The organism is Endozoicomonas sp., assembly GCF_965196975.1.
In the GTDB taxonomy this organism is placed as follows: domain Bacteria; phylum Pseudomonadota; class Gammaproteobacteria; order Pseudomonadales; family Endozoicomonadaceae; genus Endozoicomonas.
This window is the reverse complement of record NZ_OZ239981.1, coordinates 5779902-5837187: the sequence shown is the minus strand read 5'-3', so window position 1 is coordinate 5837187 and position 57286 is coordinate 5779902. Positions and strand designations below refer to the sequence as shown.

60 protein-coding genes and 1 riboswitch (1 of these 61 running past the window's edge) are annotated in these 57286 nt (G+C 47.4%); of the genes, 28 read left to right on the top strand and 32 right to left on the bottom strand.

The window, feature by feature from the left end:
- The 6 genes from ACOCLE_RS25780 to ACOCLE_RS25755 all read right to left on the bottom strand — a co-directional run.
- Positions 1–959, bottom strand: the 5' portion of a protein-coding gene (locus ACOCLE_RS25780; RefSeq protein ID WP_419534846.1) for a DEAD/DEAH box helicase. Its footprint begins 856 nt before the window's first position; only the first 959 of its 1815 coding nucleotides appear in the window; its start codon is at positions 957–959; its stop codon lies off the left edge, out of view.
- A 594-nt stretch (positions 960–1553) separates the two neighbouring features.
- A complete protein-coding gene (locus ACOCLE_RS25775) occupies positions 1554–2525 on the bottom strand; it encodes an aldo/keto reductase (RefSeq protein ID WP_419534845.1) in 972 nt (323 codons plus the stop codon).
- Positions 2526–2595: 70 nt separating this feature from the next.
- Positions 2596–3846 (bottom strand): glucose/galactose MFS transporter, encoded by a 1251-nt coding sequence (gluP, locus tag ACOCLE_RS25770; protein ID WP_419534844.1) that lies wholly within the window; start codon positions 3844–3846, stop codon positions 2596–2598.
- Positions 3847–3855: 9 nt separating this feature from the next.
- Positions 3856–5361, bottom strand: a complete 1506-nt coding sequence (tnpC, locus tag ACOCLE_RS25765; protein WP_419532963.1) for an IS66 family transposase — start codon at positions 5359–5361, stop codon at positions 3856–3858.
- 147 nt (positions 5362–5508) lie between these two features.
- The gene (locus tag ACOCLE_RS25760; RefSeq protein WP_419534843.1) at positions 5509–5613 is read right to left on the bottom strand and encodes a MetS family NSS transporter small subunit; all 105 of its coding nucleotides are present in this window, start codon (positions 5611–5613) and stop codon (positions 5509–5511) included.
- A 1-nt stretch (position 5614) separates the two neighbouring features.
- Complete coding sequence (locus tag ACOCLE_RS25755) at positions 5615–7102, bottom strand: sodium-dependent transporter (RefSeq protein WP_419534842.1); 1488 nt, start codon at positions 7100–7102, stop codon at positions 5615–5617.
- A gap of 394 nt (positions 7103–7496) precedes the next feature.
- Here ACOCLE_RS25755 and ACOCLE_RS25750 point away from each other — a divergent pair, with 394 nt between their 5' ends.
- Positions 7497–7841, top strand: coding sequence for a hypothetical protein (locus ACOCLE_RS25750; protein WP_419534841.1), 345 nt, complete (start codon positions 7497–7499; stop codon positions 7839–7841).
- Between the two features lie 53 nt (positions 7842–7894).
- On the opposite strand, the gene ACOCLE_RS25745 is transcribed toward ACOCLE_RS25750, so the two are convergent.
- Together ACOCLE_RS25745 and ACOCLE_RS25740 are read right to left on the bottom strand one after the other, a co-directional pair.
- Positions 7895–9052 (bottom strand): hypothetical protein, encoded by a 1158-nt coding sequence (locus tag ACOCLE_RS25745; protein WP_419534840.1) that lies wholly within the window; start codon positions 9050–9052, stop codon positions 7895–7897.
- 485 nt (positions 9053–9537) lie between these two features.
- Positions 9538–10428 carry an IS982 family transposase gene (locus tag ACOCLE_RS25740; RefSeq protein ID WP_419534839.1) on the bottom strand — a complete coding sequence of 297 codons (891 nt, stop codon included), beginning with the start codon at positions 10426–10428 and terminating at the stop codon, positions 9538–9540.
- An 86-nt stretch (positions 10429–10514) separates the two neighbouring features.
- Between ACOCLE_RS25740 and ACOCLE_RS25735 the strand changes: the two genes are divergently transcribed.
- Positions 10515–11303: a carbon-nitrogen hydrolase family protein gene (locus tag ACOCLE_RS25735; RefSeq protein ID WP_419534838.1), complete on the top strand. Its 789-nt coding sequence runs from the start codon at positions 10515–10517 to the stop codon at positions 11301–11303.
- 12 nt (positions 11304–11315) lie between these two features.
- Here ACOCLE_RS25735 and moaA read toward each other — a convergent pair whose 3' ends face one another.
- Both moaA and ACOCLE_RS25725 read right to left on the bottom strand, forming a co-directional pair.
- Entirely contained in the window at positions 11316–12296 is a 981-nt protein-coding gene (gene moaA, locus ACOCLE_RS25730) for a GTP 3',8-cyclase MoaA (protein WP_419534837.1), read from the bottom strand.
- Positions 12285–12433: riboswitch (molybdenum cofactor riboswitch) on the bottom strand. It overlaps the preceding gene by 12 nt.
- Before the next feature lie 53 nt (positions 12434–12486).
- Positions 12487–13530 (bottom strand): transposase, encoded by a 1044-nt coding sequence (locus ACOCLE_RS25725; protein ID WP_419533005.1) that lies wholly within the window; start codon positions 13528–13530, stop codon positions 12487–12489.
- A gap of 677 nt (positions 13531–14207) precedes the next feature.
- Here ACOCLE_RS25725 and mobB point away from each other — a divergent pair.
- The 3 genes from mobB to tnpC (ACOCLE_RS25710) all read left to right on the top strand — a co-directional run bounded on the left by mobB (position 14208) and on the right by tnpC (ACOCLE_RS25710) (position 17790).
- Positions 14208–14762: a molybdopterin-guanine dinucleotide biosynthesis protein B gene (mobB, locus tag ACOCLE_RS25720; protein ID WP_419534836.1), complete on the top strand. Its 555-nt coding sequence runs from the start codon at positions 14208–14210 to the stop codon at positions 14760–14762.
- Positions 14763–14788: 26 nt separating this feature from the next.
- The gene (gene moeA, locus ACOCLE_RS25715) at positions 14789–15997 is read left to right on the top strand and encodes a molybdopterin molybdotransferase MoeA (RefSeq protein WP_419534835.1); all 1209 of its coding nucleotides are present in this window, start codon (positions 14789–14791) and stop codon (positions 15995–15997) included.
- A gap of 287 nt (positions 15998–16284) precedes the next feature.
- Positions 16285–17790 (top strand): IS66 family transposase, encoded by a 1506-nt coding sequence (gene tnpC, locus ACOCLE_RS25710; RefSeq protein ID WP_419532963.1) that lies wholly within the window; start codon positions 16285–16287, stop codon positions 17788–17790.
- On the opposite strand, the gene ACOCLE_RS25705 is transcribed toward tnpC (ACOCLE_RS25710), so the two are convergent.
- The gene (locus ACOCLE_RS25705; RefSeq protein ID WP_419534834.1) at positions 17741–18028 is read right to left on the bottom strand and encodes a glutaredoxin family protein; all 288 of its coding nucleotides are present in this window, start codon (positions 18026–18028) and stop codon (positions 17741–17743) included. The genes tnpC (ACOCLE_RS25710) and ACOCLE_RS25705 overlap by 50 nt on opposite strands.
- Before the next feature lie 325 nt (positions 18029–18353).
- Between ACOCLE_RS25705 and ACOCLE_RS25700 the strand changes: the two genes are divergently transcribed.
- From ACOCLE_RS25700 to ACOCLE_RS25655, 10 genes are all read left to right on the top strand, one after another.
- Positions 18354–19526, top strand: a complete 1173-nt coding sequence (locus ACOCLE_RS25700) for a Na/Pi symporter (protein ID WP_419534833.1) — start codon at positions 18354–18356, stop codon at positions 19524–19526.
- Positions 19527–19610: 84 nt separating this feature from the next.
- On the top strand, positions 19611–20654 hold the full coding sequence (locus ACOCLE_RS25695; protein WP_419533005.1) for a transposase: 1044 nt from the start codon (positions 19611–19613) through the stop codon (positions 20652–20654).
- A gap of 231 nt (positions 20655–20885) precedes the next feature.
- A complete protein-coding gene (locus ACOCLE_RS25690; protein WP_419534832.1) occupies positions 20886–22160 on the top strand; it encodes a lytic polysaccharide monooxygenase in 1275 nt (424 codons plus the stop codon).
- A 165-nt stretch (positions 22161–22325) separates the two neighbouring features.
- Complete coding sequence (locus ACOCLE_RS25685; protein WP_419534831.1) at positions 22326–23099, top strand: energy transducer TonB; 774 nt, start codon at positions 22326–22328, stop codon at positions 23097–23099.
- A gap of 177 nt (positions 23100–23276) precedes the next feature.
- Positions 23277–24614, top strand: a complete 1338-nt coding sequence (locus ACOCLE_RS25680; RefSeq protein ID WP_419534830.1) for an ATP-binding protein — start codon at positions 23277–23279, stop codon at positions 24612–24614.
- The gene (locus ACOCLE_RS25675; protein WP_419534829.1) at positions 24607–25170 is read left to right on the top strand and encodes a response regulator transcription factor; all 564 of its coding nucleotides are present in this window, start codon (positions 24607–24609) and stop codon (positions 25168–25170) included. The genes ACOCLE_RS25680 and ACOCLE_RS25675 overlap by 8 nt, the downstream gene beginning before the upstream one ends.
- A 79-nt stretch (positions 25171–25249) precedes the next feature.
- Positions 25250–25981 carry a TVP38/TMEM64 family protein gene (locus ACOCLE_RS25670; RefSeq protein ID WP_419534828.1) on the top strand — a complete coding sequence of 244 codons (732 nt, stop codon included), beginning with the start codon at positions 25250–25252 and terminating at the stop codon, positions 25979–25981.
- Positions 25974–26489 (top strand): NYN domain-containing protein, encoded by a 516-nt coding sequence (locus tag ACOCLE_RS25665; protein ID WP_419534827.1) that lies wholly within the window; start codon positions 25974–25976, stop codon positions 26487–26489. Before ACOCLE_RS25670 ends, ACOCLE_RS25665 begins: the two co-directional genes overlap by 8 nt.
- Before the next feature lie 331 nt (positions 26490–26820).
- A complete protein-coding gene (locus ACOCLE_RS25660; protein WP_066017502.1) occupies positions 26821–27030 on the top strand; it encodes a cold-shock protein in 210 nt (69 codons plus the stop codon).
- 435 nt (positions 27031–27465) lie between these two features.
- Positions 27466–27993, top strand: coding sequence for a general stress protein (locus ACOCLE_RS25655; RefSeq protein ID WP_419534826.1), 528 nt, complete (start codon positions 27466–27468; stop codon positions 27991–27993).
- Positions 27994–28060: 67 nt separating this feature from the next.
- On the opposite strand, the gene modC is transcribed toward ACOCLE_RS25655, so the two are convergent.
- The 8 genes from modC to mobA all read right to left on the bottom strand — a co-directional run bounded on the left by modC (position 28061) and on the right by mobA (position 33422).
- Positions 28061–29134: a molybdenum ABC transporter ATP-binding protein gene (modC, locus tag ACOCLE_RS25650; protein ID WP_419534825.1), complete on the bottom strand. Its 1074-nt coding sequence runs from the start codon at positions 29132–29134 to the stop codon at positions 28061–28063.
- Positions 29134–29826 carry a molybdate ABC transporter permease subunit gene (modB, locus tag ACOCLE_RS25645; protein WP_419534824.1) on the bottom strand — a complete coding sequence of 231 codons (693 nt, stop codon included), beginning with the start codon at positions 29824–29826 and terminating at the stop codon, positions 29134–29136. Before modB ends, modC begins: the two co-directional genes overlap by 1 nt.
- Positions 29827–30645 carry a molybdate ABC transporter substrate-binding protein gene (gene modA / locus ACOCLE_RS25640; protein WP_419534823.1) on the bottom strand — a complete coding sequence of 273 codons (819 nt, stop codon included), beginning with the start codon at positions 30643–30645 and terminating at the stop codon, positions 29827–29829. It lies immediately after the preceding gene.
- A gap of 200 nt (positions 30646–30845) precedes the next feature.
- On the bottom strand, positions 30846–31289 hold the full coding sequence (gene moaE, locus ACOCLE_RS25635) for a molybdopterin synthase catalytic subunit MoaE (RefSeq protein WP_419534822.1): 444 nt from the start codon (positions 31287–31289) through the stop codon (positions 30846–30848).
- Between the two features lie 200 nt (positions 31290–31489).
- On the bottom strand, positions 31490–31741 hold the full coding sequence (moaD, locus tag ACOCLE_RS25630) for a molybdopterin converting factor subunit 1 (protein ID WP_020582312.1): 252 nt from the start codon (positions 31739–31741) through the stop codon (positions 31490–31492).
- Entirely contained in the window at positions 31738–32253 is a 516-nt protein-coding gene (gene moaC / locus ACOCLE_RS25625) for a cyclic pyranopterin monophosphate synthase MoaC (protein WP_419534821.1), read from the bottom strand. Before moaC ends, moaD begins: the two co-directional genes overlap by 4 nt.
- A 2-nt stretch (positions 32254–32255) precedes the next feature.
- Complete coding sequence (moaB, locus tag ACOCLE_RS25620; RefSeq protein ID WP_020582314.1) at positions 32256–32792, bottom strand: molybdenum cofactor biosynthesis protein B; 537 nt, start codon at positions 32790–32792, stop codon at positions 32256–32258.
- Positions 32793–32816: 24 nt separating this feature from the next.
- Positions 32817–33422 (bottom strand): molybdenum cofactor guanylyltransferase, encoded by a 606-nt coding sequence (gene mobA, locus ACOCLE_RS25615; RefSeq protein WP_419534820.1) that lies wholly within the window; start codon positions 33420–33422, stop codon positions 32817–32819.
- Positions 33423–33592: 170 nt separating this feature from the next.
- Between mobA and ACOCLE_RS25610 the strand changes: the two genes are divergently transcribed.
- Positions 33593–34351 carry an HpcH/HpaI aldolase family protein gene (locus ACOCLE_RS25610; protein ID WP_419534819.1) on the top strand — a complete coding sequence of 253 codons (759 nt, stop codon included), beginning with the start codon at positions 33593–33595 and terminating at the stop codon, positions 34349–34351.
- A 26-nt stretch (positions 34352–34377) separates the two neighbouring features.
- Here ACOCLE_RS25610 and ACOCLE_RS25605 read toward each other — a convergent pair whose 3' ends face one another.
- A complete protein-coding gene (locus ACOCLE_RS25605; protein ID WP_419534818.1) occupies positions 34378–34833 on the bottom strand; it encodes a YcgN family cysteine cluster protein in 456 nt (151 codons plus the stop codon).
- 231 nt (positions 34834–35064) lie between these two features.
- Here ACOCLE_RS25605 and ACOCLE_RS25600 point away from each other — a divergent pair, with 231 nt between their 5' ends.
- Positions 35065–36318 (top strand): MFS transporter, encoded by a 1254-nt coding sequence (locus tag ACOCLE_RS25600; RefSeq protein WP_419534817.1) that lies wholly within the window; start codon positions 35065–35067, stop codon positions 36316–36318.
- A 5-nt stretch (positions 36319–36323) separates the two neighbouring features.
- On the opposite strand, the gene ACOCLE_RS25595 is transcribed toward ACOCLE_RS25600, so the two are convergent.
- Complete coding sequence (locus ACOCLE_RS25595) at positions 36324–36935, bottom strand: YceH family protein (protein ID WP_419537266.1); 612 nt, start codon at positions 36933–36935, stop codon at positions 36324–36326.
- 314 nt (positions 36936–37249) lie between these two features.
- Between ACOCLE_RS25595 and ushA the strand changes: the two genes are divergently transcribed.
- Entirely contained in the window at positions 37250–38806 is a 1557-nt protein-coding gene (gene ushA, locus ACOCLE_RS25590) for a bifunctional UDP-sugar hydrolase/5'-nucleotidase UshA (protein WP_419534816.1), read from the top strand.
- Between the two features lie 61 nt (positions 38807–38867).
- Here ushA and argC read toward each other — a convergent pair whose 3' ends face one another.
- The 3 genes from argC to ACOCLE_RS25575 form a co-directional block, all read right to left on the bottom strand.
- The gene (gene argC / locus ACOCLE_RS25585; RefSeq protein ID WP_419534815.1) at positions 38868–39911 is read right to left on the bottom strand and encodes an N-acetyl-gamma-glutamyl-phosphate reductase; all 1044 of its coding nucleotides are present in this window, start codon (positions 39909–39911) and stop codon (positions 38868–38870) included.
- Positions 39912–40137: 226 nt separating this feature from the next.
- Positions 40138–40494, bottom strand: coding sequence for a HopJ type III effector protein (locus ACOCLE_RS25580; protein ID WP_419534814.1), 357 nt, complete (start codon positions 40492–40494; stop codon positions 40138–40140).
- A gap of 50 nt (positions 40495–40544) precedes the next feature.
- The gene (locus ACOCLE_RS25575; protein WP_020582324.1) at positions 40545–40760 is read right to left on the bottom strand and encodes a hypothetical protein; all 216 of its coding nucleotides are present in this window, start codon (positions 40758–40760) and stop codon (positions 40545–40547) included.
- A 135-nt stretch (positions 40761–40895) separates the two neighbouring features.
- Here ACOCLE_RS25575 and tnpC (ACOCLE_RS25570) point away from each other — a divergent pair, with 135 nt between their 5' ends.
- Positions 40896–42401 carry an IS66 family transposase gene (gene tnpC / locus ACOCLE_RS25570; protein ID WP_419532963.1) on the top strand — a complete coding sequence of 502 codons (1506 nt, stop codon included), beginning with the start codon at positions 40896–40898 and terminating at the stop codon, positions 42399–42401.
- Positions 42402–42456: 55 nt separating this feature from the next.
- On the opposite strand, the gene ACOCLE_RS25565 is transcribed toward tnpC (ACOCLE_RS25570), so the two are convergent.
- Genes ACOCLE_RS25565 through ACOCLE_RS25555 form a run of 3 tightly spaced genes read right to left on the bottom strand, consistent with a single transcriptional unit; the run spans position 42457 to position 43797 of the window.
- On the bottom strand, positions 42457–42672 hold the full coding sequence (locus ACOCLE_RS25565; protein WP_020582325.1) for a DUF3820 family protein: 216 nt from the start codon (positions 42670–42672) through the stop codon (positions 42457–42459).
- A gap of 23 nt (positions 42673–42695) precedes the next feature.
- Positions 42696–43424 carry an LrgB family protein gene (locus tag ACOCLE_RS25560; RefSeq protein WP_419534813.1) on the bottom strand — a complete coding sequence of 243 codons (729 nt, stop codon included), beginning with the start codon at positions 43422–43424 and terminating at the stop codon, positions 42696–42698.
- Positions 43417–43797 (bottom strand): CidA/LrgA family protein, encoded by a 381-nt coding sequence (locus ACOCLE_RS25555; protein ID WP_020582327.1) that lies wholly within the window; start codon positions 43795–43797, stop codon positions 43417–43419. Before ACOCLE_RS25555 ends, ACOCLE_RS25560 begins: the two co-directional genes overlap by 8 nt.
- 412 nt (positions 43798–44209) lie before the next feature.
- Here ACOCLE_RS25555 and ACOCLE_RS25550 point away from each other — a divergent pair, with 412 nt between their 5' ends.
- The 7 genes from ACOCLE_RS25550 to ACOCLE_RS25520 all read left to right on the top strand — a co-directional run bounded on the left by ACOCLE_RS25550 (position 44210) and on the right by ACOCLE_RS25520 (position 52328).
- The gene (locus ACOCLE_RS25550; RefSeq protein WP_419534812.1) at positions 44210–45964 is read left to right on the top strand and encodes a chloride channel protein; all 1755 of its coding nucleotides are present in this window, start codon (positions 44210–44212) and stop codon (positions 45962–45964) included.
- A gap of 71 nt (positions 45965–46035) precedes the next feature.
- Entirely contained in the window at positions 46036–46455 is a 420-nt protein-coding gene (gene hemJ / locus ACOCLE_RS25545; protein WP_419534811.1) for a protoporphyrinogen oxidase HemJ, read from the top strand.
- 160 nt (positions 46456–46615) lie between these two features.
- Positions 46616–47443, top strand: a complete 828-nt coding sequence (locus ACOCLE_RS25540; protein ID WP_419534810.1) for a DUF805 domain-containing protein — start codon at positions 46616–46618, stop codon at positions 47441–47443.
- A gap of 361 nt (positions 47444–47804) precedes the next feature.
- Positions 47805–49058 carry an acetate kinase gene (locus ACOCLE_RS25535; RefSeq protein ID WP_419534809.1) on the top strand — a complete coding sequence of 418 codons (1254 nt, stop codon included), beginning with the start codon at positions 47805–47807 and terminating at the stop codon, positions 49056–49058.
- 84 nt (positions 49059–49142) lie between these two features.
- Complete coding sequence (gene pta / locus ACOCLE_RS25530; RefSeq protein ID WP_419534808.1) at positions 49143–51233, top strand: phosphate acetyltransferase; 2091 nt, start codon at positions 49143–49145, stop codon at positions 51231–51233.
- 319 nt (positions 51234–51552) lie between these two features.
- On the top strand, positions 51553–51846 hold the full coding sequence (locus ACOCLE_RS25525; RefSeq protein WP_419534807.1) for a GDCCVxC domain-containing (seleno)protein: 294 nt from the start codon (positions 51553–51555) through the stop codon (positions 51844–51846).
- The gene (locus ACOCLE_RS25520) at positions 51843–52328 is read left to right on the top strand and encodes a hypothetical protein (RefSeq protein WP_419534806.1); all 486 of its coding nucleotides are present in this window, start codon (positions 51843–51845) and stop codon (positions 52326–52328) included. The genes ACOCLE_RS25525 and ACOCLE_RS25520 overlap by 4 nt, the downstream gene beginning before the upstream one ends.
- 76 nt (positions 52329–52404) lie before the next feature.
- Here ACOCLE_RS25520 and ACOCLE_RS25515 read toward each other — a convergent pair whose 3' ends face one another.
- Positions 52405–52614 carry a hypothetical protein gene (locus ACOCLE_RS25515; RefSeq protein ID WP_419534805.1) on the bottom strand — a complete coding sequence of 70 codons (210 nt, stop codon included), beginning with the start codon at positions 52612–52614 and terminating at the stop codon, positions 52405–52407.
- An 85-nt stretch (positions 52615–52699) separates the two neighbouring features.
- Complete coding sequence (locus ACOCLE_RS25510) at positions 52700–53575, bottom strand: DUF481 domain-containing protein (RefSeq protein WP_419534804.1); 876 nt, start codon at positions 53573–53575, stop codon at positions 52700–52702.
- Between the two features lie 28 nt (positions 53576–53603).
- Here ACOCLE_RS25510 and ACOCLE_RS25505 point away from each other — a divergent pair, with 28 nt between their 5' ends.
- Together ACOCLE_RS25505 and ACOCLE_RS25500 are read left to right on the top strand one after the other, a co-directional pair.
- Complete coding sequence (locus tag ACOCLE_RS25505; protein WP_419534803.1) at positions 53604–54227, top strand: MGMT family protein; 624 nt, start codon at positions 53604–53606, stop codon at positions 54225–54227.
- The gene (locus ACOCLE_RS25500; RefSeq protein ID WP_419534802.1) at positions 54217–54450 is read left to right on the top strand and encodes a hypothetical protein; all 234 of its coding nucleotides are present in this window, start codon (positions 54217–54219) and stop codon (positions 54448–54450) included. Before ACOCLE_RS25505 ends, ACOCLE_RS25500 begins: the two co-directional genes overlap by 11 nt.
- 202 nt (positions 54451–54652) lie before the next feature.
- On the opposite strand, the gene ACOCLE_RS25495 is transcribed toward ACOCLE_RS25500, so the two are convergent.
- The 3 genes from ACOCLE_RS25495 to ACOCLE_RS25485 all read right to left on the bottom strand — a co-directional run bounded on the left by ACOCLE_RS25495 (position 54653) and on the right by ACOCLE_RS25485 (position 57211).
- A complete protein-coding gene (locus tag ACOCLE_RS25495) occupies positions 54653–56209 on the bottom strand; it encodes an AmpG family muropeptide MFS transporter (protein WP_419534801.1) in 1557 nt (518 codons plus the stop codon).
- A gap of 158 nt (positions 56210–56367) precedes the next feature.
- Positions 56368–56853, bottom strand: coding sequence for a YajQ family cyclic di-GMP-binding protein (locus tag ACOCLE_RS25490; RefSeq protein WP_419534800.1), 486 nt, complete (start codon positions 56851–56853; stop codon positions 56368–56370).
- 142 nt (positions 56854–56995) lie between these two features.
- Complete coding sequence (locus ACOCLE_RS25485) at positions 56996–57211, bottom strand: dodecin (protein WP_066017472.1); 216 nt, start codon at positions 57209–57211, stop codon at positions 56996–56998.
- Positions 57212–57286 lie beyond the last annotated feature (75 nt).

Sequence of the window (57286 nt, the reverse complement as noted above, 5' to 3'; positions counted from 1 at the left end):
ACTACGTGGCTCATGCGCTCAACGTCAAGCCCCCTGGCCGCTACGTCGGTAGCAATCAGAATATCCAGAGATTTTTTCTTGAGACGATCTACCACTTTCTCACGAAGGGCCTGACTCATATCGCCATTCAGTGCTGCGGCAGCAAAACCACGGGCTTCCAGTTTTTCAGCCAGTTCAACAGTTGCGGTTTTGGTGCGCACGAAAATAATCATGGCATCGAATGGTTCCACTTCCAGAATACGGGTCAGTGCATCCAGTTTATGGAAGCCGCTAACCATGCAGACTTTCTGGGTGATGGTGTCAACCGTTGCTGTTTTGGCTTTAATCTCAACCGTTGCAGGCTCTTTCAGGTGCGTGTCTGCAATTTTACGGATCTGGTAAGGCATAGTGGCAGAGAACAACGCCACCTGACGGTTGGCCGGAGTCTGCTCCATGATCCATTCGATATCATCGACGAAGCCCATGCGCAGCATCTCATCAGCTTCATCCAGAACAACGGTTTTCAGATTGTCCAGTTTCAGGCTTTCGCGACGCAGGTGGTCCATTACACGACCTGGTGTGCCTACAATCACATGAGCGCCACGCTGCAAGCTGCGCAATTGGCCACGCATATCCTGACCACCGTAGACAGGAAGAACATGAAACCCTTTCATATGACGAGCATAACGCTGAAATGCTTCTGCCACCTGAATGGCCAGCTCACGGGTTGGTGTTAATACCAGAACTTGAGGATCACGCTGCCTCAAATCAATGGCTGACAGCAATGGCAATGCAAATGCGGCTGTTTTACCAGTACCGGTCTGCGCTAACCCCAGAAGGTCACGACCTTCCAACAGGTGAGGAATACTTTGTGCCTGAATGGGTGATGGGCTTTCATAGCCAACATCCTGAACAGCCTTGATTACTGCTTCCGACAGAGGAAGGTCCGCAAAAGTCATCGCGTTGTTGGTATCAGTCATTTGATACTCCATAAATTCAATTCTTTACCATAAAAATGCCGCCATCTTGATCTCAAAAGCTGTCAGGTTCAGATCAGACGGCATTTGATGGTCCGGTTAACCGGCTCATGGCTGCTTGGTGCTGGCGACGCTTGGCGCAAACAGAAATGGAATGGCAGTGCACATTACCGAGGATGATTCGGAAAATTTGCAGGCCATGGACTTCCTGGTGCCGCTATCCGGAAAAATCGGTCTGATCGAACTCAGAAAGACGTTACCGAATCGCCTGTGAGGTCCACGACTGCGTTTGGAGAGGCTTGATGAACAAGCTTGGCCTGCATTGGCAGAGGATAATAAGATCTATTGATCTTCCAGCGGCTGAACTCTCGATAGAGTGGGCAAGTTTTCTTTTCAGCCGGATTAAATGCAGGAAACGAAGCGCCAGGACTTCCCAACAAAACCCCTGCGTCCATCAGAAGGGCTACGCACGGGGATAGAAAAAGGTCACATAGTTTAGCGTGTTTTTTAGACAGTGAATACTGTTTTTATTCATTAATGACTAGGGGATTATCGCATCTACGGATATTCCCCCGGAAAATGCCTTAACCGTTCAGTTTATGGGAGCATTCGGCCTCTGGCACTTACATACAACTGGTACCATTGTTCACGACTCAACTCGATAGTTTCCGCCTCTCGACAGGCCCTGATACGCTTGGCATTGGTCGTTCCAATCACCGGCTGGATGCCTGCAGGGTGGCGCATCAGCCAAGCCAATACAATGGCCTCTCTGGAAACACCCAGCTCCTCTGAAAGCGCCTTGACCAGACTGGCAGTTTCCTGAATAGCACCAGACTCTCCATGGACATCTTTCCCGGTAAACACACCTTTGCTCAAACAGCCCCAGGCCTGAAGCTGGATATTGTGGCTGCGACAGTATTCAATGGTCCCTGGCGTAAAACTGACTGCCTGCCCTTCAGCGTGATTGACCAGTACGCCTTCATCCAGCCAGTCCAGATGGGTCAGGCTCATCTGCAACTGATTGACCACGATAGGCTGATCAAGAAATGACTGAAGGTATTTAATCTGGTGACCATTCATATTTGACACGCCGAAGTGCTTAACTTTACCGTCCTTCTGCAGCTGATGAAACGCCTCGGCCACTTCCTCCGGCTGCATGAGCGGATCCGGTCTGTGCAGCAGCAGAAGATCCAGATAATCGGTATTCAAACGGGTAAGGCTGTTTTCAACACTGCGAAGGATCCAGTCTTGAGAGAAGTCGTAGCGATTGGGAATGCTTCCTTCGGCAAAGCGAATGCCGCACTTGCTTTGCAGGAATATGTCTTCCCGCAACCCCGGCCTCTCAGCCAATACCCCGCCAAACACCTGCTCAGCCTTGCCACGGGTATAAATATCCGCGTGGTCAAAAAAGTTTATGCCGCTCTCCAGAGCACTGTCCAGAAACTGGTGTGCCTGCATCATATGATCTTTTGACACCGGGCGATTATCCCAGTCTCCACCCAACCCCATACAGCCCGCTGCAATCCTGCTGGCTTCAGGTAAGAAAATAGTCAGGGGAATTCGGTTCATAAGACTCCAACCCAATCGGGTTACTTATACATTATGGTGCAGGCATAGTAACAGCCAACCTCCGGGTTATCTATTCCCCCTCATCCAAGGTCCGATTTCGCCAGGAAAAGACCCCATAGGCAGAAATAATCAGATAACAAAAAGCAGAACAGCATAGAGCCGATTTAATCCCCCACAGATCTGCTGCAATCCCACCAGCAAGAGGAATGACAGCACCACCAACAATGGCCGTGGTAACAATACCGGATGCCTGAGTGGCCACCATGGGAGACAGCCCCTTCATGGCAAGCCCATAAATGACAGGAAACATGGTGGAATTAAATAGCCCAACCAGTGCCACCATCAGAACCGCCATCAATCCATGATTAGTCATTCCCACAACCAATAAGAAGCACGCACCCAAACCAGAAATAATCAACAGATAATCCGACCGGATATACTTCATTAACAAGGAGCCTGACAGCCTGCCAATCAGCATCCCTCCCCAGTACAGAGAAACGAACAGAGACAACTCACTGTAGGGCAGTTCCACCCGTTCAAAGAGGGCATAGTTGATGATAAAGCTACCCAGCAACACCTCTGTTCCAACATAGAAGAAAACGGCAACGGCCCCAAAAATCGTGTGGAGATAACGCCAGGCACTGTCATTTGCAGACTGCTCATCCAAGCGATCCTCAGCAATCAGATCCGGCATGGGAAGCGCGCTATTGACCAGAGCTAATACCAGTAATAACAAGCCGAGAAGCCCATATGGCATCAGGAGAGTCATGGTACCCTGCTGAGTCTCTGATGCGGAGCCTGGGTTCAATAGCTCCGCTCCTGCTGAGTCCAGTATTGCTGGTCCGGCAACCATTGGAGCTACGGTTGTACCTAAAGCAAAAAAAGCGTGCAGGAAAACCAGCCTCTGGTGTTCAGTCGATGGATCACCCAATGCAGCACCGTAAGGACTGGATACAACCTGCAGAAAACTGATACCGGATGCCACGACAAACAGCGTAATCAAAAAGGCATAATAATTATCCAGATACCAGGCAAACAAAAACAGCAAACACCCCAAGGCAGCAATGAGATAGCCGGAAACCATCCCTGTCCTGTATGAAGTCCACCGGACTATCTGGCCACAGGGGTAGCTGTTCACCATATAAGCCAGAAACCAGACCACTTGAATCAGTAAAGCCTGAAAATAGCTGAGTTCAAAAACGGCTTTCAGATGAGGTATAAGAACATCATTCAGAGAAGTCAGAACACCCATCATAAAAAACAGGACAGCAATGGCTACCAGTGCCACATGCCTTGTCGTGACAACATATGAACTGATCATTTGACGTAACTATTCAGCACCCAGCAAAGGCGTATTGTTGTAATTTCGAACCGCTTTAAGAAGCGCCTGAAATATGTTCAACCCCTGCTTTTTAGCAGATGATAAATAGCTTCGGATTCGGGTAAACATGGTACCTCCGTCTTCGCTTCTGAAGCAGCCTGAGATCTTCTGCTTAAGTTTGGCCATCCTGGCATCACGTTCACTGCCATTGTTATCGAAGGGAATTGAAAAGTCCGACATGAAGCGCAACGTTTCAACCTTAAACTCAATAAGCCTTTTGAACAGGTTGTAGGCCTTGGTATTCCTGACCTTCTTACGTCCAAGCACCTGTCGTTGTTTTTCCATATAAGCGGTTTCCTTCGTGAGAGCCCTTTGAAGGATTTGGTCGTATATCGTCTCAATGCGAAGCTGTATTGCACCAGGCATTTGAGTCAGACCGGCTGCTTTGTATTTCTTGCAGAAGTGCCAGGAGAGCGTAAGCAATTTCATCAGCCGCAGAGCCAGCTTATTCGCATCCCTATCGACAACTCCCTGAAGCTCTCTCAGATGATGGGCATTACAAAGCACATGCACTGCCGCATAGGCAAAGTAGGACTTCCAATGATCGTGAACCAGAATGCCTGCAAAAGTCAGCAGGATGCCCATTGCATCCATTGCTTCACAACCTCGCCTTTCTGAGAGGTAGTAAAGCGTCCATTGGTCATCTCGCATAATGTGTAACCACCACAGTGAACCGTCAACCCGCATGCCAGTTTCATCCGCTCCTGCAACCGGACTTTCTTGTAAAGCATCGCGGATACTCTGCTCAGTAGAGGCCAGGTTCTCATGGGTATAGGCAACAAAATTGGCAACAGAGCCTGCGCTGACACTCATGCAATAAATAGTATTGAAATACTCAGACACCCGGTGATATGGGATGAAGTGATACTGGTTTAAATGAACAGCCATTGCCTGAGTCACTTCTCCGTATTGAGCAGCGGCTTTCACTCCTTGGGGAAACTCAGCGGTGTTCCGTTTACCACAAGGACATACTTTAACGTCTGCCCAGTACGCGGTAACTTCAAATTCTCCGGGTCTACCTGGATCAAAAACCTGTCGCTCAATGTATTTGGTGGGTTTAATATCGATAAGCGAAGACTGGCAACAGCAACATTTTTCAACCTTCAGATGCCTGACATAATCGGGTAAGGCGACACGTCTCAAACAAGAGCCTTGATGACCTTTCTGGCCACCTGGTTTATTGCCTGAAGATGGTCTAAGGCTTTTGGGGTTCGGTGTTTCCTGTGAGGAGCAGGGGGCTTCTTTGGAAGATGTATCACCTTTATCACTCCCTTTTTTACTGGGCTTTTGATAACCATCTGACGATGGTGGCTTACTACTGTTTTGACTGTTTTTATTAACCCTTTCTTCCAGTTCGCTGCAACGTTCCCGTAAAAGCGCATTCTCGGTCCGAAGCTCTTCATTCTCTTTAAGGAGAGCTTCGGTAAACGGAGTAGCTGGGAAGTCTGGTTCCATACTGGAGATTTGTTAGAAAAATTGAGTATAAGATGATGGTCGAAAAATCAGAAAATTCCAGATTTATATGAAGGGTGCTGAATAGTTACAATCTAGCAATAAACGGCAGATATTGATCTAAAAAAACGGGAGCATAGCTCCCGTTTTTTATTCTTCTGACTGGCTATTCATCGCTTTACGAATACAGAGAGCCGCGCCCCCCCAGGTAACACCAAAACCAAAGCTCATCATGGCAATTGCAGCAAACGTCATATCAAGCCTCCACAGGCATTGGAAAAGGGCGACGGGTAGAAATCAGGCAGCTGACAACCACCATGGTAGCCACCATTCCCCAGCCAAACAGCATCTGATCAGCAGAAGCGTAACCACCATAGTTCTCAGTTGCTGCAGTGATCAGGTTATTGCCCACAATCACTAACAACAGACCTACGCAGAGGTAGCGAATACAGAACTCCCACCAGGAACCAACCACAATCTCAGAGATGTTATTAACGTAACCACGCATTTCAGGAAGCTTTTTAAACACCCAGGCCAACAGGAGCAGCTCGATCAGGCAGCTTCCCAGTAACGCAATGTTATTAATGTAGTAATCAACAATATCCAGCAGTAACAATCCGCCATTCGTCGCATACGCCATAGAGATCAGCGCACCGGCACCACAGATGACTGCAGCCGTTCTACGACGAGTCCAGCCCAGCTTATCCATAGCTGAAGAGACAATGGCTTCCATAATAGAGATATGGGAACTCATGCCGGCAACAACCAGGGCAATAAAGAACATGGGGCCAAGCAACCAGGGCATAGGCAGCAGATTAATTGCAGTTGGAATGGTGACAAAGGCAAGCCCAACACCTGAACTGACCACTTCAGTCAGGGATACACCCTGTTGTCCAGCCATGTAGCCCAGCACAGCGAAAATCATAACGCCAGCCATCATGGAAAAGCCGCAGTTAATAAAGACGGTCATGATTGCATTATTATTGATATCTGACTTTTCAGGCAGATAACTGGAGTACGCGATCATAATGGCAAAGCCAACACTCAGGGTGAAAAAGATCTGCCCATAAGCAGCTGACCACACCTTAGGATTCAACAACGCCGAGAAGTCAGGCTTGAACATCCAGTTTACGCCATCAGCCGCACCCGGAAGCATCAAAACCCGCAGGGTCAGTACAACCACCATGATAAACAATAAAGGCATCATAATTTTGCCCAGTCGTTCAATGCCGGTTCGAACTCCGGTAAAAGTGGCGTAGAAACTTACCGCCCAGGCCAGGAGGATCGGTGCAACAATGTGCCATTGCAGTGAACCAAGGGCAGAAGGACTGTTATCGCCCCCCAACTGAAGATACTCTCCAAAGAAAAATGCGTTGGCATCGGCTCCCCAGCTCTGAGTGAAGGAGAAACCAAGATAAGAGATACTCCAGCCAATGACTGCTACGTAGTAGCAGGCAATAATCGCTGCCACCAATACCTGAAACCATCCCAGGTATTCCATTTTACTGTGCAGTTTGGCGAATGCTCTTGGAGCAGAGCTGCGCAGTTTCTGCCCCAGGCCGAATTCCAGAATCATAAATGGAATACCAGCCGTCAGCATGGCGAAGAAATAAGGAATAAGAAAAGCGCCCCCACCATTTTCATAGGTCATGTAGGGGAAACGCCAGATATTACCAAGACCAATTGCAGAGCCTACGGCGGCGAGAATAAACCCGGTGCGTGAGGCCCACTGTTCCCGTTGCATACATCACTCCATTGCAACAAGTAATACGGAACCAGTTCCATATACTGAAATCGAGAAAAAGGGATTGTGCCTGTTACCGCTGATCCGGGGTGTAGGATCGAAAGGCCTTTGACGACAGGGGTGATTGTCCGACAAAGAAGTTACGGCATGCGCAGCGGGTAGCTGCAGGTATCAATGAAAAACGTAAACTTATAGTAATTTTCCACTAACCAGTGAATGCTTTTTACAAAACTGCAAGCACGCACGCATTGATGCAAGTCAAAAAAAACACACATTTTACTACCGGCCGAACCTTGATTATCTACTCAAGGCTCTTAATCAGCAGAATAGTATTTGACTGAACCCTACAAAAAGCGTGATATTTCATGAGGCCGTTTCATTCTGGAGTAACATCATGAAGCGCTATTTTTCAGTCCTGTTTTTTTTGCTGGTTCCTATGGCAAGCACTGCTGATTTTGGCTCAATTTTTGAGGGCAAATACATCTGGGGACATGAAGTTCACAGCTTTACCCCATGCGGTAGCAATGTGTCTTACTGGGTCAGTTTTGACTGGGCTGGACGGGAAATGCAGAACTTCTATAAAACAAATACTACCCAGCCATACCAACCTATGTACCTTAAGTTTCGCGGGCATCTTCTGGATGAAGAGGTTGATGGTTTTGCTGAGCAGTTCGATGGATTGATTCGCATCAGTGAAGTAAAAGCTTATTCGACCGACCTTCCACCACATTGCAAATAAGATCCAGATTCGACTTGGATAAAAATATACATATTCAGAAAGCCAATCATCTATTACCGGAGCTTATCTTTCATATCGTTTGTCAAAACAGCATGGCCAAGATAATGGCTTTCAAAAACACTAATATTTCCACTTTGAGTGTTAGCAAATTCCGACATACGAGCACCTTTTGGAATCACAGGGTCATAAGTATGGTTTAGAACCTTCACCGCGACTCCTCGATCTATCAGTTTACGCATAGGCGTTTCAGCATCAAGGTTACCACCTACCATCCACCCCAAAAAATCTGCAAGCCGGGGTCTGCTTGGAATGACAACCCTTGACGTTGTGGTAAAAGAATCATGAGACAGTAACTTGACCCTTGAGTCATCCTGCCCCCCCTTTGCTTCAAGGTGCCTTTGAAGGGAAGCTGTTGCGACTCCTCCTCCAAGAGAACTACCAGCCACATATACATGCTGAAATCGTTCAAGCGCATATCCCAAAGCAGTGACACCATCCTGCACAACTGTTTCATAGGTTGAGAAAGGAAAATAACCTAACACTCCATCAGTTTGGTTTAGCCCCGTACCTCTGTAATCATAAAGAATAACTGGACATTTCATTTCTGACTGGATTTGACCAGGTGTTGACAAAGGATGGAGATGTCCTGTTTGTAGTAGCTGTGAAAGAACGATGCCATTTGGGTTGTGATAAAGAATACATTGTTCATTTTTTCGATCCCAATCGGAAGGAAAACAAATTACACCATTTAATACGCCCAAATCAGTTTTAATTTTGAGTGACTCAGTTCGACGACCGTTGGTATTGCCTGTCTCACAGGCTGCTGCAACAATCTCACGACTTTTTTGCAAATCTGGAAATCCTCGAAGCTCCGGGATCAGATCAGGAAAATGCTTTCCAAGCCATGGAAACAACTGAGATGGCACCATGGCTATACCAACAAACTTGGCAACGCCCAACCTGTTTTCAATCATCCAATTAAAGGGAAAGAGAGCAATTGAAATGGATCTTGAAAAAATTGAACAGCAAATTCCAGGAATGGAACAAATGAGATCCTTCGCTTGGGATAAGTAACTGCGAGGCTCGATGATTTCAGTTGAACGCCCATCCATGTAAGGTCGTTCATCTCCAGTGGCGCATGCATCCTGCATTCTGCTCCTAAATAAGGCCGATTCATCAGTGTATCTACCAGCAACTGTTCCGTAAGCCATTACAACCTCTTTCTTCTAAACATAACTCTTAACTGAGTTCGTCCTTTTTCGTCATGCCTTCATGTTTTAGTACTTATGTACAAGTAGTAAGGAATTTAGACAAGACCCAATACTTAAAGTTCATTGTTTATCCTTTTCCTGTCTAACTATGATGGTTTTAACTTTCAGAAGTGAGTGTAATAAATTAATGAAACTGACCATTACTCAAATAGATATTCAACGCGATGTGCGACTTTGTCTGAAACTATCTCAAATTACTAGCCCGGATATTTCATAAACTGCCCCGAATCTCGGGCAGGACTTTGTCGCCCTAAGGGATTTTGTGAGGGAGTGCCGTACCGGGGAGTACGGTCGACCGAGCAAAACTCCCTTAGGGCGGCAAAGGACAAGCGAGAACGGGAGCACGTTTATGAAATATCCGGGCTAGCATGATGGTAAGTCCAAGTTGTATCTTCAAAATCACGCAATTATTTGCTTTCCGTTTTTTAATCTTCGGAAATAAGGTTCTCAAACTGTATTGCAGGACGACCAGCAATTATATTCAGATAAGAACCAATATTATGTGCCAGTAACTTCCGAGCGATACGTGATGTCATATGCCATCTATCTCGACAATGGCACTTTTCTATTTCAAAGCGCTCTGTCAATTGACCTATCACTGTTTCTATTCTCCGTCGTACCCGTAATACCAGCTTTACAAACGACTTCGGACGTTCATCTTGCATGTTTTTTCTCAGTGGCGTCTGAAGATCAATACCTAATTTTTGACAATCAGCTTTAAACTCAGGCCTTATATAGCCCTTATCGCCAAGCAAGAGGCCAGAAATGGTCTCGAGCATGTCATAGGCTGCATCACGCTCATCTACGTTCGCTGCGGTCAGAGTAAAACCCACAGGAATCCCTCGTGCTTCAACCAGCAAATGCCCCTGAAAGCCATAGAACTTCTTGTCCTTGGAAGCGCAGTAACCATAACCAGCCTCAGCTTTAAAGATACGGCTCTGTGGTGCACGGGTTCTGACGACAACATCAATCGGAAAACCATCGATTAAATGGATATCTGCATTATCTGCATGCATCATCTGGACTATACGAATTTGCAGTCGTTGTTTCACATGCCATAAGTTGGCGGCCTGTTTGACAAATGCCGAGCGTGAAGGAATGTCAGGAAACAGGTGTCGCCAGTGTCGGGTAAAATACTTCCAAATCTCAGTGTCCTTATGATGCCCAAGCCATTCACCGACAACTTCCATGGTGATCGCTTCACTATCAGTGAGCTTTGGTGGAAACCCTCGAAGTCGCAGTGGTACAGGAAAAAGCTCTTTTACCAAATCGTCGATCAAGCAGTAGACTGTAGTGATAAACTCTTCAACGGGCATGACTGAAACCTTCTTTGCTTTCTACTGCTTTTAATAGCAGAAAGCATGATCAGTCATGTCTCCTTATGCAAACCTAAAAGTCGCACATGGCGTATATTCACTACAAAAATAAACTGGAAAATCTTGATGTCATTGAAGCTCTGCTATCATCAGGCAAATCAAAAGGAGGGGTTATCCTTCTCACTGAACTGTTCTCAACAGGCTACCTTTTTAATCGGCCAGAAGAAATTCATGGGCTGGCAGAAGATTTATCCAACAGTGAAACACTATCAACGCTTTCCAGATTATCTGCTCAGTATGACACCACTATAGTAGCCGGCATGGCTGAAAAAGACAGAGGTCAGTTCTTCAATAGCGCTGTCGTTGTGGATCGCAACGGTTTAAAAGCCTGTTACCGGAAAATCAGCCAAACCAATATTGACCGTCAGTACTTCTCACGGGGAAATAAACCCGTCGTCTTTGAACATATGGGTATACGGTTTGGTATAGCGATCTGCTTTGATCTCTGGTTCCCTGAAATCATGCGGGAGTACGTAAAGCTGGGTGTCGACGTTATTCTGCATCCAGCCAACTTTGGAGGGCAACAGAGTCTTCATATGGCAAGAGCCAGAGCGATTGAGAATGACGTTTATATTGCGACGTGCAATCGGCTGGGATCCGAGAGTACCGAGACAATTTCTGGCCATTACTGTGGTCACAGCCAAGTCTGTACACCAACAGGAGATTACCTGCTCAAACTGGAACATCAAGAGGAAACAGCAACGACAACCCTGAATATCGATTCAAAGAACCCCAAAAAAGTCATTGGGGTCAATCTCATTGATGAAATGAATGCCATCACTGAAATACTCAAAACCAATAATAAGGAAAGCTAGCCACTGAATGAACTAACCTCCCATCTGAGACAGGTTTTGAGTACCTCCGGTCCAGCCCTGTTCAAGGAAATGACTGTCTTCTTTAAGCCTGAGAGAGTCACGAATTCGAGCCACCAGCGCTTCCTGCTGTTCATCACTCTGCAGAAGATCTCGTAGATCAATGCCAGACTCAGCAAACAGGCATAGCTGGAGCTGCCCCAGACTGGTAACCCTCAGTCGATTACAGTCGTTACAGAAATCCTTACTGTAAGGCATGATCAACCCAACAGTGCCTTCGTAATCACTGTGGCAATACTCCTGGGCAGGTCCAGCATCGGCCAGGCGCATTTTTCTTACCCAACCGCGTTCCAGCAGCAGTTCCTGTATCTTTTTACCTGGGAAGTGGTGCTTCTGAAAAAAGTCCTGATTGTTCCCGGTTTGCATCAACTCGATAAAACGAATAGAGACGGGGTAGTCTCGGATCCAGTCAAGAAAGGCGTCCAGCTCATCATCATTAATGCCTTTCATAGCCACCGCATTCACTTTGATGGATGGCAGACCATGATCAAAAGCGTTTTGAATGCCTGACAGAATTTCCCGAAGCCGGTTATGACCGGTAATCAGCTCAAAGGCTCTCGGGTCGAGACTGTCCACACTGACATTGATGGCATCAATACCCGCATCCAGCCAATCCGTAACCCGCTGATCCATTTTGTAACCATTGGTGGTCATGGCCAGCTTTTTTATGCCGGGGATTTGCTTGATGGTTCTGACAATGTCGGAAAAATCCTGACGCAAGGTAGGCTCCCCACCGGTCAGGCGAATTTTTTCCACACCGACGGAGGCGAAAGCAGTTACCAGACGACGTACTTCGTCAATGGTTAATGCTTCACTGTGGTGATGGTCAAGGCAGCCGTCAGGCAAACAGTAGTTGCAACGAAAGTTGCACAGGTCTGTGACTGACAGCCGCAAGTAAGGGAATTTCCGTCCCTGAAGATCCTGCAATGGTTGCATAGAACACCTTTCCAATCGCGGGAGGCAGCAGAATTTCTTCTACAGCCCTGGCAGCCAGTTATGCATTCTCTGACTGCGGCTTCCAGTCCGTAGGGATACAACCCTTTAGGAACCGAAGCTCGGCGCTCGCTTGTTGATTCAGTTAATCACAACGTTAAACAGCCACACATGACTGTTAAAAATATAGAACTTACGCATTGACAGCTCTGATAAAAGATGGTCTCAGCCAGTCTTTACCATCAGAGAAGCTCTTAATGAAGTCCCAAATAGCATCCTTGAGCGCATCATTCTTAACGCGATAGATGCTACTGAGAGATTCAGATACTTTCTTGGCCTGAAGGCAGGCATACCCAAAGATAGAGGCAAAAATATGGTTCCTGACCTGCTGCTTTCCTCTCACCTGAAAGCGCTCAATACTGCAGAGTTGTTTCAGCGCCCGGTGATACTCTTCGATCGCCCAATGGTGCAGGTGAAGTTCATTAAAGCCTACCTGTGGTGATACCTCTGATCCAGCATGGGGTGTGTAGACGACGTAATGGCGCAGCTCGTTTTTTAGCCGCGTCCGGTACAAACGCACAGAACCAAAATTACGTAGCCAAACGGTTATTCCCTCTTCAGGAATCTCCAGGCTCTGCACTTGTTGGTAGTCACCCTTTTGGATAGAAACAGTACGGTTGCTTTTAACGGCAAACATAAAACCCAGACCGTTGTTTTTCACAGTCTTCAGGTTTGCGGCACTGCTATACCAGGAATCCCCCGTAACAAATGCAGGTCGTAAGCCCCATACAAGTACTTCTTTCAGCATCTCGAGAAAATAATCATTTTTGGACTTTCCGTCCGCAGAGTCATAGATACGGAAATTGACAGGAAGGCTATAGCCTTTGATATCGGTGTAATAGAGCGTTATGAGATTAATGCCCTTGACGGCTTTATGATGCTTGCCCGAGTAATGATAGCCGATGAATGCCGTGTAGTTACTGTACGGCTTATCCAGCACCGTATCATCAACCGATAGCGTGCCCCCATCAAGAATCAGCCTTGCGGCTACTTCCATGAAAAGGTCATTGGGAGCAAAGTCTTCACGTTGTAGAAAACGGTTAACGCTGTGGTGTGACATATCTCCGATCTCACTAAGGCGAGTACAGGTTGCTGATTTCGGCTCACACAATAGAAACCCTGTATATTTCGGCAAATCACACCCAGCTGTTGTAGGTCTTGTTATCTTTCTACGCACGACGACATCCGCTATTTTTTGCTGATCTAGCAATTTTTACAGCTGCCTGTCAATGCGAAAGTCCTAAAATAGTAGAAATCATACTGCTTAAGGGACTGTTGAGATCGTTTTACAACAGTCAAGTGAATCCTACCTGCTTATTTCTCGAAAAACCATGACATCAGGCACTATTGTTTTATTGGATTAATAAGTAAATCTGCTATTCTTCTGACCCTTTTGATCCATGAAAGCCATAAGCGACGAATACAGTACACCTTGCATGCAGTCTGGATCTTTTTTGTACGGATAGCAAAAGTGATCCAGATTAATTAACTACACGATGAGTGTGTGCCACACTCTGAGCAATATGCTATCCATGGTTCCTGTTAACATCTAGGGGGTGTTGCCAACTGAACATACAACCAGCCACCCATTATTTGCGCCAGACAAGGCGCGAGCTGCGTAGTGTGGTTGTTCCACATGAGCAGTGAGCAACGCTGTATGGTGCAAATAATGGGTGGCCCTTCGGGTTAGTCATACAAGCACTCATGCCGTGTTGAACGCCTTGAACAGGGAACCACCATGTCCTGCGCCGTTCGCCTTTATGCCCTTTGGGTATTGCCTGAGTGATTGTATGACCAACTGGTTGAATGGCCAGTTGGTCCCCCCCTAGTTGCAGGCTACAAAAGACACCTTCTATGACTGCCTCAATGATTATTGCCAATATTCCCGTTCTGGGCATAGCAGCCTTCAGCGGCACCGGTAAAACAACGCTTATTGAAAAACTACTGCCACTTCTTGGTAGCAAGGGCCTTAGAACAGGCATGGTCAAAGCCTCTCATCATACGATAGAGCCAGACCCTCCCGGAAAAGACAGCTATCGTTTACGACATGCCGGTGCCAGCCAGCTGGTGTTGAGCATGCCAGGTCGTTCTATTTGCTATACCGAATACCCAGATGGATACGAACGACAGCTGCAGGAGCAACTGCAGCTGCTCAACCAGAATCAGCTGGATTTAATCCTAGTGGAAGGTTTTCGAGAGGCACCCATACCTAAAATCGAGCTTCATCGCAGTGATTATGAAAAGCCCTTCCTGTTTACTGATGACCCCCATATCATTGCCATAGCCTGGGATGGCAATCCCGGCATCAATCTTCCTGATCATCTGGCAGAACTGGATATCAACCGCCCCGAACACATTGCCGGTTTTATTGAGAACTTCTGCCATAGACATGAACGAGGCCAAGCATGAGTGACTGCTGTGCAACTGATGGATTAATGAGGCTGGAAGCAGCACTGGAAACCCTGATCGACGGTGTAAAACCAGTATCTGGATTAGAGACCGTTTCTCTGGAAGACAGCCTTGGCAGAGTATTAGCAGAGCACATCGTATCGCCTATCAATGTGCCTTCTCATGACAATTCTGCCATGGATGGTTACGCCCTGATCCTGAAGGATTTGCAGAGCCATGACACCTTACCCCTGGCAGGACAGTCCCTGGCAGGGCACCCTTTTTCCGGAGAGATTCCCGCCGGACACTGCATTCGTATCATGACGGGCGCCAGCATTCCCAAAGCTGCCGATGTGGTTATTATGCAGGAGCAGACTGAGACCACAGATCAGGGTATTCATTTTCTCCAGAAACCAGAGAAGATCGGCAACAATATCCGAAAAGCAGGGGAAGATATTCCGGAAGGCTCTCAGGTATTCACACCGGGTCGGAAAGTCCGCCCTCAGGATATCGGACTGCTGGCCTCGCTGGGCATTGCCAATGTCACTGTCTATCGAAAAGTCAAAGTAGCCGTATTTTCTACCGGCGATGAACTGAAACTTCCAGGTGAGCCACTGGGACAGGGCGACATTTACGACAGTAATCGCTTTGTTATCAAAGCCATGCTTAAAAAACTGGACGTCGAAATCATCGACCTTGGCAAGATTCCTGACGATAAAGAGGCATTAAGAAAGGCGTTCCTGAAAGCCGATCAGGAGGCTGATGCAGTGATCAGTTCCGGTGGTGTCTCTGTTGGTGATGCAGATTACACTAAAGACATTCTTGATGAACTGGGAGAAACCGGCTTCTGGAAACTGGCCATCAAGCCGGGCAAGCCTTTTGCTTTTGGACAACTTCCAAACAGTGTTTTCTTTGGTCTGCCCGGTAATCCAGTATCGGCTACCGTCACCTTCCAGCAGCTGGCGGCTCCAGCATTGCGCCATATGATGAACCAGCAGCCGGTAGAAAAAGTTGAACTCACACTGCACACGCAAACCCAGCTCAAGAAGCGTCCAGGGCGCAGGGATTTTCAGAGAGGAAGACTGGTTTACAGTGAATCCGGTGAACTTCAGGTCATGTCCACGGGTCATCAGGGTTCTGGTGTTCTCAGTACAATGAGTCATTCTGACTGCTATATCGTGCTGGCCGAAGAGGATGGTGATAAACAAGACGGTGATCTGGTGAAAGTGCAGCTCTTTGATGAGCTTTTACAGTAAATATTTCCCCAACAATCGGCAAGCCTCCTTATTGATATAAGGAGGCTTGCCTGCTTTTGGCTGATTGAATCGATTTACTCAAGAGAACTTAGTGCTCATTTGCAAGCCTGAGAATTTGTGATGGGTCGTACCCCCTGACCACTTCGCCACCAATAAACACTAGCGGAACGCCCTTCCCTTTCAGTCTTTTAAATTGTTGTAACTATTCAGCACCCTTCATATAAATCTGGAATTTTCTGATTTTTCGACCATCATCTTATACTCAATTTTTCTAACAAATCTCCAGTATGGAACCAGACTTCCCAGCTACTCCGTTTACCGAAGCTCTCCTTAAAGAGAATGAAGAGCTTCGGACCGAGAATGCGCTTTTACGGGAACGTTGCAGCGAACTGGAAGAAAGGGTTAATAAAAACAGTCAAAACAGTAGTAAGCCACCATCGTCAGATGGTTATCAAAAGCCCAGTAAAAAAGGGAGTGATAAAGGTGATACATCTTCCAAAGAAGCCCCCTGCTCCTCACAGGAAACACCGAACCCCAAAAGCCTTAGACCATCTTCAGGCAATAAACCAGGTGGCCAGAAAGGTCATCAAGGCTCTTGTTTGAGACGTGTCGCCTTACCCGATTATGTCAGGCATCTGAAGGTTGAAAAATGTTGCTGTTGCCAGTCTTCGCTTATCGATATTAAACCCACCAAATACATTGAGCGACAGGTTTTTGATCCAGGTAGACCCGGAGAATTTGAAGTTACCGCGTACTGGGCAGACGTTAAAGTATGTCCTTGTGGTAAACGGAACACCGCTGAGTTTCCCCAAGGAGTGAAAGCCGCTGCTCAATACGGAGAAGTGACTCAGGCAATGGCTGTTCATTTAAACCAGTATCACTTCATCCCATATCACCGGGTGTCTGAGTATTTCAATACTATTTATTGCATGAGTGTCAGCGCAGGCTCTGTTGCCAATTTTGTTGCCTATACCCATGAGAACCTGGCCTCTACTGAGCAGAGTATCCGCGATGCTTTACAAGAAAGTCCGGTTGCAGGAGCGGATGAAACTGGCATGCGGGTTGACGGTTCACTGTGGTGGTTACACATTATGCGAGATGACCAATGGACGCTTTACTACCTCTCAGAAAGGCGAGGTTGTGAAGCAATGGATGCAATGGGCATCCTGCTGACTTTTGCAGGCATTCTGGTTCACGATCATTGGAAGTCCTACTTTGCCTATGCGGCAGTGCATGTGCTTTGTAATGCCCATCATCTGAGAGAGCTTCAGGGAGTTGTCGATAGGGATGCGAATAAGCTGGCTCTGCGGCTGATGAAATTGCTTACGCTCTCCTGGCACTTCTGCAAGAAATACAAAGCAGCCGGTCTGACTCAAATGCCTGGTGCAATACAGCTTCGCATTGAGACGATATACGACCAAATCCTTCAAAGGGCTCTCACGAAGGAAACCGCTTATATGGAAAAACAACGACAGGTGCTTGGACGTAAGAAGGTCAGGAATACCAAGGCCTACAACCTGTTCAAAAGGCTTATTGAGTTTAAGGTTGAAACGTTGCGCTTCATGTCGGACTTTTCAATTCCCTTCGATAACAATGGCAGTGAACGTGATGCCAGGATGGCCAAACTTAAGCAGAAGATCTCAGGCTGCTTCAGAAGCGAAGACGGAGGTACCATGTTTACCCGAATCCGAAGCTATTTATCATCTGCTAAAAAGCAGGGGTTGAACATATTTCAGGCGCTTCTTAAAGCGGTTCGAAATTACAACAATACGCCTTTGCTGGGTGCTGAATAGTTACAAATTGTTTAAAGCCTTCAGCAGACTTCTCAATATCATACTCATAAAAAGGAATATTTTGATGCTCGAGTAACTTGCGGGTTTCCTTGCAATAGCCACACCACTCAGCAGAGTAAAGAATCACTTTGCCCCCATGCTGAACAGAAAAGTCAGGTGGTGGATTAATATAATTATTGATGTCATCCCATTTCTGGTAGACAAAAAGCACAAGGAGAAAAATGATTACGGTTTTCAATCCGAACATCCTTATTCAAGAAAAAATCCTTAACAATCAATCAGGTAAAAAGCTAAGAAAAAGCTAATACCACGACATCTCTTTCCTTAATATAGTCCAGTGGATATCAGCAAGCCTTTTCAGTATGACAACCCTGCCCCCGTGAAAGCCAAACCTGACGGCTAACTATGTGAACTCTTCATGAGACCCAGTATCAAACACATCATTACAGTCCCGAATTAAGGAGACGCCGCATATGTCAGTTTTGTGAAGAAATTGTCATAAAACTGTCACAAATACTCGATATTTTTACCATCAACTTTATAAGCACTAGGGTGCACTCTATATGTCTGAAATGACATCTGCTTCTTCACAGGGCGCTGATTTCAAAACCATGACCACGCGCCATTACGGTCGTATCTGGCTGCGTGTTGTTCTTTGGATCTACGCTCTGCTGGTAGCTGTTAGTGTCATCGGCTCCGGCTTTAAAATGGCGGTGGGTGGTAGTGAAGCGGCAGCACAGCTGTTCAGTTTTGCCAACAATGCCATCATGGGTCTGCTGGCGGGTACACTGGCGACAGCGCTCGTACAGTCTTCCAGTACAGTAACTTCTGTTATTGTGGGTCTGGTAGCTGGCGGCCTGCCGGTTCATCTTGCGATCCCGATGATCATGGGCGCCAACATCGGCACGACCATTACTAACACCATCGTCAGTCTTGGTCACATTCGCTGCCATAAAGAATTCAAACAGGCCTTTGCCGCATCTACAGTTCACGACTTCTTTAACTGGCTGGCGGTTCTGATCCTTCTGCCACTGGAACTGTTCACTGGCTTCCTGAGCAAGCTTTCAGCATCCGTAGCAAGTATGCTGGTTGGCGGTCAGAATATGTCAATGAAAGGCCTGAACTTTATTGACCCGTTAACATCACCGGCCGAAGACATTATCAAGGGCTTTGTATCTGTACTGCCTGACAGCACGCTGTCTGGTATTGCCATGATTGCTATCGGTATTGTCTTGATCTTTTTCTCAGTGGTTCGTCTTGGCAAGCTGCTCAAGAAGGTCATGGTGGGTAAAGCCAAGGATGCGCTGCACAAATCCATTGGCCGTGGTCCAATCAGCGGCATTCTGTCCGGCATGACCATGACGGTGATGGTTCAGTCTTCATCAACCACCACCAGCTTGATGGTACCGATGGTTGCAAATGGCCTGTTTACTGTACGACAAATGTATCCTTTTACTCTGGGTGCTAATATCGGTACAACCATCACGGCTCTGCTGGCTGCTACAGCCATTACCGGTCCTGCAGCACTGCCTGCACTGACCATCGCCATGGTGCATTTCTTCTTTAACTTCTGTGCCGTGGTACTGATTTACGGCATCAAGTGGCTAAGAGAAATCCCACTGTTTATGGCTGACAAACTGTCTGATCTGGCCGTTAAGAACAGAATGTACGCTTTTGCCTATCTGTTCATCGCCTTCTTCATCCTGCCAGGTATCATCATTTTCCTGACAGCTTGATTGGAGAGATAGCTCTCCTAGGACTTTCGCATTGACAGGCAGCTGTAAAAATTGCTAGATCAGCAAAAAATAGCGGATGTCGTCGTGCGTAGAAAGATAACAAGACCTACAACAGCTGGGTGTGATTTGCCGAAATATACAGGGTTTCTATTGTGTGAGCCGAAATCAGCAACCTGTACTCGCCTTAGTGAGATCGGAGATATGTCACACCACAGCGTTAACCGTTTTCTACAACGTGAAGACTTTGCTCCCAATGACCTTTTCATGGAAGTAGCCGCAAGGCTGATTCTTGATGGGGGCACGCTATCGGTTGATGATACGGTGCTGGATAAGCCGTACAGTAACTACACGGCATTCATCGGCTATCATTACTCGGGCAAGCATCATAAAGCCGTCAAGGGCATTAATCTCATAACGCTCTATTACACCGATATCAAAGGCTATAGCCTTCCTGTCAATTTCCGTATCTATGACTCTGCGGACGGAAAGTCCAAAAATGATTATTTTCTCGAGATGCTGAAAGAAGTACTTGTATGGGGCTTACGACCTGCATTTGTTACGGGGGATTCCTGGTATAGCAGTGCCGCAAACCTGAAGACTGTGAAAAACAACGGTCTGGGTTTTATGTTTGCCGTTAAAAGCAACCGTACTGTTTCTATCCAAAAGGGTGACTACCAACAAGTGCAGAGCCTGGAGATTCCTGAAGAGGGAATAACCGTTTGGCTACGTAATTTTGGTTCTGTGCGTTTGTACCGGACGCGGCTAAAAAACGAGCTGCGCCATTACGTCGTCTACACACCCCATGCTGGATCAGAGGTATCACCACAGGTAGGCTTTAATGAACTTCACCTGCACCATTGGGCGATCGAAGAGTATCACCGGGCGCTGAAACAACTCTGCAGTATTGAGCGCTTTCAGGTGAGAGGAAAGCAGCAGGTCAGGAACCATATTTTTGCCTCTATCTTTGGGTATGCCTGCCTTCAGGCCAAGAAAGTATCTGAATCTCTCAGTAGCATCTATCGCGTTAAGAATGATGCGCTCAAGGATGCTATTTGGGACTTCATTAAGAGCTTCTCTGATGGTAAAGACTGGCTGAGACCATCTTTTATCAGAGCTGTCAATGCGTAAGTTCTATCTCCATAAAAAAAAGACCTGCTATGCTTTTCGCACTGCAGGTCTTTTTTTTTTATGGGGCAAAGCGATGACCAAAAAATCAAGCCTACCATCTTCATTCAGATTTCAACCAGCACACACCAATAAGAAAAACCACGTTATAAATCTCAAACACTCCTGACATTGACCAATGATACAAGAGCAACATGTGATCAGCTGGCTCAATGTGTAATCCAGACCTCCCTGATGCTCTGGAACTTCAAGAGCATAACATCAACAAGAGCAGTAATAATGATGATGTACTTCACTGATATTCCATATAAAAAAACACTTCTGGCGGCACTTTCACTCTCTTTTACTGGTAGTGTCCTTGCACATGGCTGGGTGGCAACTCCAAAAGCACGGCAGGTCTATTGCTATGATGATGGTGGTTACTGGACAGACTCCATTCCTAATGAAGCCTGTCAAAGAGCATTTAACCTGTCAGGAGACTATCCATTCACGCAAAAAAATGAATTCTCCGCATTAGTGCCTAATTACAACAGCCTGAAAGCGGTTAAAGACGTCATCAAAGACGGAACGCTCTGTGCAGCTGGCGACAGGAAGAAAGCAGGCATGGATATTCCCGATATGCACTGGCAGAAGACACCAATAAAACCCGGTAAGCACACGCTGAAAATTCATGTTTCAGCCCCTCACCCAAACCACTTTTTTCAAATTTACCTCAGCAAACCCGAATTTAATTCTGCAATTCAGGAACTGACTTGGGATGACCTCGAACTGATCGCTGAACACGGAGAAAAACAGGTCATTAATGGATTTTATGAAATGGAGTACACCATTCCAGAAGGGCGGGCAGGCAGTGCAATACTATATACACGTTGGCAACGTAAGGATCCTGCAGGAGAAGGGTTCTACAACTGTTCTGATATTCGCATTTCAGACGATGGTGGCACAGACCCGGGCCCTGACCCCGATCCAGACCCTCTTCCTGAACTGGTGAAGCTTGGGCGCTACCTTACTTTTACAACCAATCCAGCAGAGCCCGGAGACAAAGCTAATTTCCGCTTAAGAAACGGCAATGGAATGGATGTAGTCAATGAATCTATTGAGATCACAACAAAAAACAGTGATTTCACTGCCTGGACAGCGGAGCTTGCCAGAAAAGTTAATGACCTTCATGGGAGTTCAGTACAGATTGGATTCTGGCATGAAGAGATGAATCACTACATGTACGATGAGGTAAATATATTTAAAAATGCGGTATTCGCTCACAGTGCGGATTACACTCACACCGTTTCTGTCATTGATCAAGATTCACCGCAACCTTCTGATCAATACGACCATATCTACCCTGAAGGTATTGGCAGCTACTCCGCAGGCACAAAAGTCCTTGCCAGCGATGACAATATTTACGAATGTAAGCCATGGCCCTATACCGGATGGTGCAATCAAGCGCCATTCTATTACGAACCGGCAACAGGGCTAGACTGGGCCGAAGCTTGGGAGAGAATCCCTTAAGCGGCTCTCTTTATCATTTCCCCCAACTCCAGAAAGGAATTCCTGCCCTTTCTGGGGTTTACACCTATCAAGCCATTCTGGAAATGAGTAATATTCCCTCCTTACTTTGAACACCTGATAAGCCACATAATTCTGACATCACCTTCCTGTAGACCTTTGACGACAATGAACCACTACACAACTAAAAGTATTGCTGCTGCCTTACTGTGTTCCGTGGCTCTCCATCTCGTTTTCGTACTTATACCAAAAGATCAGCAGCCTTCATTGATCAGCGAGCATAAAGGGACATCTGAGTTTAAATTAACCTTGGCAAGAAACACTAAACCTACAGCGCCTTCACCTGCCCCCCTCAAAAATACAGCGAAAAAAGAACAACTACCCAGTGAGACTGAAGAAAGCAATCTACCGGAGAAAAGTCAATTTACACAAAACACTAAACAGACCATAGCTACGAAATCTATGAGCAAAAATAACATCAGCCCTTCAGCAAAAAATGAGCGAGCTGCTTTAAAAACTGCCCAGCCAAAAGAGATAAATACAAGCAACGGCCGTGATAAAACTGAACCCAGAATAAATAGCAGTCAGGACCACTTGGCATTCAATAACAACGATGATGGCCTGGATTACTCCACAGAAATTCCTGCAGAAAGTAAACAGAGCAATGCCATAACAAGCTGGCAATCTGATCTTATTCAACGTATTAATCAACAGAAACGATACCCCCGTCAGGCACTTCGTCGAGGAATCGAAGGTGATGTTACGGTGAGAGCCATTATCCAACCTGATGGATCTCTGGTTTCAGCCGAAATGCTGTCCGGAGACCAAAGGTTTAAAGTCAGCAGCCTTCAAGCTGTCAGCCGGGCACTGCCTTTTGCTCCACCTGCGAGCGTATTACAACCCATCACGGTATCGTTCATTATTCACTACACCATTAACTGAGTCTGCGCCATACCAGAGGACGTTACTCATAGGCCATCGCCCCCGTTGATCATACAAGCTCTCAAGTAAGGAACGATAAAGGGCATGGTGGTAATACTCCTTTGAGACACAAGAGAGTATGGATAGAAAGATCTTCTTATCGGTCTAAGAGTTAAAAGATAGACATCAAGAAACTTTATGATCGTAAAAAAGGCACTCAACTTATCCATTGGTGCAGAGAATCTCGGGCGCTTATGTTGGCTCAGATGCATTCTGACCACCTTTGAAAGCATGTTCTTTTTGCTGGCCAGTTTGACGTTTCAGCTGTCACTAACAGGTTTAATTCTTGCTCTTTTTTTCAACCTTATCCTGATCAGCACTACAACCATTCGGTTGCGAAATGGCAGAAAAGTAGTCAGTGAACGAGAGTTTTTCTTCCAGTTATTACTCGACCTAATAGGTCATACCATACTTCTGTTCTTCAGCGGTGGGTACACAAACCCCCTTGTTTCTGTTTATTTAATTACGATTTCTATCAGTGCGGCACTACTGCCAAGAAAGTATGGCTGGATCATCACCTACAGCGCTGTACTTTTCTATACGTCACTTATGAAGTGGTACTTACCCGCTGGGTTCGAAGCAGATTCAGAACACGCACTTCTGCATCAACAAATGATTAATATGCACTTAGTGGGTATGTGGATAACGTTCGTACTGAGTGCACTGCTCATTAATTACTTTGTTGAATTAATGGCTTCTGCCTTGAGGAAGCAGCAGAAAGATATAGCTACTGCCCGAGAGCGCCAGCTCCGCGACGAGAATATTCTTGCTATTGCCATTCAAGCCGCAGGCGCCGCCCATGAACTTGGGACACCACTAGCAACAATGGCCATCATCCTGGGTGACCTTCAGGATGAATATAGAGATGAGTCACTCACGGAAAGCATTAACCTGCTTAGAAAGCAGGTTAATGAATGTAAAAAAAGGCTTCAGCAGTTGGTGGCTGAGAGTCAATATCACGGAATTGAACGTATTGAGTTTCAAGACTTTCTAAGTCGAGTTATCCAGAACTGGCAGTTAATCAGGCCTGAATCAGAGCTTCAATACAAAAAATCTCAATGGCCCGACTCTATTTTCATCCTCTGTGATCTGACACTTTATCAAGCCATTTCCGCCCTTCTCGATAATGCAGAAGATGCTAGCCCAAGGCAGGTGTCGCTGTCGGTAAAGAGTAACGATAAGAATATCGCCATCCAGATTATTGATAAAGGAGTGAGTTTCTCCCAGACTAATAAGTCTACTGGAGAAGGCTCCCCTATAGAGACGCATTATCATGCGGTTGAAAGCCTGGTTTCTCCAATGGTCAGGCCCTATAGTCAAAAGGAGGATGGGCTCGGACTTGGTCTATTACTCAGCCAGGCCAGTGTTGAACGGCTAGGGGGGGAGGTTCATATATTCAGACAACAGGCGGGAGGCACTCTTATTGAAGTTTTACTCCCTATAGCTGTAGATTGTAAATCAAACCGAAATGAGTGATAACCAGAGTATCCAGCAGCCTGCCATTTTAATCGCAGATGATGACACAACGTTTATTCGGACACTGGCTGCTTCACTAAGAAAACGAAGACTTAACCCTATTACCGCCAACACGGTATCGAAGGCCGCCATTCTTCAACAGCAATATAAACCCGCCTGGGCCGTTGTCGATTTAAAAATGGGAAGTGAAAGTGGCCTCAAACTCATTCAATTGCTGCGAGACTTTAATTCAAAAATTGAGATTATAGTACTAACTGGATATGCCAGTATTGCCACTACAGTTAGCGCCATGAGACTTGGGGCAAAGGACTATCTGTGCAAACCTGTGGATACCCAGCAGATACTTACCGCTTTGGGTATAACCCCTCCTCTGCCAGAGAAAAGGCAGTGGCCAGAAATTCCAGAAACAAGGATGCCAATTTATCAACTGGAATGGGAGTACCTTCAACAGGTCCTTCTGGAGCATCAGGGAAATATTTCAGCAGCCGCTCGCAGTCTGGGCATGCACCGTAGAACGCTGCAGCGAAAACTAAACAAACGGTCAGGATCTCGTTAAGCACATGTAAGAATGATTGCCTTCCCCCTATAAATGCCATTACGATTGTTCATTTTATATACAGCGGTCAGTCCTTTCTGTGAGCATCTCCTTTTTTCGCAATAACCGCCAGATACTTTCACTCATGGGGCTGCTCAGTATTACCTCTATCTTCGGAAGCACTCTGGTCACAACACTGGTCATCACCTGGCAGAGTGTTCTCTACTCGCTATCTATCAGCGATTGGGTCTGGCTTTTTGCAGCCAGTACCCTGACGATGGCGCTTGCTTTAACACCATCAACTCTGATAGCACTGATCAGTGGTTACTTTCTGGGGTGGAGCGCCTTCTTCTTCATTATCATTTCTTACCCGGCTTCCTCGGTTATTGGTTATACGGTCGGGAAAAAACTGGATCGTGGAAAGCTCATGAGTACACTCCCCCATGATTCTAAAATCCATTTGATTCTTAATGAGTTACAACACCGTCACCAGTGGCCACTGGTGATACTGACTCGCATATCTCCGATTCTACCCTTTTCATTAATGAATCTGGTATTACCGGCGATTGGTGTGCGCCTTCATATCTTTCTGATTGCAGGCTTTGCTGGCATGATACCTAGAACGCTGTTTGCACTGTGGATAGGTATGCAGGCAAGAGATCTGGTCACTTTACTGACAACCCCCACGCAAGGTAATCTGTCCGTCATTCTTATGCTGGTGATTTCCGTTTTTTCCGTTGGTGGCCTGCTTTATATTGCCCAGAAAGCATCATCAGCCATCATGATGACAAAGGCGGGTTTAAACGAAGGGGGGTGCAAAACCGATGGCTGAACCAAGTATTGCACTCTTTGTTGATGTGCAGAACATCTATTATACCTCTCGACAGGCCTATAACAGCCATTTTGATTACAATGCATTCTGGGCCCAAGTAACCGCTGGCAGGAACGTTTCCAGAGCGATTGCTTATGCTATTGACCGGGGAGATCCGAAACAACAGCAGTTTCAAACAATTCTGAGGGCTATTGGCTTTGAGGTTAAACTAAAACCGTATATTCAGCGTGTAGATGGCACATCGAAAGGTGATTGGGATGTGGGTATAACTCTCGACGTGATCGATTGGGCACAGAAAGTGGATGTTATTACTCTGGTTTCAGGAGATGGAGACTTTGATCTGCTCCTGCAGAAAATTAAGAGTGACTTTGGGGTCTTTACCGAAGTATATGGTGTCGAACCGCTGACCGCCTCCTCACTGATTCATTCCGCCGACTGCTTTTTCCCCATTTCCAGTGACTTATTGTTACCGATAAAAAAGCCAAAAACGAAAATTCAAAACAAATAAATACCATATAAATCAACAAATTAATTTAATAAGCAGTACTGCAACACTAACCTGTCTTCCTGTTCAAAATTTACCCATTGATTTGTTTTGAACAAACTCGATAAAATCTTTGACATCCCTTCGGACAGCTATTAGAGTTCCTATTGGCCATTATTGAGAAGAACGAAAAATCGTATCGCTTTTTGAGTACTTCCTGATCGTCACACCACTTCTTAGTTTAAGTTATGCTGCTTTGATTGCTTTACTCTTAAATAGAAATATGAAGATGTGACTACACATTGGCTTAACGCGTGTACAACGCATTTTTATAGAAATATTCAGGAGACATTGCATGTCTAAATCGACCGGAACGGTAAAGTGGTTCAGTGAAGAGAAAGGCTTTGGCTTTATCGCTCAGGACAACGGCGGTCCAGACGTATTCGTTCACTTCCGCGCCATCATCGGTGACGGCTTCAAAACTCTCGCTGAAGGTCAGGCTGTGACCTTTGACGTTGAGCAGGGCCAGAAAGGTCTTCAGGCTGCCAACGTAGAGAAAGCATAAGCTTTTCCCTTACGGAAAACAGAAAAAGAGCGCTTCCAGCGCTCTTTTTTTTTGCCCCTTTCATAAATAGATTTTAATACAGCACGCTTCCAGCGTTAGCCGCATATTGATGGACATTGTCTATTAATATAGACACCCGGCTCTCTCCCACACAATAGACAAATATAAAACCAAAGCTCATTCTTTCCCAAGCGTAAGACAACTGCCTATTGTTTGACGGATGCATAAAATCATCTATTTTTTTAGCAGTGATTTACTTTGCTCGCTTCCAATTGTTATCGATTACTTTGTTAAAAACCTTTGGGATAACTGATCAGCATAGAATCAGAAAACAGCATTTTATTTACTTTGTACATATGTTGTGGCCTCTATTTTTACCTACCACATTAGTACTTAGCAGCAAAACCCACCAAGTTTCTCTTCTGGGACATGACCATGAAAACCCCGAACACTTGTGTTGCCGTCTATAAAACCCATCATGCAGCTGATGATGCGGTTAAGCGCCTGCAAAAAGCGGGCTTTGAGATGAAAAAGATATCGGTCATTGGTAACGACTATCATACAGAAGAGCACGTCGTTGGTTATTACAATACGGGTGACCGAATGAAAGCCTGGGGAAAAATGGGGGCTTTCTGGGGCGGGCTCTGGGGTATTCTGTTTGGTGCCGCTTTTTTTGTGATTCCAGGCGTTGGCCCAATGGTGGTTGCAGGGCCATTGGTATCTGCCATTGTTGGAGGCCTTGAAGGCGCGGTTATTGTCGGCGGCTTATCCGCACTGGGCGCGGGCCTTGCCAGCATGGGAATTCCCAAGAACAGCATTGTGCGCTATGAAGAATCACTCTCTGCAGGCAGCTTTCTATTGCTTTATAACGGCACAGAAGGAGATGTTGCTGCTGCAGCCAAAGTTTTGCTTGAAGATACCGACCACGACGGCGTGGAAACTCATAACAAAAACGATGACTAGTTAAATAAGATTTTACTTATGTTCAGCCACTGCATTTTAAAATGCAGTGGCTGAATGAAAGCTCACATTAGATAACGTCCAGACAAGACCCTTTAAAATGGGCAAAAACTTTTTGCCCCTCGGCCAGATTTAATACTCCTATTGCTCTTCTGGTAACCAGCGCCAGTAACGTTTGCCCTTCTGCCTCCATAAACAGCATGACATTTTTGGAATCAAGCTCCTGAATGGCTCGAATGGTTGTTGCTACTCGATTCTGAACACTTGTACAGTGAATTTCTTCCACAACAATGCTGACTTCCTGAGCAGGTAATATCACTCTCAGCTCTGTTCCCCGTGTTGCTGAAATTTGATTTACCAATAACTTCTGCTGACCAAGCAACAGCTCTGTAAACCCATATTCCTGATCATGGCTTCCCACCTGCACTTCCAGGATCGACAGTGCACAATCATCCCTGGTTAATAATGAACCTGGCCGGCTGAGTAATTGACGGCAATCTCCACGGGATACAACCTGTCCCTGATCAATCAGCACCAGCTTATCAGCGAGCCGTGCAACCTCTTCACGCGCATGGCTTACCATCACAACCGGTATTCCGAAGTGCTGATGGATATTTCTCAAGCAGGGGAGGATTCTTATTTTTGATGACCAGTCCAAAGAAGCCAAGGGTTCATCCATTAATAGAAGGCGGGGCCCACTTAACAGGGTTCGAGCAATAGCAACTCGTTGCTTTTCTCCTCCGGAAAGCTTATCAACGGCTCGTCCAAGCAAATGCTCAATATCAAGCTGGTCAACGACCTCTGATAATGATGGCATGCTGGTATTAGCTCTAGTCCGCTTCAACGCAAACTGGAGGTTTTCCATAACATCCAAATGGGGAAACAATCTGGCTTCCTGAAATATATAGCCAATACCCCGCTGCTCCGGTGGAACCCATACCCCCTTTTCGGAATCCTGCCAGACTTCATCATTGAACTGAACCAATCCCCGGGCATGAGTCTCCAAACCGGCAATGGTTCGCAACAGTGATGTTTTACCACAACCAGAGCGCCCCATAATGGCCCAGGTGGTATCGGTATCCAGTAACTCATCAACACTAAGAACAAAGCGATCCCGGGGAAGCTGAATATCAATTCTTAGCATTAACTACGACCAGGGTTTGATTTAAGGGGTAATTGAGCCACGGGCTTACGGTCAAGACTGTAAAGGGTAATCAGAAGGATCATGGCAAATACCATAAGTCCTGCCGCAATCTGATGGGCTTCCGTAAACTGCTGTGACTCCACGGCGTCAAACAAGGCAATCGACAGAACCTGTGTCTCTCCGGGAATATTGCCACCAATCATAAGAACCACACCAAATTCCCCAATAGTATGAGCAAACCCCATGCAGGCAGCCAGAATCATCGCCCTGCGGGTACAGGGAAGCACCACATTAAAGAATCGATCCATTCGCCCTGCTCCCATCATCGCTGCAGCCTCAAGAAGGCCTTTGTCCAGCTGTTCAAACGCCCGCTGCAGTGGTTGCACCACAAATGGCATGGAACAGAGAACAGAAGCAATCACCAACCCGGTAAAACTGAATGCCAGCGTTGAACCAGTAAGAGAAAGCCAAGCCTGTCCAACCGTATGGTTAGGGGAGAAAAACAAAAGCAGATAGAAGCCAAGGACAGTCGGCGGCAATACCATTGGCAGACCAACCAGAGCTTCCAATACCGGCCTCAGCCGACTCTGCATGTTAGCCAATCCCCATGCCATGGGAATCGCCAGCAGCATCAGAATAATGGTGGTAATGGTTGCCAGCTTCAGCGTTACCCAGACAGCGGTGAGCAGCATTCAGAGCGCTTCCCTTCGATTTTCGGAAGTTGTTTTAGCATTCAACTCGGCTATTTTTGTTGATACGGGGAGATAGCCCTGTTTAGCAATGGTCTTCTGAATCGCCGGCGACAAAATAAACGACACAAACTCTCTTGCCACTTCAGGCTGGCGAGTCCGATTTAAGATAACCAGATCCTGCCGAATCGGATCATACAACGTTGCAGGAATCACAAAAATATGACCATCGTTGTCTTCATGGTCGGCCAGCTGTGCTTTCGCCACCAGCCCTGCAGGAATATTTCCACTGGCCACAAACTGCCAGGTCTGCTGGATACTGGCTCCCTGAACCAGGCGGGATCTGAACGATGACCAGAAACCCAGTTTTTCCAGAACCTGCTGTGCCGCCAAACCATAGGGTGCCGTTGCCGGATTGGCAATGGCTAGGCGTCCCTCGTAGACCGCCAGATCCTCCAGTGTCATGGTGTTATTTTTCCCATCCTTTCCGGAAAAACCAGGACTCCATAATACCAGCTCTCCCAGGGCATAAGGATGCCGGCTATCTCTGAGTGTCAGCCCTTTTTTTTCCAGCAGTTCAGGCCGAAGACTGTCTGCTGACAGAAAGACATCGAAAGGCGCACCATTGGTGATCTGGTTATACAGCACACCGGTAGATGCTGAGGAGATCAACAACCGATGTCCGGTTTCTGCTTCAAACGCCTTTGCCAGCACTTCCAGCGACGGTTTGAAGTTTGCTGCAACGGCCACTTTCAGTTCTTCTGCGTAGACCGATGCCCCCAGACAAGAGAGGACAAACGCTAAAAATAATGTTCTTAACATGAAGCAGCCGTTGTTTAACCCGGATACTTCATAAACTACCCCGAATCTCGGGCAGGACTTTATCGCCCTAAGGGATTTTGTGAGGGAGCGCCGTACCGGGGTGTACGGTCGACCAAGCAAAATTCCCTTAGGGTGATAAAGGACAAGCGAGAACGGGAACATGTTTATGAAATATCCGGGTTAGAGTTCACTTTCAGAGGTCAAAGCCAGCGATCAGCCGCTTCCTGGTCAGACTCACGCTCATCCACCCAGCGATCCCCCTCTGGAGTCGTTTCCTTCTTCCAGAACGGAGCACGGGTTTTCAGGTAATCCATAATAAACTCACAGGCCGCAAACGCTTCTTTACGATGGGCGCTGGCGACGCCAACAAAGACTATTCTGTCCCCGGGATGCATTTGCCCTATGCGATGAATAACCCGAATCACCTGAAGCTCCCAACGCTCCATGGCCTCATCAATAATTTCCTGCAGGGCTTTTTCCGTCATCCCCGGATAATGCTCCAGAAACAGGCCTCCAACCTCATCCCCGAGGTTCATGTCCCGAACCGTGCCGGTAAAGGTAACAATGGCTCCTGATGACTTATTCCCTTCCAAACGCTCATATTCATGGCCGGGGTTAAAGTCTTCTACTTGAATGGAAATCACGGCTCTAATCCTGTTTGTGCTTTGAACCACAAAGACACTTAGAAACTGCCCTGAAATTATTTCCACATTTCAAGGGACGCTATCCGCTGCCGGCCTCCCGCTACCCGTGTGTGCTTCTGCGGGAAGCGGGTGGCGGGCGGCGGCGTTTTGAATAATGTGGAAGTTATTTAAGGACAAATCCTTAGTGGTTCAAATAAAAATCACCCCCCGGTGACTGGAGGAAAAAATGCCACTTCATCGCCTGAGTTCAGAGTGACATCCTTGCGAGTCATATTCTGGTTGATAGCAACCAGTGTACGATCACTCATCATCACCTCACGCCACGCTTCACCTTTTTCAGCCAGCTGGCTTTTTAATTCGGAGAGTAAAGTTGAATACTCTCCCTCTTCCAGAGACAGCTGCTCGCAGTTCAGTTGTTCGCGAAAGCTGGCAAAGAACAGTACTTTAATCATCCTGCACCGCCTGACAAAGACGTCTCCTGACCATGAATGTAATGACCACTTCGACCACCACTCTTTTCCAGAACGCGAATGCCTTCAATATGCATCTCTTTGTCCGCAGCCTTGCACATATCATAGATAGTCAAAGCGGCAACCGATGCCGCCGTCAGTGCTTCAATCTCAACACCGGTTTTTCCACTCAGGCGACAGCAGGTTTCGATACGAATCCTTGAATGCTCGTCTTCAAGCTGAAACTCAACACCGATAAAGTTCAGCATTAATGGGTGACAAAGCGGCACCAGTTGACTGCACTGCTTTGCTGCCTGAATCCCGGCAATTCTGGCCACTGCAAGCACATCCCCCTTTTTCAGGCCATTGTCTTTTACCAGTGCCAGCGTCTCAGGCGCCATGTAGATGTAGCCTTCAGCCCGAGCTTCACGACGGGTGATGTCTTTCTCACCAACATCAACCATGCTGGCCTTACCATCACTGTTAATATGGGTAAGGGACTCTGATTGAGACACGATCAACCCGCCTTTTTCAATTGTTCAACAAAGTTGCATGGACGGTGCTGACTGTTCAGCTGATCCTTAATAATGCCTTCCCAGGCTGTCTTACAGGCATTATTAGAGCCTGGCATTACAAAAATAACCGTTCCGTTAGCCATACCGGCGACGGTACGGGACTGAATGGTCGATGTTTTAATCTGCTCATAAGAAAGCTGTCTGAACAGTTCACCATAGCCATCAATCTGTTTATCAAAAATAGGCAGTAAGGCTTCCGGCGTACTATCCCTGCCAGCAAAGCCAGTACCACCGGTAACAAGCACTGCCTGCACACACTTTGGAGCCCCTGCATCACTGGCAATCCAGCGGGATACCACTTCCCTGATTTTATAGATATCGTCTTTCACAATGGCTTTATCCACCAGCGTGTGTCCTGCGGCAGTCAGACTATCAACCAGCAGGTGACCCGATGTATCGTTTTCTTCGGTACGGGTATCCGATACCGTCAGCACCGCAATGTTTACAGGAATAAACTCATCAAACTGATTATGAGCCATGGATATTCTCGCTCCCGTCTATTTTCAAAATCTATCCACCAGATCACGCCAGTCTTCAGGCGTATTGGCGTTCACAAAGAGGTCTTCCATGGAGAATGGCAGCGGCATCGCCTCTCCACCCAACTGCTGATGCAGACGCCAGAGCGCATAATCCTTCGGGTTATCACTCTGTATGGCCTTTTCAACCATTTGTCGTGACTCTGCATTCACGGGCAGAACCACCGGAAGGTTAAACCCCTCAAAGCAACAGGGTTGCTGATGATCACAAAGCATTCGGATCGCATCAGCAGGAACCAGAGGCATATCAACCGGAATGACCAGCAAGCGGTCGCCATCCTGTAAATGCTGAAAAGTAGCATGGATACCACTCAGAGGACCTCTTCCGGGAACAACATCTTCAATGCTCTCAATAGCTGAGCCATCTGTTGGGCCGTGCTCATTGACAGACACCTCACCTGCAAATCCGGATCCACTGATCAGAACATTGCCAATCCCGGCCTGAGCCAACAGAGAAGCCATATGCTGGTAAAGGGGTTTACCTAACCAGCTCAGTCGTGATTTATCCTGCCCCATCCGAGAGGAGCGACCTCCTGCCAGAACCAAACCGTAGAGCGCGCCATGAGCCGTCATTCGTTCAGAGACTCTTTCATCCGATATTCATATTCACCGAGGGTAGTGTAAGGTTTTCCGCACCTCTGACAAGCCTTGAGATCAATTATCACGCAGAAAAGCAGCGGCTCCACTGCCTTCATGTTGACTATACTTCAGAGATTCCATAACGCTGATAACAATGATTAACAATGAGAAAGAATCAGGTACTGAGCCTTTTCCAGCAAAATAAGACCGCCCTTAACTGCTGGCTTATCCACCCTTGTCCAATGACGGCTGAGTTGATCGCCCATCAGGGGTTTGACTCAATGACCATTGATATGCAGCACGGCATGATCGGCTTTGAATCCGCTCTGGCTATGCTGCAGGCCATATCAACCACATCTGTTACCCCTATTGTCCGGGTTCCCTGGCTGGATCCGGGCATCATTATGAAAATGCTGGATGCGGGTGCATACGGTGTAATCTGCCCAATGATTGAGACAGCAGAACAGACACGGGAATTTGTCGCCATCTGCCGTTACCCATCCAAAGGCAATCGAAGCTTTGGACCCAGCAGGGCAATGATCTACGCGGGCAACGATTACCCGGAAAAGGCGGAAGAAACCATTCTGCCCATTGTGATGATTGAAACCCGACAGGCACTGGATAACCTGGATGAGATTCTCACTACAGAAGGACTTGGAGCCGTCTATATTGGCCCCTTTGATCTTTCCTATGCTCTGGGCTGCCAGCCTCGTCCGGACAACTATGAGCCACCAGTAATGGAGGCTATCGACCACATCCTTTCCTGCAGCAAAAAGCATAACGTACCTGCTGCTATTCATTGCATGGGGCCAGAGTTTGCTGATCGTATGCGAAAAAAAGGATTCAGTCTGGTAACCGCTGGTTGTGATGCAGACTTCGTCAGATCCGGCGCCTCACACACTATTAAAGCGTTGAGGCAGTAGCCAGAAGCTTTCCGGTGACAGGCTGCTCAACTCACCCGGATAATATAATCAAACCAATCCGAAGGGTCCGAAATCTCTTCTTCCGAGGCAATGTCCTTGCCCTTGATTGAAAAGCCGGATTCATGGACAGAATCTGGATCCCCAGTATTTAGTGGATGCCACTCCGGAAGGTCATACCCATGATAGAGCAGGTTATAAGCACAGCTGTCCGGCAACCATGGTAAATGTTCATGGAGGGTTTTCGGAGTAAACTTGATGCAGTCATCCACATACTTGCGACGGTGTTTATAATGCCTGCAGCGGCAGGTTTCCAGATCCAACAGCCGACAGGCCACCGCCGTGGTGTGAATTTCATCAGTATCGGCATCAATTATCTTATTGAGACAGCAGCGACCGCAGCCATCACAGAGTGACTCCCACTCTTCAGGCGTCATCTCGGTTAACGATTTTACCTGCCAGAATGCAGGTTTCTGCTCACTCATCAAACACCTTTGAAATACTATTAGCGGGCTTCAACTTAGGGCAGAAATCATACGCCCGAGCACAGAGAAGGCAATAAGCGATAGCCATACACTGCACATAAATACTCCGTAATATTGAAGCGACACATCCTGTTAGCGCCCAATTTATCGAACCCCTTATATTCATAGCACCCACCTTTCAAAAGTTCTGCCATACTGACTGATCAGTCAATTCCGCCAAACCATCACTCAGTGCATAAAGAAACTAGGCCCATCTCCATCTTAGCCATTGCTGGCGGCAACTTTATCGAGCTATACGACTTTACCCTCTATGGCTTCTTTACCCCTATCATCGCAGAACTGTTTTTCCCATCAGAAAGCCAGACAATATCTCTGCTTGCCACTTTTTCAGGATTTGCCCTCGGTTTTTTTATTCGCCCTCTTGGCGCAATACTGTTTGGGCATATCGGTGATGTCTATGGTCGACGACCAGCGTTAATTCTCAGCCTTGGCCTGATGGGGTTAAGCACGCTCACGATTACCCTGCTCCCCTCTTATCAACAGATTGGCTTCCTCGCTCCCACTGTATTGCTGATGTGCAGGCTGCTGCAGGGGTTATCCATGAGTGGAGAAGTCGCTGCAACACTCACCTCTCTGGCAGAGCATGCTCACCCCAAACATCAGGGTCTGCTATCCAGCCTGGTTCATGTCAGTGGTATCAGTGGCATGATTGCAGGATCGCTCGTCGCCACCTTAGTTCACTGGAATCTGGCGACTGAAGATATCATATCGTGGGGGTGGCGTATTCCCTGGCTGATGGGTGCTCTTGGCTGCATCGTGCTGGCAAGCTTGCGAATAAAGTCAGGCTCCCCTGAAAACATGAAGAAACCGGAGCAAGCACCTATCCATCAAGTGCTCCGTAAACACAAGATGGATATGCTGAGGGTCGGTGTGCTGAATGCACTCAACGGAACCTGCTTCTTTATGGTGTTTATCTATATCAATACGTACTGGTCAGAGCATCTGTTTTTCAGCCGTACTCAGGCACTTGCCATCAATACCGGCAATATGGTGCTCATGGTGCTGGCCATTCCTCTGGCCGCCAGACTGGCTGATTGGATTGGTGCCAGGAAAGTCATTATCAGGGCTGTGATGACAGGTATTATTGGTATGGTGCCCTGCTACTGGCTGATGACACAGCCTGAACCATGGAAAGTTGTGGTCGGACAGTTAGCTTTTGGCTTGTTGCTGGCAGCAATCTATGGAAGTAGTGCCATCTTATCCACCAGATTACTCCCATCCTCTGTTCGAATGACCGGTTTGGCTCTGGGATATAATACCGCCCAGGGCTTTCTTGGCAGCTTGTCGCCAATTATCGCGACCTGGCTGGTCAGCACCACTAAGATAGCCTTTTCACCAGTGCTCTACTTACTGGTTATCTACCTGACGGGAATAATATTGCTGCGAAAGCTGCCAGCAAATCTTGATAGGCCGATAAATAGCTGAGCCTGTTACCGGCCTAACTCGCGGTTCAGCCTCTCTACTTCAGCTCTTAAAATCATGACTTCATGCTCCAGTTCACGAATCCTGGCTTTGTCATCGGCAACCAGGTCAGCCTGATTCACGATACTCACTTTACCAGAGAAAAGGTGAGCATAACGGCTTTCCCGCTTTCCCGCTTCACGAGGGAGCTGAACTACCAGCCCACGCTCCACCATTTGCTGTAAAACGCCTTCAACTTCACGAACATCCGCAAACTCGGCAAGGCGACCGGTACGCCCGCGCAGTTCGCCAGGAGTCTGTGCTCCGCGGAGAAAGAGCACACAAACTATGCCTCTTTCCTGATCAGTCAGCTGCAGACTGCCAAACTCCGTATTGCAGAAACGATGCCGATACTTACTAACACGAGCACCCGTATCTTCACTGACCAGGCGTTCTTTTAAAAGAACCTCCAGAGTCTCCTTCACTTCCGATTCTGCCAGGCTCAACACAGGCTCACGGTTACTCTTCTGATTACAGGCATTGGTCAGGGCATTAAGCGACAGAGGGTATTGATCCGGTGTCGTACTCTCTTTTTCAAGCAGGCAGCCAATCACACGGGTTTCATTCAGAGACAAGGACATATCCACGATTAAGCTCCTTATACCAATAAACCCTAACTACCTTCCGTGCTGAAAGCCTTGACACCACTACAACATCAGGGCTCATCACACAAGGGACTCTATTACCCGCTATTAATCGCATTGCTAATGCCGACGATCATTACGGTAGTTAGAGGGTACGTTGGGTATTACCGACAAATGTTCATGGTTTGCTTATACCATAAAATCAGTTTCCATTAAGTCACCGATAGCAAAAGATGTTTAAAATAGCCCCAAATATAAGCTGGTGAAAAAGCACGTCACCAAGTCAACAAACGATATAACAGGGACTCCTGATGACCCGAAACAAGAACTGGAAGTGGCTCGCAGCCGGCATATCAGCACTGGTAATCAGTGCCTGCACAACTGTGAATCCTCCTGCTGAAAAAGACCAGACATACAAACTGACCGTTCTGCATACCAATGATCACCATGGTCGCTTCTGGCAGGATAGCAAGGGCCGTTATGGCATGGCGGCAAGAATGACGCTGGTTGAGTCAATTCGCAAAGAAGTAAAGGAAGAAGGCGGCCATGTTTTGCTGCTCTCTGGAGGGGACATCAACACCGGCGTACCTGAATCTGATATGCAGGATGCCATTCCCGACTTTAAAGGGATGAACCTGCTGGGCTACGATGCCATGGCCGTGGGTAATCATGAATTTGATAACCCCAGGGACATTCTGGCAATGCAGCAGTCTCTGGCAGAGTTTCCCTTTCTCTCAGCCAACATACTTGATGCAGGCACAGGAAAACACGTATTTGAGCCTTATACCACCTTTGACCTGGATGGACTGCGCATTGCCGTTGTCGGCTTCACTACCACTGACACACCGAAGCAGACCAGCCCTGAAAATGTCAAAGGGCTGGATTTTCAATCACCGGTTTCGGTGGCCAGCAAACTCATTCCTGAGCTAGAGAAACAGGCAGACATTATCATTGCCACTACCCATATGGGGCACTACCAGAATGGGAATCATGGTATCAATGCACCTGGAGACGTAACTCTGGCCAGGAGCGTGAAAGGCATTGATCTGATTGTGGGAGGACACTCACAGGATCCCTTGTTTAAGCCGGACCTGCAAAACGGCACTTATATCGTTCAAGCCCAGGAGTGGGGTAAATATGTTGGACGCGCGGACTTTGAATACACCAACGGCCAACTGACCCTGACCAGTTATCAGCTTATCCCGGTCAATGGGCCTGAAGACGATAAAGTGATCCCGGAAAACCAGGCCATGTTGAGTCTGCTCTCACCCTATCAGGAAAAAGGTCAGCAACTGGTTGAAGGCAAAGTCGGTGCTGTCGATCAACGGCTGATGGGAGAACGCAGTGAGGTAAGATTCCAGCCAACTAATCTGGGCACATTACTGACAGAAGCGCTGATGGAAAAATCTGGTGCAGATCTGGCCGTGATGAACGGTGGCGGAATTCGCTCCAGCATCAATAGCGGTGAGATCACTTACAAAGATGTGCTGACGGTGCTTCCTTTTGGCAACACATTGACAACAGTTGATATGACAGGAAAGGAAATACTTGAATACCTGACTGTTGTCGCTAACAAGCCAGCCAACAGCGGGGCCTTCGCACACTTCTCCGGGGTAGAAATGCTGATCAAAGATCAGCAGCTTTATAATGTGCAAATCAATGGCAAAGCACTTGAGCCTGAAAAGGCTTACAAGATGGCTATTCTCAGCTTTTCTGCCAGTGGTGGCGACAAATACCCCAACCTGATGAACAAGCCAGGCTTTGTGGACACAGGCTATCTTGATGCCGAGGTTCTAAAGGAGTTTATCGAACAGAACTCACCTCTGCGGGTTGCTGACTTTCAACCGGAAGGAGTGATCAGGCAATAGTGATTGAACGGATGTTCCCTCATAAATTCACGAGGGAACATCAACCTGCCTGTTAGACTTATCAAGGTATGGCAGCGGGAAAGTCCAGACCAGTTATTTCATCCAGACCAAACATAATATTCATGTTCTGAACTGCCTGACCCGCTGCTCCTTTTACCAGGTTATCAATGACCGACAATATGACCACAGTATCCCCACCCTGTGGACGATGAACCGCTATACGACACTGGTTGCATCCACGAACAGAGCGGGTCTCTGGATGACTGCCCGCAGGCATGACATCAACAAAGGGTTCACCCTCAAAGGTATTTTCATACAGCGCCTGAAGGTCAATACCACGGTCTTTGACAGTACAATATAGCGTGGAGTGGATGCCGCGGATCATGGGGGTCAAATGCGGAACAAACACCAGATCACCGGTAAATGGAGATACACCTGCACCTGCCATGCGTTCAATGCCCTGCTGAATTTCCGGCAAATGACGATGGCCAGAAACACCATAGGCCTTGAAAGACTCAGAGGCTTCACAGAGCAGGGTGCCTACATTGGCTCCACGTCCAGCGCCACTGACACCCGACTTGGCATCTACCATGATATTTCCACTGACCAACCCAGCTCTTACCAGAGGCAACAAACCAAGCTGGGTGGCCGTTGGATAACAGCCAGGGTTGGCGACCAGTCTGGCATCAGCAATGTCGGCACGGTTCATTTCCGGCAGGCCATACACGGCCTCTTTTAATACGTCCGGGCAGGCATGTTCAACACCATACCACTGCTTCCAAAGGCTGGTATCACTCAAACGAAAGTCAGCCGCCAGATCAATTATCCGAACGCCTGCAGACAGTAATTCCGGAACAGACTCCATGGCAATACCGTTAGGCGTTGCAAAGAACACCAGATCACACGACGAAAGTTGTTCGTTGTCCGGGAGTGAAAAGTTCAGGTCCAGTTTTCCTCGTAATCCGGAAAAAAGCGCACTGACCGGCTTTCCCGCTTCAGAACGGGAAGTGATCATACTCAACTCAACATCCGGATGAACCGATAGCAAGCGCAAAAGCTCTGCTCCGGTATAGCCCGTTCCACCGACAATCCCCACTTTAATCATCTGATGCTTCCGTTACTTCTGGATTATTGTTCGACCCTGCTATCTTACCAGATCTTTCCCGGATAACGTCGCTTCAGTTATAAGAAGGCAGCGGTGCAGCCGGTGTAATCAGTGGACTTTTTCAGGAAACCATGAAAAAGCCTGATCATGAACCAGCCTTGTTCCGGGTGATAAACAGCTCAAACCAAAATGAATATTTTTCATATTAAATGAATATATATTCAATTTATTTAGCAATCAAGGCAGGCTCATCAAAAGCAACACTCTTCCAGCCGGAAATCATGAAAGCCCGAATGTTACCATGGCTACTCCCATTCGGTTCCTTAAGCACCTCATCACGATAAAAGCGGCCGAAACAGGCCAGAGTCTCATGAGGGCTCAAGTCATGGATCTGGGCGAAGGCAAAGATTTTACAGGATCCCTCGTTGGTGCCAGCTTCATTGATCTGGCAGAGAGAACCTCGGCCATTTACAAAACGGGTGGGGGTATAATGATAATGATCCGCTATAACGGTCATCACCGCCTCAAACTCAACCAATTCTGGCTGCTGGCGGATCTGTTCTAACAATTCACTCAATGTCACTGACTTCAGCCTTCTTCATCATGAACGGAAGGACAGTATAGCTGTGAAGACTATCGTTTCCACGAAGCAGGCATTGTTGCCATCATCGCTGGAGTCCGGTTGATCAGAAGGTTTGCATCCTGATAGGAAGCTACTCGAGCCGTATCAGACTCAGCCCAAAGATTCAGAGACGCTACCCTGCCACTCTGTTCGCTGATAGAAAGACTGAAGCCGCCAACAATAAGCAGGCTCAATGCCTGTGTAATAAGAGAAACAAGCTTTTTCATTGTTATTGTTTACCTGTTGTTCTTATATTTTTTATTTTATCTGATCGTAACTATTCAGCACCCTTCATATAAATCTGGAATTTTCTGATTTTTCGACCATCATCTTATACTCAATTTTTCTAACAAATCTCCAGTATGGAACCAGACTTCCCAGCTACTCCGTTTACCGAAGCTCTCCTTAAAGAGAATGAAGAGCTTCGGACCGAGAATGCGCTTTTACGGGAACGTTGCAGCGAACTGGAAGAAAGGGTTAATAAAAACAGTCAAAACAGTAGTAAGCCACCATCGTCAGATGGTTATCAAAAGCCCAGTAAAAAAGGGAGTGATAAAGGTGATACATCTTCCAAAGAAGCCCCCTGCTCCTCACAGGAAACACCGAACCCCAAAAGCCTTAGACCATCTTCAGGCAATAAACCAGGTGGCCAGAAAGGTCATCAAGGCTCTTGTTTGAGACGTGTCGCCTTACCCGATTATGTCAGGCATCTGAAGGTTGAAAAATGTTGCTGTTGCCAGTCTTCGCTTATCGATATTAAACCCACCAAATACATTGAGCGACAGGTTTTTGATCCAGGTAGACCCGGAGAATTTGAAGTTACCGCGTACTGGGCAGACGTTAAAGTATGTCCTTGTGGTAAACGGAACACCGCTGAGTTTCCCCAAGGAGTGAAAGCCGCTGCTCAATACGGAGAAGTGACTCAGGCAATGGCTGTTCATTTAAACCAGTATCACTTCATCCCATATCACCGGGTGTCTGAGTATTTCAATACTATTTATTGCATGAGTGTCAGCGCAGGCTCTGTTGCCAATTTTGTTGCCTATACCCATGAGAACCTGGCCTCTACTGAGCAGAGTATCCGCGATGCTTTACAAGAAAGTCCGGTTGCAGGAGCGGATGAAACTGGCATGCGGGTTGACGGTTCACTGTGGTGGTTACACATTATGCGAGATGACCAATGGACGCTTTACTATCTCTCAGAAAGGCGAGGTTGTGAAGCAATGGATGCAATGGGCATCCTGCTGACTTTTGCAGGCATTCTGGTTCACGATCATTGGAAGTCCTACTTTGCCTATGCGGCAGTGCATGTGCTTTGTAATGCCCATCATCTGAGAGAGCTTCAGGGAGTTGTCGATAGGGATGCGAATAAGCTGGCTCTGCGGCTGATGAAATTGCTTACGCTCTCCTGGCACTTCTGCAAGAAATACAAAGCAGCCGGTCTGACTCAAATGCCTGGTGCAATACAGCTTCGCATTGAGACGATATACGACCAAATCCTTCAAAGGGCTCTCACGAAGGAAACCGCTTATATGGAAAAACAACGACAGGTGCTTGGACGTAAGAAGGTCAGGAATACCAAGGCCTACAACCTGTTCAAAAGGCTTATTGAGTTTAAGGTTGAAACGTTGCGCTTCATGTCGGACTTTTCAATTCCCTTCGATAACAATGGCAGTGAACGTGATGCCAGGATGGCCAAACTTAAGCAGAAGATCTCAGGCTGCTTCAGAAGCGAAGACGGAGGTACCATGTTTACCCGAATCCGAAGCTATTTATCATCTGCTAAAAAGCAGGGGTTGAACATATTTCAGGCGCTTCTTAAAGCGGTTCGAAATTACAACAATACGCCTTTGCTGGGTGCTGAATAGTTACATCTGATCATATGGTAACAGCTTTCCAATACAAATAGTCTGAACGGCTGAATTAGTATTTTTTCAATGGGGTAATCAGATCATTCAACCCATTCACCTGAACCTCCAGTGTTAATGCCAGCAGTTTACCCAGCTCCCCCTCCGGAAACCCTTTTCCAGCGAACCACAGAAGGTAAGGTTCTGGTAGATCGATCAACCTTCTGCCCTGGTACTTCCCAAAGGGCATGGTCTGGTTGGCGATTTTGATCAGGTCTTCTTTATCGAACATCAAGATTTCTCTGAGAAATTTAATTACAGTAATAGGCTGATCAGCCATGGTACAAGAAGTGGCATGTAGATAGCGCACAGGCACATCCCAAGGCTGGAATAGACTCCCATCGTCAGATCCAGTTCGAAAGCTCGAGCAGTACCTCCTGCATGGGCATTCACCCCCATGGCAAAGCCAATCGCCCTTGGGTCGGTCACACCAAACATACGACACAGTGCAGGCCCCACCAGCGAACCATAAACGCCGGAGATAATGACCACGGCAGCCACCAGAGGGATAATAGCGCCGTATTGTTCGCCCATCACCAGGGCAACTGCTGTGGTTACGGCCTTGGTAGAAATGGATAACACTACCTCTCTTGTGCCTCCGGTTGCCAGCGCCATTCCCATACCAATAAATGCAGCAAGAAACCCACCGATCAGCAATGAACACATCAGGGGCCCAGCCAACTGTCGAAGGGTATGGAGCTGCCGGGAAAGAGGAACCGCCAGTGATACGGTAAATGGCGCCAGCAACATCTTCAGCAACTCACTGTGCTTTGTGTACATATCAGGCTGAAGTGGAGAGAAGCGAATAACCAGGAAAACCAGGAGGCTGGTGGTAAACAGTGGATGAAACCAGCCTTTGCGCCCCATACGGATAAAAAACTTTTCCGCCAGCAGGTAGGCACCGAGATTAATAAGCAGGATCGCAACCGGGTTGTTCATTTGCCGCTGCAATAATCCGTAGGAGAAACTGATAACCTCATCCATGATGGTTCTCTCCGCTCTCGGCAGCAAAACGTTTAAGTAGCCATTGCAGGAGAACAGCCGTTATTACCAGGGAAACAGGGGTCGCAACCAGCATGGCCAGAGTAATAGGCAACCATTGCTGCAGGAGAAGGTCGCTCAGGAAGAAAATACCCACACAGCCCGGGATAAACAGTACGGCCAGATAGCGGATACAGAACTGACTGACCTTATCCAGAGACTCACTGACGCCTCCGGATATTTGCAGGTAGATCACCAGAAGTATCAACCCCATGACTGAACCCGGAACCGGAAGGCTTAACGCGTCGCTTAATACATCACCCAACACGGTGAAAAACAGCAACGTGACAATGCCCGATAATGTTCCTGATGACATCGTTTAACCTCTCCCGAAGCAGCCATGCGCTGCCCTCTAAAAACTTGTCAGGATCTATATGCTTCGCCGTTCACCCAACGCAATTGAAGATATAGCATCAACAGATCCTGGGATTAACCATCCAAAATGGCGTATTAAGACGGATCAATGGTGATTGAGAAGAAAAGTTATTGTGTTTTACCGGTAGAGAGACACAATGACAATCCGGTAAACTGCAGACTCCACCCTCCTTCAGCCGTCATTGAAAACACTTACAAACGAATACTGAAGTACATAAACCTGAAATAGTCACATTTCCACCACTTTGTATGCAAGGAAGCAAGACAGTCAGATAACCACTTAGAAACGAGTCAACCTTACCGAAATAACCAGAACGACCACTGACCATAAAAGGAGGAAGCAAGGCTGCTCTATGTTTAAGAAACCCTCAATACAGAACTTAAGGCTGCGTCTTGCACAATCAGAAGCCCTGCCACAACTGACCCTGATGGCACTGATTACCGGACTGCTTGCCGGGGGCTTTCTTATCGCTTTCGAGGAGCTGCTTTTTTTCTTTGGCGTTGTTTCTCAGCATGCTTTGATCCCCGATCATGTATTTTCAACACTGGCATCGGTTGAAAGTGGTTATGAAGCCCTCCCTCCCCTTGTCCGCTTTTTCTCACCTATCGGGGGTGCCCTGGCGTTGATCCTATTAATCAAGAGCCGCCCACCCAAAAGAAGAAGTTTTGGTATTGCTCATGTGATTGAGCGTTTAACGTTGAACAGGGGCTGGTTACCCATTACCAGTACCATTACTCAGTTTTTTGGCGTACTGATTGCGTTGGTCAGTGGATTTTCGGTGGGGCGTGAAGGCCCTGCCGTGCATATGGGAGCAGGAGCCGGCAGTTTTCTGGGCCAGATACTGAAACTGCCAACCAACACTCTGGGAGTACTGGCGGGTTGTGGTACTGCTGCAGCCATTGCTGCACTGTTCAACACCCCCATGGCCGGTGTTATCTTTGCCATGGAGGTGGTTATGAAAGAATATTCGCTGGAAAGCTTTATTCCGGTAATGGCCTCTGCTGTCGTAGCATCAGTGCTGACCCAGACAGTCTACGGACCTAACCCAGCATTCCAGATCCCGATTATCCCCTCCGCAACACCCGAAGAACTGGCAGTAACGGCCATTACCGCTGTCATTATTGGCCTTCTTGCTGCGGCGTTTATTCAAATTAATATCTTTGCCATTCAAAAGCGCCAGCATAAGGTCGTCTTCCCACTATTAATCGCGGGTCTTTTAATGGGAATCGTTGCCGTTCTGGTTCCTGCAACGATGGGTATTGGCTATGACACGATTGAAGCGCTGTTGATCGGCGACGATTTAAACCTGCCGTTTCTTTTTATCCTGCTGGCAACCAAACTGGTTATTACCGCTCTGGTCATCGGCCTTGGGGTTCCTGGTGGAATGATTGGTCCATCGTTGATGATGGGGGCTACAGCCGGTGCCTGTAGCGTTTTACTGGCTGAGCAGTTTATAGGGATCTCTGCAACCAATATCACTTTTCATGTCATGACTGGAATGATCGCTATGATGGCTGCAATCTTTCAGGCCCCGTTGACTGCGCTGATTACCGTCCTGGAACTCACCCACAGCTCACAGATTATTCTTCCGGCCATGCTGGCTATCGTCATTGCCTGCCTTACTTCCAGCCAGATCTGTAAGCAACAAAGTATTTTTGTCATGCAGTTCATGGCTCGTGGACAGAGTATTCAGCTTTCTCCGATGACTCAGCTTTTGAATAGAACAGGTGTGACCAGCTTAATGGATAGCCGTTTCCTCCACCTTTCACCTGACCTCACTGTAGATAACGCTAAAGCTGAGATATCCGAAAATACTCAATGGCTGGTGCTTAAAAAAGATGAGCAGTTATATATTCTCAGTGCAAACACGCTATTTGATAGTGAAACTGCTCCAAAAGTCAGAACAATAGGATCTTTGAAAGGCCTTAAAAGAGCCGGAATGATCAGTTCTCAGGCCTCCGCTGATGAAGCGCTGTCCATCATGAAAAAAAATAGCATTGAGAATTTGCTGGTAGTGTCCGGCAACAGTGAAAGGGAGTTTTTTGATCCGGAAAGGTCAGGGATCCTCAACAAAGGAATGATCGATACACTCTATAAAGATGACTAATTGTGAACAGCCCTTGATTTCCGCTACTATCCAGAGGATTCCTAGACCTTAATAATTATTTGGGACACTCTATGCTCTGGATTAAAGCTTTCCATATTATTGCCATGACCTGCTGGTTTGCAGCCCTGTTCTATCTTCCAAGGCTATTCGTCTACCACACCATGAGTGAAGACCAGGTCAGCAAAGATCGCTTTGTCATCATGGAAAGAAAGCTTATGCGGGGCATTGCCACGCCCTCCATGATTGTCACCCTGATTCTCGGCCTGTGGCTCTTACACTACATCCCAGGCTATATGAGCGCTCCCTGGATGCATGCAAAACTGACCCTGGTTGCTCTGACTCTGGGCTATCACCATATGTGTGCCCGCTATATGAAACAACTGGCCGCTGGCACCAGTAGCCACAGCCACAAATTTTTCCGGGTATTCAATGAAATTCCGGTTATTTTCCTCGTTGGGATTGTAATTCTCGTCGTTGTTAAGCCGTTCTGAGGCATCGTCTGCTCGAATCACAGAAATCCTCAGAATGTATGCAAAGAAGCCACTTGCTGGTACCTAGCTGGTGGCTTCTGTGATTAACACTAAATAACCCCTCAGTCTCGCTCACGCCAGCCGATAATCCTTCTCAGGGCATATATTGAGACTGGCCAGCATGGATGACGCATTCTACAAACTGATTTTTGAAGGGGAAACCCTTCCAGGCTTTAAGGAGAAGCACGTTCGGAAAAACCTGAAAGAGCTCCTCAATGCGGACAAGGAAAAACTGAACAGGCTATTTTCAGGCAAGCCTGTGGTCGTTCGTAAAAACCTGACAGCAGACCAGATCCGTCCTTATGAAAGAGCCATGATGAAGGCTGGGGCTTCCTGTCGAATCCTATCCACTAACGGAGATGAGGAACTGGCCCCTACCCCTCAGGAAGCCATTCTGGAGGAAAACCAGCCCCAAGTATCCAGACCATCAAAATCTTCCCGAAAATTCCAGCCCATTCCCAGAATGGGAAGAGTTCGCTTTACGGCCTCTCTCTGGATAGTCTCACTGCTTGGCGTTGCAGCCTGGTGGCTGCCTGAGCGCTTAACACCTCACTTGATCACATACTATCCACCACTGGAGTCTCTGTATATTACTCTTGGCTTAATTGCGTTTGCCTCTCTACTGATGCTGTTGATTACAGCGAGAAGACTTCATGACATCGACAGTAGTGGTTGGCGAAGTTTATTTCTCATCATCCCCGGAATTAACCTATTAGTTATTCTATGGCTTGCCCTTTCCTCTGGAACCAAAAATACCAATCGATTCGGAGCTGTTCCAGCTCCTGCAGGAACCATCGCACAGCTTTTTGGTCTATGGATTCCTCTACTTGTTATTATTGCTTCTGGAACTTATGGCTGGCTTCATCAGGAGGAATTACAACAATTGGCCGCCAACCTTCCAGAAATGATTGGTCAGCTGGACATTCCTTTATTGAACCAGGATAGCTGACCAGACTCTATAACCGGTGACATTGGTGAACAATTAACCACAGCCTTGCTACGATATACGCATCAATACGCAGTCCACTGACTCAGGTCAATGGTTATAATGTTTTTCATACCGCTTCTCTACTTTATACAAGCCGTGATCATCCAGGAGGCTGCCCGAGAATAGACTGCCCTACTGTGGTGACAGCAAATTGGCTTGAAAATTCGTTTTTGTTCGGCAAATAGAACCACTATTCACCTCACAAAAACGACGTTTCATCCTCAATTTTCTGCCATCCTCGTTATGGACGTTATTCATGGCCAGCCCCCGTGTGATCGGTTCCGGCCGCTGCGTTTGGCGATATTCGTGACAATCCGCTTAAATGAAAAGCATTACACGGTCATTTTCGGAAACTGCACGGTCATTTTCACTGGTAATAGGTTCTATGAGCAAAGACAGCGTTCTGGTTATTAACTGTGGCAGTTCTTCCCTGAAGTTCGCAGTAATCAACCCGAAAACCGAAGAGGAAAGCATCAGCGGCATCGCCGAGCGCCTCGTGGGCAACGAAGCCTCTATCACCTGGAAACTGAACGGTGAGAAGCAAACCCTGAATCTTGGTGCTGCTGGTCACGAAGGTGCTATCGAAGCACTGGTAGGTGTTCTCCGTGAAAACAACCTGATGGAGCGCATTGAAGCCATCGGTCACCGTGTTGTTCACGGTGGTGAGAAGTTCACCGAATCCACCCTGATCAACGATGAAGTCATTCAGGGCATCGAAGACTGTAACCATCTGGCGCCTCTGCACAACCCTGCTCACCTGCTGGGTATTCGTGCCTGCATGAAATACTTCCCGGGTCTGCCACAGTCCGTAGTATTTGACACCGCATTCCACCAGACCATGCCGGCAGAAAGCTACCTGTACGCGGTTCCTTACAGCCTGTACAAAGAACACGGCCTGCGTCGTTATGGCATGCACGGCACTAGCTACCGCTATGTCAGCAAGACTGCTGCTGAGATGCTGGGCCTGGACTACGACAACAGCGCTATTCTGGTTGCACACCTGGGTAACGGTGCCAGCGCCTGTGCCGTCAAAAACGGCAAATCCGTTGACACCACTATGGGCCTGACCCCTCTGGAAGGTCTGGTGATGGGTACCCGTTCCGGCGATATCGACCCGAACGTATTCAGCTTCCTGAACAAGCAGTGTGGTTATTCTCTGGATGAGATCACTGACATTCTGAACAAGAAGTCTGGCCTGCTGGGCCTGTCCGAAATGGATAACGACTGCCGAGTAATCGAAGACGCTGCAGCTCAGGGTAATGAGCGTGCTCAACTGACTCTGGACGTATTCTGCAACGTTCTGGCCAAAAAACTGGCTGGTTTTGCTTCTGAGCTGGGTCGTATTGATGCACTGGTCTTCACCGGTGGTATCGGTGAAAACTCCAGCGTGATCCGCAAGAATGTACTTGAGCGCCTGTCCATCTTCGGCTTTGAGATCGATGAAAAAGCCAACGAAGAGACCTTCCGTGGCAAGAGCGGTGTCATCACCAAGCCTGGCTCAACCGTAGCAATGGTTGTCGCTACTAATGAAGAGCTGATGATTGCCCGTGATACCGAAGCGCTGATTGCTGGCTAAACTGGTTATCTAAATGATGTAAGCAACAGGAGGTTTCACCTCCTGTTTTTATATCAGTATTTCATGAGAAGGATTTTTCCGGATATGCGTACATTTTTCCTGGCTCCAACACGTTATGGTGTTGGCCTGACCTCCGTCACCCTGGGCCTGGTTCGAGCACTTGATAACCTTGGTCTCAGAGTCAAATTCTTCAAGCCTATTGCCCAACTGCATGTGGGTGACACTGGACCAGAGCGTTCAACCAAACTGTTTCAGCGCATCATGGACCATGAGCCGCCTACACCCATCACTTCACACCGTGCTGAAGACCTCCTGGGTGATAACAAGGGCGATGTCCTGATGGAAGAGATCGTCGCCTTGTTTGAGCAGGCCTCTCAGGAATGTGACGTAATGGTCGTTGAAGGTCTGGTACCTACCCGGGAAATGCCTTACGCCAACCGCCTGAACAGCAACATCGCCAAAACCCTTAATGCAGACATCATTCTGGTCTCCGAGCCTGGTAATGACTCGCTGGAAGACCTTGCTGACAAACTGGAAATCGCTGCAGACAGTTTTGGCGGCATCAAGAACCCAAATGTTGTGGGCTATGCCCTGAATAAACTGACGCCGGAAGTCGTTGCCCGTCTGAACAAAGAGGGTCACTTCCAGAGCCTGCCGGAGTTTGCCCGTAAGCCCTTCCAGCCACTGGGCTATATTCCGTTCGACACTAACCTGGCTTCACCAAGAACCATGGATATTGCCGAACACCTGAAAGCTGAAATCATCAATGCAGGTGAGATGGATACCCGTCGGGTCACTTCCTACACCCTGAGCGCCAGAACGCCGACCAATATGATTCATCACCTGAAACCTGGCAACCTGGTGATCACTCCGGGTGACCGTGATGATATTATTCTGGCTACCTGCATGGCGGCCCTGAACGGTGTTCCTCTGGCAGGCCTTTTGCTGACCAGTGGCATCACACCATCCAAACCAGTAATGGAATTGTGCAGCAAGGCTATCGGTACTGGCCTTCCTGTCATGCTGACCGGAGAAGACTCCTACACTACGGCAACCATGCTGGACCGCCGCCATAATGAACTGCCTGTCGATGACACCGCCCGTGTTGAAATGGTCATGGATACCATCGCTGGCAACCTGAACACCGAGTGGCTGAAACAGCAGTGCTCTGCACTGGCTGAACGCAGACTCTCCCCTCCTGCTTTCCGTTACCAGCTGGTTCAGAGAGCCCAGGGTGCCAATAAGCGCATTGTTCTTCCAGAAGGTGATGAGCCTCGCACCATTCAGGCTGCCGTCATCTGTCAGGAACGCGGTATTGCCCAGTGTATCCTTCTTGGGCAGCGGAGCGTTATTGAGCAGGTTGCCAGAGATAACGGCATAACCCTGCCTGATGGTCTGGTGATCATGGAGCCTGAGAGCATCCGTGCACGTTATGTTGATCCGATGGTCGAACTGCGTAAGAACAAAGGCCTGACAGCCCCGATGGCCGAAGCTCAGCTGGAAGATACGGTAGTACTCGGTACCATGATGCTGGCTCTTAACGAGGTAGACGGTCTGGTATCTGGTGCCGTGCACACCACCGCCAACACCATCCGTCCTGCATTCCAGCTGGTCAAACCAAAGAGAGATGCCGGAGGCCTGGTTTCCTCCATCTTCTTCATGCTGCTGCCTGACCAGGTTCTGGTATACGGTGACTGTGCCGTTAATCCAAACCCGGATGCAGAACAGCTGGCCAATATCGCTATTCAGAGTGCTGACTCTGCAATTGCGTTCGGTATTGAGCCACGGATCGCTATGATCAGTTACAGTACTGGAACCTCTGGAATTGGCGCAGATGTTGAGAAGGTGCGTGAGGCTACTGAAATCGTTAAAGCCAAGCGCCCAGACCTGATTATTGACGGACCTCTGCAGTACGATGCAGCATCTGTTGAGTCTGTAGCCCAGAGCAAGGCTCCCGGAAGTAACGTCGCGGGTCGTGCTACCGTGTTTATCTTCCCGGATCTCAACACAGGTAACACCACCTACAAAGCTGTACAGCGCAGCGCAGACGTAATCAGTGTCGGCCCAATGCTTCAGGGTCTCAACAAGCCAGTGAACGACCTTTCCCGCGGTGCACTGGTAGACGATATCGTTTACACCATTGCCCTGACTGCCATTCAGGCTGAAAACGACTAAGATCGTTTAGTTACTCCCGCACAAAACCGGACAGACATGTCCGGTTTTTTTTATGGCTGTCAGTAAACTGTCACATTCTCTTTTTATGCTTTTACCATGATCGGATGAAACTGGCCTGATTCATGCAACCCTTTTTATAAAAAGTTAGATACGGTAGTTTGAAAAGAGGCGTTTCTGTGACGTGTTTGTCTATAAAAAACAACAGAGCCCTATTATTTAAGCATTCATCGTCAATAAACCAACAGGGAGGCCGATAACTCTATCCTATGCCCAAAGAGAAAAAGCAATAAACGGCACAGGAAGTGCCAGGAGAAAGAGTATGTCCACTAAAAATTATGCACTGAACGCAAAGAACCTTGCATCGACGTCCATCATCACCTGCCCGGACTGTATGCATCACGCCATTGAAACCATGCCTCAGGATGCATGTGTCTACCTTTACGAATGCAGAAGCTGTCAGAAACTGATTACCCCACAGCAAGGAGATTGCTGCGTTTTCTGTTCACACGGAAATCAACCATGCCCAACATCACAACGGGATAAAAAAGCCTATGCTGAAATGACACCCGTCTCCGAAGAAGCAGCTGAAAGCATTTCTGCCTCTGGTCTATGACCAATTCCAATAACTCAAATGTAAAGCCATATCCGGTTGACGACCCCGTCACCCGGTTTTTGCAAGCCCAAGGTTATGAAGTATCTGCTTACTACATGGGCAGTACCTCTTTACTTCTGGGAGCTCGTTTTGAATATCTTGGCGTTGAAATAGTCTATCGGGTGGAAGAGGATACGCTGATTATGGTTATCTACCGACGCCTGAGCAGCGCTGAAAGCGGGCTTAAAAACATCTTTGAGCCCTTTATCTGGTTTTCAGAAAGACTGATATACGACATTCCGGAAATTCGATTCATGCGGGGTAACCCTGATGCACTGTCTGCACCTGACGGCAAAAACCTGACAACCAGAAAGCTGCATCGTTTTTATCGACACTTAATGGGGGCAGAGCCTGATCCGGAACCAGGCTGGTATCGCTTTGAGCTGGTAAACTATAAAACCATGCGCCAGCGTCAAAAGGAGAGAAGGCTAAAAAAACGGTAATCTTTCATCAATCAATACACCCTTCTGCCGCTATTAACAGAAGTAATTCTGAAAAAGTACCCAGTAGCAATGAAAGTCAGAAAAACCCTGATTTTTCCCCTTGAACACCAAAGCACTGAAAATTTAACCCGGCACTCGCTGCTCTATCGGGCAGCCAACTGGCTGGAAACCACCATGCGTGCTTTACAGGAACATAGGGAAGCCGAGCAAAAGAGTGAAGATGAAAACCAAACTCAGCATTTTTTGCAGCAGAAGCCGGATTTCCCACCCTCAAGGCAATATCCATTCCGGCGGTATCTGATGAGAACCCGGTTCTTTATGCCCACAAGAGGGCGCCTGCCAGTATGCACCAACCTGAAGCGCCCTGGCCCTTACCACTGGTAACCAATCCCCATTTTGATCCGACTGTCGACCTTCTGAGTTTTATCAACTGGATGACTGTCGTAATCCACAATATGCGTCAAATTCCAACTAATATGATCGGTCAGTCCAATTTTTATACCCTGATTAAAATTGACCAGTGTCGTTGATTGTTTCAAACGAAAGAATGTTCTGCTGTTCGCAAAGTACTCCCAGTTATTAATGATTCGTGTTCGATAATTAAAAATCCAGGTCAGAGCATAATCTCTCTGCGACTCATTGGTTTTATAATCTTCCCAGAGCTGACTGATACCCCCGCTCGTTTTCAGTGCTTTTTCTGCGGTCTCCCAAAAACGATAACCCAGAGTTCCCCCCAGCGATGTACGGGTTCTCAGATCCTCCTCAGAGTCATACTCCTGCTCCGCAGCTCCCTGCACAAACCAATGTTCATCCAGATAACGACTGTATGAGTAACCAACCTTCCACTCAGAGCTTTTAACACCGTCATCATCTTCCGCCTCAATATCCCAGTAAAAAGCATTTTTATTCCACTGATCGTCAATATTGAGTTTGCCTTCCACCCCAATCAAGAGCTCATCATCATTACCGGATTTGCTATCCAACGTGGCAACCAGATTGCCTCCAAGCTCCCAAGTATCAGCAATCACCGGTTTCTCAATATGGATAGCAGCTACTGGCCATACTGCTGAGAATGAACGCTTCCGGCCACTATCATCAATAACCGTAACGCCTGTTTCCTGACCTTCAAAGCGTCTTAACTGAGCCTCATCTTCACCAATCAGGCTAACCCAGAATGTTTTATCTGAGTCGAGAGCTGTTACATAACGCCAGTCCAACTCAATAGTACCTGCATACCTAGTCTGCAAACTCAGTTTACCAGAGTCCAGCTTAACAATGTCACCAGACAGCACATCACCATTGTTCATCCAGACGGTATCAGCCCATGTTGTACTAATAGAAAAAAACAGACACAACATCCCCAGTACTTTGAATAAACAGCGAAAGCTCCTTTGGAGCAACATAGAACGAACTTCCCCCGGACAGGTTTTATCCACCTGTAAAATTCATAAATGCGACAGAATCCACAATATTGAATCTCAAATCAATGGTAATTACAGCTATATCTTTTCCTTTCCCATTCCATACTTTTCAAATATCCTGAAATCTATTGTTTATGATCGATTTTATCGTGGAGAGCGAACGTTGACTGCCCCCTTTACCCCTTCGGAAATATGGTACCTGCTCAGCAGGATTCCGAAAGGCTGTGTTGTAACCTATGGCCAGCTGGCTGAGATGGCTGGAGCTCCCGGTTATGCACGCGTTGTGGGTAATATTCTGAAGCAACTGCCAGCAGGGACCGACCTCCCCTGGCATCGAGTAATTAACGGCAAAGGTCAGATTTCTTTCCCTGATGGATCAAGTCGATACAACCTGCAGAAACTACGATTGGAACAGGAGGGAGTGGCGATCTCATCTGGAAAAATCAACCTGAAAGCGCACCAATGGCATGGAGAGTAAGTACATGGATGGAGCACCGGAAGATATTGCCCTGGCCGTAGAAATTATTCGCCAACTTGAGAACCTGGATTACCCGGAAGAAAACATTCTCAAGGCGATGATTCATATCTGTCAGGATACGCTGAACAAACTCCCCAATGACGGAACCCGAGAGTTTTGGCGGCAGAGGCTGGTTGCAGAGCTGATGGATTCATCAGACAGCAAGCCCACTGCCCCCCATTAAGAGGCTGTTGCAAAAGATTAAAAGGATTGAACTACAAAGACACGAAGACACAAACGAAGTATTCCTTCTTAACAGCACAGAAAAACAACCTTTGCATCTTCGTGCCTTTGTGATTGGGGGCTCAGTCTGTGTTTCAAAAACCACTGACCGAGCTATAGCAATAGCGGTTATCCCCTTAGTGTATATTACAGGGATAAATATTTTATTTTCCCGCCTGATGACCTTCCAGCAGCCGTCCTACATATGTCACCAACCATATAACCGGCAGACCCAACAGTGCTGAACCAATAAAGAATACCGGATAATCCAGGGCATCCACAAAGGTGCCTGAATACCCCGCCAACAGCTTGGGCAACAACGTCATCAGCGAGCTGAAAATGGCATACTGCATAGCCGTAAAGGCTCGATTGGTCAGACTGGATAAAAAGGCAATAAACGCTGCTGACGCCAATCCACCACTTAGATTATCCGCTGCAATCACCATGCTTAAATAGAGGCTGGATGGTTCAAGATTGGCCAGAAGCGCAAAAAGCACGTTAGACAATGCCGCCAGCAATGCGCCAACCCATAGAATTCGCATCACACCGTAGCGAATGGCCAATACCCCGCCTAAAAAGCCTCCGGCAATGGTCATAACCAGGCCAAAGGTTTTTGTGATGGTGGCGATTTGCTCTTTGGTATACCCCATATCGTTGTAAAACACATTGGATATGGTACCCATCACAATATCAGCAATTCGGTAGGTTCCTACCAATATCAATATATAGATAGCCACTTTGCCGTAACGTTCAAAGAAGTCAGCAAAGGGTGCTATGTAGGTTTCCTTAACCATTTCCCTTGGAGCCAGATGAGCCTTCACCAATAACCATGCTGCAATTGCGGCAGCCAGAACGCTACCAGTAAACCGCCCCATCCCAGATAGAAATCCTGCTATGGGTGTGGACACGCCCATATCAACCATTACCGCTTTTAGAGTATCCAGGGAATCAGCCAGCTGAGTAAAAGAGATCACAAATACAGTGGCAGCAAGGGCAAAAAGCAACAGAAAGCGCAGGTAATCAAAGGTGCTGTGCGGCGACTCAGAAGTACGATCAACATCAGGCTCCGCAACCAGAAGCGTGGTAATAACCCCAATCAACATAAACACGGCCATACAGCGATAGGCCCAGGCCCAGGCCAGATAGTCGTAATTACCTTCCTCCGTCATGGTAAACCAGCTGGCCAGTGCTAATGTGCCAGCCCCAGCAACCAGCATACCGATCCGATACCCTGCAATGTAAGCAGAGGACATCATCGCCTGCAGGTCATCATCCGCTGCTTCTATTCGATATGCATCAATAACGATATCCTGCGTTGCAGAGGAAAAGCCAAGCATAACGGCACCACTGGCTATCCAGAACAGACCTTCGACAGGGTTGTGAGCGGCCATAAACAGCAGCGCAGCAATGACAGAGACCTGGGATAACAATAACCATGACCGGCGACGCCCAAGCAGGCCATGCAATATCGGCAGTGGAATACGGTCTACCAGAGGCGCCCAGACAAACTTGAAGGAATAGCCTAATGCTGCCCAGCTGAAAAAAGTGACGGCACTGCGCTCGACCCCAGCCTCACGAAGCCAGAGGGAAAGGCTGCTGAAAATCAACAGAATGGGCAGACCTGCTGAAAACCCGAGAAAAAGAAGAGCAATCACCCGGCGATTAAAAAAGCTTTTACAGGCGTCGCCCCAATTCTTCGAAGAATCTGCTGCCAGCCCCATTCAATATGCTCCATCGCAAATGTGCAAATTTACAGCGTCATGCTGCCTCTTCTAATAAAAAAATCCAAATTTAAAAAAGAAGATACCAGCTTACCTTAGAAATAAAAAACCGTTTTCACCATCAAGTGAAAACGGTTTTCTGTGCCAGAAACAGTCAATCAGTCTCTGAAATTATTGTACTGCAGCGGCATGTCCAGATCGGCTTCTCTCAAAAAGGCGATAACCGTCTGCAGATCGTCCCTCTTCTTACCGGTAACCCGAACCTGATCGCCCTGGATGGCTGCCTGCACTTTAAGCTTTGCATCTTTGATCATTTTCACGATCTTTTTAGCCAAATCCTTTTCCAGCCCCTGACGAACCACAACCTCCTGCTTGACCTGCTTTCCAGAGCCATAGTGATCCTTCACTTCGAGGCATTTAACATCAATTCCCCGTTTAACCATTTTGGTTTTCAGCATCTCTACCATTTGAGCCAGCTGAAAATCCGCGTCCGCAGTCATGACAATCTGCTTATCGCCACTCTTCTCGTAGCTGGCATCGACACCTCGAAAATCGAACCGGGTCGCCAGTTCACGATTCGCCTGGTCGACAGAGTTGGCCAGCTCATGCATATCCACTTCAGAGACAATGTCAAATGAAGGCATAGCGAATGATCTCCTTGAGAAATCGAAAGAAACAATTAACAACTATTGTATCCATGATTGTATTCGAAAGACCATGGAGAAAATCAATACACCAGCGACAAGGTTCAGGTGAGTGGGCAGGATCAGGTTCTATTCTCTCCGGCTACTGATCTTTGCCCTTGAGTCTGAAGCCAATTTTTACCGTCACCTGCCAATGGGCAATTTTACCATTTTCAATATGCCCCCGCTGCTCCACCACTTCAAACCAACCCATATGCTCTATGGTCATGCCCGCTGCGGCAATAGCATTTTGAATAGCATCATCACTACTGACCGTTGAACTTCCAACCAGTTCAGTCATTTTATAGGTATGACTCATTTTCTATCTCCCATCCTGTGTATTAAAAAGCGGTATATCACCAACTGTTTGAGTATAGGCAGCAAATGGTAGACT

Coding starts and splice junctions, on each gene's coding strand:
- ACOCLE_RS25675 (WP_419534829.1), top strand. CDS start 24,607: ATGAGTGATAACCAGAGTATCCAGCAGCCTGCCATTTTAATCGCAGAT.
- ACOCLE_RS25750 (WP_419534841.1), top strand. CDS start 7,497: ATGAAGCGCTATTTTTCAGTCCTGTTTTTTTTGCTGGTTCCTATGGCA.
- ACOCLE_RS25535 (WP_419534809.1), top strand. CDS start 47,805: ATGAAAAGCATTACACGGTCATTTTCGGAAACTGCACGGTCATTTTCA.
- ACOCLE_RS25485 (WP_066017472.1), bottom strand. CDS start 57,211: ATGAGTCATACCTATAAAATGACTGAACTGGTTGGAAGTTCAACGGTC.
- ACOCLE_RS25575 (WP_020582324.1), bottom strand. CDS start 40,760: ATGAAAAAGCTTGTTTCTCTTATTACACAGGCATTGAGCCTGCTTATT.
- ACOCLE_RS25740 (WP_419534839.1), bottom strand. CDS start 10,428: ATGCCCGTTGAAGAGTTTATCACTACAGTCTACTGCTTGATCGACGAT.
- gluP (WP_419534844.1), bottom strand. CDS start 3,846: ATGATCAGTTCATATGTTGTCACGACAAGGCATGTGGCACTGGTAGCC.
- ACOCLE_RS25605 (WP_419534818.1), bottom strand. CDS start 34,833: ATGAGTGAGCAGAAACCTGCATTCTGGCAGGTAAAATCGTTAACCGAG.
- ACOCLE_RS25680 (WP_419534830.1), top strand. CDS start 23,277: ATGATCGTAAAAAAGGCACTCAACTTATCCATTGGTGCAGAGAATCTC.
- mobB (WP_419534836.1), top strand. CDS start 14,208: ATGACTGCCTCAATGATTATTGCCAATATTCCCGTTCTGGGCATAGCA.
- argC (WP_419534815.1), bottom strand. CDS start 39,911: ATGATTAAAGTGGGGATTGTCGGTGGAACGGGCTATACCGGAGCAGAG.
- ACOCLE_RS25555 (WP_020582327.1), bottom strand. CDS start 43,797: ATGTCATCAGGAACATTATCGGGCATTGTCACGTTGCTGTTTTTCACC.
- tnpC (WP_419532963.1), top strand. CDS start 16,285: ATGGAACCAGACTTCCCAGCTACTCCGTTTACCGAAGCTCTCCTTAAA.
- modB (WP_419534824.1), bottom strand. CDS start 29,826: ATGCTGCTCACCGCTGTCTGGGTAACGCTGAAGCTGGCAACCATTACC.
- ACOCLE_RS25665 (WP_419534827.1), top strand. CDS start 25,974: ATGGCTGAACCAAGTATTGCACTCTTTGTTGATGTGCAGAACATCTAT.
- ACOCLE_RS25700 (WP_419534833.1), top strand. CDS start 18,354: ATGTCTGAAATGACATCTGCTTCTTCACAGGGCGCTGATTTCAAAACC.
- pta (WP_419534808.1), top strand. CDS start 49,143: ATGCGTACATTTTTCCTGGCTCCAACACGTTATGGTGTTGGCCTGACC.
- ACOCLE_RS25505 (WP_419534803.1), top strand. CDS start 53,604: ATGTCACCAGACAGCACATCACCATTGTTCATCCAGACGGTATCAGCC.
- ACOCLE_RS25525 (WP_419534807.1), top strand. CDS start 51,553: ATGTCCACTAAAAATTATGCACTGAACGCAAAGAACCTTGCATCGACG.
- moaD (WP_020582312.1), bottom strand. CDS start 31,741: ATGATTAAAGTACTGTTCTTTGCCAGCTTTCGCGAACAACTGAACTGC.
- ACOCLE_RS25540 (WP_419534810.1), top strand. CDS start 46,616: ATGGATGACGCATTCTACAAACTGATTTTTGAAGGGGAAACCCTTCCA.
- moaA (WP_419534837.1), bottom strand. CDS start 12,296: ATGCAACCATTGCAGGATCTTCAGGGACGGAAATTCCCTTACTTGCGG.
- mobA (WP_419534820.1), bottom strand. CDS start 33,422: ATGACGGCTCATGGCGCGCTCTACGGTTTGGTTCTGGCAGGAGGTCGC.
- ACOCLE_RS25685 (WP_419534831.1), top strand. CDS start 22,326: ATGAACCACTACACAACTAAAAGTATTGCTGCTGCCTTACTGTGTTCC.
- hemJ (WP_419534811.1), top strand. CDS start 46,036: ATGCTCTGGATTAAAGCTTTCCATATTATTGCCATGACCTGCTGGTTT.
- ACOCLE_RS25490 (WP_419534800.1), bottom strand. CDS start 56,853: ATGCCTTCATTTGACATTGTCTCTGAAGTGGATATGCATGAGCTGGCC.
- ACOCLE_RS25775 (WP_419534845.1), bottom strand. CDS start 2,525: ATGAACCGAATTCCCCTGACTATTTTCTTACCTGAAGCCAGCAGGATT.
- ACOCLE_RS25690 (WP_419534832.1), top strand. CDS start 20,886: ATGCTCTGGAACTTCAAGAGCATAACATCAACAAGAGCAGTAATAATG.
- moeA (WP_419534835.1), top strand. CDS start 14,789: ATGAGGCTGGAAGCAGCACTGGAAACCCTGATCGACGGTGTAAAACCA.
- modC (WP_419534825.1), bottom strand. CDS start 29,134: ATGCTAAGAATTGATATTCAGCTTCCCCGGGATCGCTTTGTTCTTAGT.
- modA (WP_419534823.1), bottom strand. CDS start 30,645: ATGTTAAGAACATTATTTTTAGCGTTTGTCCTCTCTTGTCTGGGGGCA.
- ACOCLE_RS25560 (WP_419534813.1), bottom strand. CDS start 43,424: ATGGATGAGGTTATCAGTTTCTCCTACGGATTATTGCAGCGGCAAATG.
- tnpC (WP_419532963.1), bottom strand. CDS start 5,361: ATGGAACCAGACTTCCCAGCTACTCCGTTTACCGAAGCTCTCCTTAAA.
- ACOCLE_RS25515 (WP_419534805.1), bottom strand. CDS start 52,614: ATGGATATTGCCTTGAGGGTGGGAAATCCGGCTTCTGCTGCAAAAAAT.
- ACOCLE_RS25660 (WP_066017502.1), top strand. CDS start 26,821: ATGTCTAAATCGACCGGAACGGTAAAGTGGTTCAGTGAAGAGAAAGGC.
- ACOCLE_RS25655 (WP_419534826.1), top strand. CDS start 27,466: ATGAAAACCCCGAACACTTGTGTTGCCGTCTATAAAACCCATCATGCA.
- ACOCLE_RS25500 (WP_419534802.1), top strand. CDS start 54,217: ATGGAGAGTAAGTACATGGATGGAGCACCGGAAGATATTGCCCTGGCC.
- ACOCLE_RS25745 (WP_419534840.1), bottom strand. CDS start 9,052: ATGGCTTACGGAACAGTTGCTGGTAGATACACTGATGAATCGGCCTTA.
- ACOCLE_RS25735 (WP_419534838.1), top strand. CDS start 10,515: ATGGCGTATATTCACTACAAAAATAAACTGGAAAATCTTGATGTCATT.
- tnpC (WP_419532963.1), top strand. CDS start 40,896: ATGGAACCAGACTTCCCAGCTACTCCGTTTACCGAAGCTCTCCTTAAA.
- moaB (WP_020582314.1), bottom strand. CDS start 32,792: ATGGCTCATAATCAGTTTGATGAGTTTATTCCTGTAAACATTGCGGTG.
- ACOCLE_RS25495 (WP_419534801.1), bottom strand. CDS start 56,209: ATGGGGCTGGCAGCAGATTCTTCGAAGAATTGGGGCGACGCCTGTAAA.
- ACOCLE_RS25520 (WP_419534806.1), top strand. CDS start 51,843: ATGACCAATTCCAATAACTCAAATGTAAAGCCATATCCGGTTGACGAC.
- ACOCLE_RS25565 (WP_020582325.1), bottom strand. CDS start 42,672: ATGTTCGATAAAGAAGACCTGATCAAAATCGCCAACCAGACCATGCCC.
- ACOCLE_RS25760 (WP_419534843.1), bottom strand. CDS start 5,613: ATGACGTTTGCTGCAATTGCCATGATGAGCTTTGGTTTTGGTGTTACC.
- ACOCLE_RS25755 (WP_419534842.1), bottom strand. CDS start 7,102: ATGCAACGGGAACAGTGGGCCTCACGCACCGGGTTTATTCTCGCCGCC.
- ACOCLE_RS25550 (WP_419534812.1), top strand. CDS start 44,210: ATGTTTAAGAAACCCTCAATACAGAACTTAAGGCTGCGTCTTGCACAA.
- ushA (WP_419534816.1), top strand. CDS start 37,250: ATGACCCGAAACAAGAACTGGAAGTGGCTCGCAGCCGGCATATCAGCA.
- ACOCLE_RS25595 (WP_419537266.1), bottom strand. CDS start 36,935: ATGTCCTTGTCTCTGAATGAAACCCGTGTGATTGGCTGCCTGCTTGAA.
- ACOCLE_RS25610 (WP_419534819.1), top strand. CDS start 33,593: ATGAGAAAGAATCAGGTACTGAGCCTTTTCCAGCAAAATAAGACCGCC.